The sequence below is a fragment of the Fusibacter sp. A1 genome, from assembly GCF_004125825.1.
Lineage (GTDB): Bacteria > Bacillota > Clostridia > Peptostreptococcales > Acidaminobacteraceae > QQWI01.
The window spans coordinates 173,015-230,685 of the sequence record NZ_QQWI01000002.1 but is presented as its reverse complement, the minus strand read 5'-3'; the positions used below and the strand labels follow the sequence as shown (position 1 = coordinate 230,685).

The 57,671-nt window shown below is 41.5% G+C and carries 60 protein-coding genes and 1 riboswitch (1 of these 61 cut by a window edge); of the genes, 12 read left to right on the top strand and 48 right to left on the bottom strand.

Annotated features, from left to right (window positions below; translation table 11 throughout):
• Positions 1 to 151, bottom strand: the beginning of a protein-coding gene (locus DWB64_RS03105) for a hypothetical protein (RefSeq protein ID WP_129486726.1). It extends 407 nt beyond the left edge of the window; the window shows 151 of its 558 coding nt (coding positions 1–151); it begins with the start codon at positions 149 to 151; the stop codon falls past the left edge of the window.
• Positions 152 to 252: 101 nt separating this feature from the next.
• A complete protein-coding gene (locus tag DWB64_RS03100; RefSeq protein WP_129486725.1) occupies positions 253 to 720 on the bottom strand; it encodes a flavodoxin family protein in 468 nt (155 codons plus the stop codon).
• Positions 721 to 897: 177 nt separating this feature from the next.
• Here DWB64_RS03100 and DWB64_RS03095 point away from each other — a divergent pair, with 177 nt between their 5' ends.
• Positions 898 to 1,764 (top strand): DUF6765 family protein, encoded by an 867-nt coding sequence (locus tag DWB64_RS03095; RefSeq protein WP_129486724.1) that lies wholly within the window; start codon positions 898 to 900, stop codon positions 1,762 to 1,764.
• A 74-nt stretch (positions 1,765 to 1,838) separates the two neighbouring features.
• Here the strand turns inward: DWB64_RS03095 and DWB64_RS03090 are convergent, their stop codons facing one another.
• Positions 1,839 to 2,282, bottom strand: a complete 444-nt coding sequence (locus DWB64_RS03090; RefSeq protein ID WP_129486723.1) for a hypothetical protein — start codon at positions 2,280 to 2,282, stop codon at positions 1,839 to 1,841.
• A 57-nt stretch (positions 2,283 to 2,339) separates the two neighbouring features.
• Positions 2,340 to 2,489, bottom strand: a complete 150-nt coding sequence (locus tag DWB64_RS19180; protein ID WP_164980207.1) for a hypothetical protein — start codon at positions 2,487 to 2,489, stop codon at positions 2,340 to 2,342.
• A gap of 245 nt (positions 2,490 to 2,734) precedes the next feature.
• Between DWB64_RS19180 and DWB64_RS03085 the strand changes: the two genes are divergently transcribed.
• The 3 genes from DWB64_RS03085 to DWB64_RS03075 all read left to right on the top strand — a co-directional run bounded on the left by DWB64_RS03085 (position 2,735) and on the right by DWB64_RS03075 (position 5,301).
• A complete protein-coding gene (locus DWB64_RS03085) occupies positions 2,735 to 3,148 on the top strand; it encodes a DUF1761 domain-containing protein (protein ID WP_129486722.1) in 414 nt (137 codons plus the stop codon).
• A 148-nt stretch (positions 3,149 to 3,296) separates the two neighbouring features.
• Complete coding sequence (locus DWB64_RS03080) at positions 3,297 to 4,172, top strand: AraC family transcriptional regulator (protein ID WP_129486721.1); 876 nt, start codon at positions 3,297 to 3,299, stop codon at positions 4,170 to 4,172.
• A 166-nt stretch (positions 4,173 to 4,338) separates the two neighbouring features.
• Positions 4,339 to 5,301, top strand: coding sequence for a helix-turn-helix domain-containing protein (locus DWB64_RS03075; protein WP_129486720.1), 963 nt, complete (start codon positions 4,339 to 4,341; stop codon positions 5,299 to 5,301).
• Positions 5,302 to 5,377: 76 nt separating this feature from the next.
• Here the strand turns inward: DWB64_RS03075 and DWB64_RS03070 are convergent, their stop codons facing one another.
• The 14 genes from DWB64_RS03070 to DWB64_RS03005 form a co-directional block, all read right to left on the bottom strand.
• Complete coding sequence (locus DWB64_RS03070) at positions 5,378 to 7,396, bottom strand: RND family transporter (RefSeq protein WP_129486719.1); 2,019 nt, start codon at positions 7,394 to 7,396, stop codon at positions 5,378 to 5,380.
• 17 nt (positions 7,397 to 7,413) lie between these two features.
• Positions 7,414 to 8,037, bottom strand: coding sequence for a TetR/AcrR family transcriptional regulator (locus DWB64_RS03065; protein WP_129486718.1), 624 nt, complete (start codon positions 8,035 to 8,037; stop codon positions 7,414 to 7,416).
• A 142-nt stretch (positions 8,038 to 8,179) separates the two neighbouring features.
• Complete coding sequence (locus DWB64_RS03060) at positions 8,180 to 9,334, bottom strand: DUF362 domain-containing protein (protein ID WP_164980206.1); 1,155 nt, start codon at positions 9,332 to 9,334, stop codon at positions 8,180 to 8,182.
• A 248-nt stretch (positions 9,335 to 9,582) separates the two neighbouring features.
• Positions 9,583 to 10,359, bottom strand: a complete 777-nt coding sequence (locus DWB64_RS03055) for a GNAT family N-acetyltransferase (protein ID WP_129486716.1) — start codon at positions 10,357 to 10,359, stop codon at positions 9,583 to 9,585.
• On the bottom strand, positions 10,353 to 10,883 hold the full coding sequence (locus DWB64_RS03050) for an AAA family ATPase (protein ID WP_129486715.1): 531 nt from the start codon (positions 10,881 to 10,883) through the stop codon (positions 10,353 to 10,355). Before DWB64_RS03050 ends, DWB64_RS03055 begins: the two co-directional genes overlap by 7 nt.
• Before the next feature lie 24 nt (positions 10,884 to 10,907).
• Positions 10,908 to 11,450 (bottom strand): GNAT family N-acetyltransferase, encoded by a 543-nt coding sequence (locus DWB64_RS03045; protein ID WP_129486714.1) that lies wholly within the window; start codon positions 11,448 to 11,450, stop codon positions 10,908 to 10,910.
• Positions 11,451 to 11,525: 75 nt separating this feature from the next.
• Positions 11,526 to 12,104 carry a non-canonical purine NTP pyrophosphatase gene (locus tag DWB64_RS03040; protein WP_129486713.1) on the bottom strand — a complete coding sequence of 193 codons (579 nt, stop codon included), beginning with the start codon at positions 12,102 to 12,104 and terminating at the stop codon, positions 11,526 to 11,528.
• 134 nt (positions 12,105 to 12,238) lie between these two features.
• Complete coding sequence (locus tag DWB64_RS03035; RefSeq protein ID WP_129486712.1) at positions 12,239 to 12,733, bottom strand: hypothetical protein; 495 nt, start codon at positions 12,731 to 12,733, stop codon at positions 12,239 to 12,241.
• 18 nt (positions 12,734 to 12,751) lie between these two features.
• Complete coding sequence (locus tag DWB64_RS03030; RefSeq protein ID WP_129486711.1) at positions 12,752 to 14,767, bottom strand: sensor histidine kinase; 2,016 nt, start codon at positions 14,765 to 14,767, stop codon at positions 12,752 to 12,754.
• A 144-nt stretch (positions 14,768 to 14,911) separates the two neighbouring features.
• Positions 14,912 to 16,255 carry a pyridoxal-phosphate dependent enzyme gene (locus DWB64_RS03025; protein WP_164980205.1) on the bottom strand — a complete coding sequence of 448 codons (1,344 nt, stop codon included), beginning with the start codon at positions 16,253 to 16,255 and terminating at the stop codon, positions 14,912 to 14,914.
• 21 nt (positions 16,256 to 16,276) lie between these two features.
• Positions 16,277 to 17,926: a M20/M25/M40 family metallo-hydrolase gene (locus tag DWB64_RS03020; protein WP_129486709.1), complete on the bottom strand. Its 1,650-nt coding sequence runs from the start codon at positions 17,924 to 17,926 to the stop codon at positions 16,277 to 16,279.
• A gap of 253 nt (positions 17,927 to 18,179) precedes the next feature.
• On the bottom strand, positions 18,180 to 19,598 hold the full coding sequence (locus DWB64_RS03015; RefSeq protein WP_129486708.1) for a carbon starvation protein A: 1,419 nt from the start codon (positions 19,596 to 19,598) through the stop codon (positions 18,180 to 18,182).
• A gap of 123 nt (positions 19,599 to 19,721) precedes the next feature.
• Positions 19,722 to 20,447: a LytTR family DNA-binding domain-containing protein gene (locus DWB64_RS03010; protein WP_129486707.1), complete on the bottom strand. Its 726-nt coding sequence runs from the start codon at positions 20,445 to 20,447 to the stop codon at positions 19,722 to 19,724.
• A complete protein-coding gene (locus DWB64_RS03005) occupies positions 20,440 to 22,134 on the bottom strand; it encodes a LytS/YhcK type 5TM receptor domain-containing protein (protein ID WP_129486706.1) in 1,695 nt (564 codons plus the stop codon). Before DWB64_RS03005 ends, DWB64_RS03010 begins: the two co-directional genes overlap by 8 nt.
• Positions 22,135 to 22,338: 204 nt before the next feature.
• Between DWB64_RS03005 and DWB64_RS03000 the strand changes: the two genes are divergently transcribed.
• Complete coding sequence (locus DWB64_RS03000; RefSeq protein ID WP_129486705.1) at positions 22,339 to 22,929, top strand: HAD hydrolase-like protein; 591 nt, start codon at positions 22,339 to 22,341, stop codon at positions 22,927 to 22,929.
• A 43-nt stretch (positions 22,930 to 22,972) separates the two neighbouring features.
• Here the strand turns inward: DWB64_RS03000 and DWB64_RS02995 are convergent, their stop codons facing one another.
• From DWB64_RS02995 to DWB64_RS02975, 5 genes are all read right to left on the bottom strand, one after another.
• Positions 22,973 to 24,256 carry an MFS transporter gene (locus DWB64_RS02995; protein ID WP_129486704.1) on the bottom strand — a complete coding sequence of 428 codons (1,284 nt, stop codon included), beginning with the start codon at positions 24,254 to 24,256 and terminating at the stop codon, positions 22,973 to 22,975.
• 286 nt (positions 24,257 to 24,542) lie between these two features.
• Positions 24,543 to 25,040, bottom strand: coding sequence for a GNAT family N-acetyltransferase (locus DWB64_RS02990; protein WP_129486703.1), 498 nt, complete (start codon positions 25,038 to 25,040; stop codon positions 24,543 to 24,545).
• A 97-nt stretch (positions 25,041 to 25,137) separates the two neighbouring features.
• Positions 25,138 to 26,073 (bottom strand): dTDP-glucose 4,6-dehydratase, encoded by a 936-nt coding sequence (locus tag DWB64_RS02985; protein WP_129486702.1) that lies wholly within the window; start codon positions 26,071 to 26,073, stop codon positions 25,138 to 25,140.
• Positions 26,074 to 26,148: 75 nt separating this feature from the next.
• Entirely contained in the window at positions 26,149 to 27,939 is a 1,791-nt protein-coding gene (locus tag DWB64_RS02980) for a rhodanese-like domain-containing protein (RefSeq protein WP_129486701.1), read from the bottom strand.
• Between the two features lie 17 nt (positions 27,940 to 27,956).
• Positions 27,957 to 28,862 carry a sulfurtransferase gene (locus DWB64_RS02975; protein WP_129486700.1) on the bottom strand — a complete coding sequence of 302 codons (906 nt, stop codon included), beginning with the start codon at positions 28,860 to 28,862 and terminating at the stop codon, positions 27,957 to 27,959.
• A gap of 294 nt (positions 28,863 to 29,156) precedes the next feature.
• On the opposite strand from DWB64_RS02975, the gene DWB64_RS02970 reads away from it, so the two are divergent.
• A complete protein-coding gene (locus DWB64_RS02970; protein WP_129486699.1) occupies positions 29,157 to 30,725 on the top strand; it encodes a hypothetical protein in 1,569 nt (522 codons plus the stop codon).
• Here DWB64_RS02970 and DWB64_RS02965 read toward each other — a convergent pair.
• From DWB64_RS02965 to DWB64_RS02940, 6 genes are read right to left on the bottom strand one after another with little or no spacing between them, the layout of a single operon-like run.
• A complete protein-coding gene (locus tag DWB64_RS02965) occupies positions 30,718 to 31,437 on the bottom strand; it encodes an ABC transporter ATP-binding protein (RefSeq protein ID WP_129486698.1) in 720 nt (239 codons plus the stop codon). The two genes, DWB64_RS02970 and DWB64_RS02965, sit on opposite strands and share 8 nt — an antisense overlap.
• Positions 31,424 to 32,209, bottom strand: coding sequence for an ABC transporter permease (locus tag DWB64_RS02960; RefSeq protein ID WP_164980204.1), 786 nt, complete (start codon positions 32,207 to 32,209; stop codon positions 31,424 to 31,426). Before DWB64_RS02960 ends, DWB64_RS02965 begins: the two co-directional genes overlap by 14 nt.
• The gene (locus DWB64_RS02955; RefSeq protein ID WP_206736642.1) at positions 32,199 to 33,146 is read right to left on the bottom strand and encodes an ABC transporter substrate-binding protein; all 948 of its coding nucleotides are present in this window, start codon (positions 33,144 to 33,146) and stop codon (positions 32,199 to 32,201) included. The genes DWB64_RS02960 and DWB64_RS02955 overlap by 11 nt, the downstream gene beginning before the upstream one ends.
• Positions 33,143 to 34,390 carry an ATP-grasp domain-containing protein gene (locus tag DWB64_RS02950; RefSeq protein WP_129486696.1) on the bottom strand — a complete coding sequence of 416 codons (1,248 nt, stop codon included), beginning with the start codon at positions 34,388 to 34,390 and terminating at the stop codon, positions 33,143 to 33,145. The genes DWB64_RS02955 and DWB64_RS02950 overlap by 4 nt, the downstream gene beginning before the upstream one ends.
• A complete protein-coding gene (locus tag DWB64_RS02945; protein ID WP_129486695.1) occupies positions 34,387 to 35,082 on the bottom strand; it encodes a glycosyltransferase in 696 nt (231 codons plus the stop codon). Before DWB64_RS02945 ends, DWB64_RS02950 begins: the two co-directional genes overlap by 4 nt.
• Positions 35,079 to 36,266, bottom strand: a complete 1,188-nt coding sequence (locus tag DWB64_RS02940; protein WP_164980203.1) for an aminotransferase class I/II-fold pyridoxal phosphate-dependent enzyme — start codon at positions 36,264 to 36,266, stop codon at positions 35,079 to 35,081. Before DWB64_RS02940 ends, DWB64_RS02945 begins: the two co-directional genes overlap by 4 nt.
• A gap of 72 nt (positions 36,267 to 36,338) precedes the next feature.
• Here DWB64_RS02940 and DWB64_RS02935 point away from each other — a divergent pair, with 72 nt between their 5' ends.
• Complete coding sequence (locus DWB64_RS02935) at positions 36,339 to 36,554, top strand: sulfurtransferase TusA family protein (protein WP_129486693.1); 216 nt, start codon at positions 36,339 to 36,341, stop codon at positions 36,552 to 36,554.
• Positions 36,555 to 36,556: 2 nt separating this feature from the next.
• Here DWB64_RS02935 and DWB64_RS02930 read toward each other — a convergent pair whose 3' ends face one another.
• Positions 36,557 to 37,453: a LysR family transcriptional regulator gene (locus tag DWB64_RS02930; protein WP_129486692.1), complete on the bottom strand. Its 897-nt coding sequence runs from the start codon at positions 37,451 to 37,453 to the stop codon at positions 36,557 to 36,559.
• A 263-nt stretch (positions 37,454 to 37,716) separates the two neighbouring features.
• Here DWB64_RS02930 and DWB64_RS02925 point away from each other — a divergent pair, with 263 nt between their 5' ends.
• From DWB64_RS02925 to DWB64_RS02910, 4 genes are read left to right on the top strand one after another with little or no spacing between them, the layout of a single operon-like run.
• Positions 37,717 to 38,499, top strand: coding sequence for a YeeE/YedE thiosulfate transporter family protein (locus DWB64_RS02925; RefSeq protein WP_129486691.1), 783 nt, complete (start codon positions 37,717 to 37,719; stop codon positions 38,497 to 38,499).
• Entirely contained in the window at positions 38,426 to 38,653 is a 228-nt protein-coding gene (locus DWB64_RS02920; protein ID WP_129486690.1) for a sulfurtransferase TusA family protein, read from the top strand. The genes DWB64_RS02925 and DWB64_RS02920 overlap by 74 nt, the downstream gene beginning before the upstream one ends.
• A gap of 1 nt (position 38,654) precedes the next feature.
• Positions 38,655 to 39,206, top strand: a complete 552-nt coding sequence (locus tag DWB64_RS02915; protein ID WP_129486689.1) for a YeeE/YedE thiosulfate transporter family protein — start codon at positions 38,655 to 38,657, stop codon at positions 39,204 to 39,206.
• Positions 39,207 to 39,236: 30 nt separating this feature from the next.
• Positions 39,237 to 40,505: an FAD-dependent oxidoreductase gene (locus DWB64_RS02910; RefSeq protein WP_129486688.1), complete on the top strand. Its 1,269-nt coding sequence runs from the start codon at positions 39,237 to 39,239 to the stop codon at positions 40,503 to 40,505.
• A 99-nt stretch (positions 40,506 to 40,604) separates the two neighbouring features.
• Here the strand turns inward: DWB64_RS02910 and DWB64_RS02905 are convergent, their stop codons facing one another.
• The 10 genes from DWB64_RS02905 to DWB64_RS02860 form a co-directional block, all read right to left on the bottom strand.
• Positions 40,605 to 41,405 carry a MetQ/NlpA family ABC transporter substrate-binding protein gene (locus DWB64_RS02905; RefSeq protein WP_129486687.1) on the bottom strand — a complete coding sequence of 267 codons (801 nt, stop codon included), beginning with the start codon at positions 41,403 to 41,405 and terminating at the stop codon, positions 40,605 to 40,607.
• Between the two features lie 32 nt (positions 41,406 to 41,437).
• Positions 41,438 to 42,082, bottom strand: coding sequence for a methionine ABC transporter permease (locus DWB64_RS02900; protein WP_129486686.1), 645 nt, complete (start codon positions 42,080 to 42,082; stop codon positions 41,438 to 41,440).
• A gap of 9 nt (positions 42,083 to 42,091) precedes the next feature.
• Positions 42,092 to 42,838 carry a methionine ABC transporter ATP-binding protein gene (locus DWB64_RS02895; RefSeq protein ID WP_129486685.1) on the bottom strand — a complete coding sequence of 249 codons (747 nt, stop codon included), beginning with the start codon at positions 42,836 to 42,838 and terminating at the stop codon, positions 42,092 to 42,094.
• Positions 42,839 to 42,971: 133 nt separating this feature from the next.
• A riboswitch (SAM riboswitch) is annotated at positions 42,972 to 43,068 on the bottom strand.
• 121 nt (positions 43,069 to 43,189) lie between these two features.
• On the bottom strand, positions 43,190 to 44,233 hold the full coding sequence (locus DWB64_RS02890) for a M20/M25/M40 family metallo-hydrolase (protein WP_129486684.1): 1,044 nt from the start codon (positions 44,231 to 44,233) through the stop codon (positions 43,190 to 43,192).
• Positions 44,234 to 44,299: 66 nt separating this feature from the next.
• Positions 44,300 to 45,268, bottom strand: coding sequence for a sensor histidine kinase KdpD (locus tag DWB64_RS02885; protein ID WP_129486683.1), 969 nt, complete (start codon positions 45,266 to 45,268; stop codon positions 44,300 to 44,302).
• Positions 45,255 to 45,905, bottom strand: coding sequence for a response regulator transcription factor (locus DWB64_RS02880; RefSeq protein WP_129486682.1), 651 nt, complete (start codon positions 45,903 to 45,905; stop codon positions 45,255 to 45,257). The genes DWB64_RS02885 and DWB64_RS02880 overlap by 14 nt, the downstream gene beginning before the upstream one ends.
• A gap of 8 nt (positions 45,906 to 45,913) precedes the next feature.
• Positions 45,914 to 48,250, bottom strand: a complete 2,337-nt coding sequence (locus tag DWB64_RS02875; RefSeq protein ID WP_129486681.1) for an ABC transporter permease — start codon at positions 48,248 to 48,250, stop codon at positions 45,914 to 45,916.
• On the bottom strand, positions 48,250 to 48,909 hold the full coding sequence (locus DWB64_RS02870; protein WP_129486680.1) for an ABC transporter ATP-binding protein: 660 nt from the start codon (positions 48,907 to 48,909) through the stop codon (positions 48,250 to 48,252). The genes DWB64_RS02875 and DWB64_RS02870 overlap by 1 nt, the downstream gene beginning before the upstream one ends.
• A gap of 109 nt (positions 48,910 to 49,018) precedes the next feature.
• Positions 49,019 to 49,456: a VOC family protein gene (locus DWB64_RS02865; RefSeq protein ID WP_164980202.1), complete on the bottom strand. Its 438-nt coding sequence runs from the start codon at positions 49,454 to 49,456 to the stop codon at positions 49,019 to 49,021.
• 11 nt (positions 49,457 to 49,467) lie between these two features.
• Entirely contained in the window at positions 49,468 to 50,058 is a 591-nt protein-coding gene (locus DWB64_RS02860; RefSeq protein ID WP_164980201.1) for a DUF402 domain-containing protein, read from the bottom strand.
• Between the two features lie 237 nt (positions 50,059 to 50,295).
• Here DWB64_RS02860 and DWB64_RS02855 point away from each other — a divergent pair, with 237 nt between their 5' ends.
• Positions 50,296 to 51,006 (top strand): class I SAM-dependent methyltransferase, encoded by a 711-nt coding sequence (locus DWB64_RS02855; protein WP_129486677.1) that lies wholly within the window; start codon positions 50,296 to 50,298, stop codon positions 51,004 to 51,006.
• Between the two features lie 225 nt (positions 51,007 to 51,231).
• Here DWB64_RS02855 and DWB64_RS02850 read toward each other — a convergent pair whose 3' ends face one another.
• The 8 genes from DWB64_RS02850 to DWB64_RS19605 all read right to left on the bottom strand — a co-directional run bounded on the left by DWB64_RS02850 (position 51,232) and on the right by DWB64_RS19605 (position 57,275).
• On the bottom strand, positions 51,232 to 51,780 hold the full coding sequence (locus DWB64_RS02850) for a hypothetical protein (RefSeq protein WP_129486676.1): 549 nt from the start codon (positions 51,778 to 51,780) through the stop codon (positions 51,232 to 51,234).
• 403 nt (positions 51,781 to 52,183) lie between these two features.
• Positions 52,184 to 52,723: a GNAT family N-acetyltransferase gene (locus DWB64_RS02845; RefSeq protein WP_129486675.1), complete on the bottom strand. Its 540-nt coding sequence runs from the start codon at positions 52,721 to 52,723 to the stop codon at positions 52,184 to 52,186.
• A 230-nt stretch (positions 52,724 to 52,953) separates the two neighbouring features.
• Positions 52,954 to 54,159, bottom strand: coding sequence for an N-acetyltransferase (locus DWB64_RS02840; RefSeq protein ID WP_348983805.1), 1,206 nt, complete (start codon positions 54,157 to 54,159; stop codon positions 52,954 to 52,956).
• Between the two features lie 179 nt (positions 54,160 to 54,338).
• The gene (locus tag DWB64_RS02835; protein ID WP_129486673.1) at positions 54,339 to 54,839 is read right to left on the bottom strand and encodes a GNAT family N-acetyltransferase; all 501 of its coding nucleotides are present in this window, start codon (positions 54,837 to 54,839) and stop codon (positions 54,339 to 54,341) included.
• The gene (locus tag DWB64_RS02830; RefSeq protein WP_129486672.1) at positions 54,836 to 55,408 is read right to left on the bottom strand and encodes a GrpB family protein; all 573 of its coding nucleotides are present in this window, start codon (positions 55,406 to 55,408) and stop codon (positions 54,836 to 54,838) included. The genes DWB64_RS02835 and DWB64_RS02830 overlap by 4 nt, the downstream gene beginning before the upstream one ends.
• A 33-nt stretch (positions 55,409 to 55,441) precedes the next feature.
• On the bottom strand, positions 55,442 to 56,260 hold the full coding sequence (locus DWB64_RS02825; RefSeq protein WP_129486671.1) for a class I SAM-dependent methyltransferase: 819 nt from the start codon (positions 56,258 to 56,260) through the stop codon (positions 55,442 to 55,444).
• Between the two features lie 122 nt (positions 56,261 to 56,382).
• Positions 56,383 to 56,754, bottom strand: a complete 372-nt coding sequence (locus DWB64_RS02820; protein ID WP_129486670.1) for an NUDIX hydrolase — start codon at positions 56,752 to 56,754, stop codon at positions 56,383 to 56,385.
• Positions 56,755 to 57,020: 266 nt separating this feature from the next.
• The gene (locus DWB64_RS19605) at positions 57,021 to 57,275 is read right to left on the bottom strand and encodes a GNAT family N-acetyltransferase (protein WP_371682594.1); all 255 of its coding nucleotides are present in this window, start codon (positions 57,273 to 57,275) and stop codon (positions 57,021 to 57,023) included.
• Between the last annotated feature and the right edge of the window lie 396 nt (positions 57,276 to 57,671).

The window sequence follows — 57,671 nt, the reverse complement described above, 5'->3', positions numbered from 1 at the left end:
TAAGTGAATCCATCGTTGCGTTCGCATCCAACTGGATTCTGCCGAAAAACATCGTAATGATCAGTGTCGCAAACAGCATACTCACAATAAATAGGAACAAGGCTCTTTTCCAAGTTGAATGTTTTTCTAATGCCTGAACCAACTTCTCCATAGTACCTCCTTCATCACGCTAGCATTCATTCAGCAGCGCCGCATATTCTATAAGTTTTCTCAACGCTGCTTCATCCTCACAAGCTGGCAGTGTCATTGTTTTTACGACGTTACAGTGCCTACCGACTCTACGTTCAATTGTCTAAATAAAATCGACGTTCTTTCAATCGCTGGCCCAGGCCCGCCGTCGCCACCACCTGTTAAGATTAACAAACCATGTTTGGGCTTTAGCTTGAATGCGCTGTCCTTTTGGATAATTCTTCGCGCATAATACTTTTGAAACCTACTGAGCACTCCTAAAAGTTCACCTGTCAGTTCTGAAAAGTAAAGAGGAGACGCAATCACGACTACATCGACTGTTTCTACAAGTTGATAGACCTCTTGCATATCATCTTTAATGATGCAGTCATGATTCGACCAGCAGTACCTGCAGTCGGTGCAAGATGCGATTTTCTTATCATAAGCGTTGATCTGAACAACTTCACCCTTAAGTACTTGTGTCAGCTGATTGATTAGCGCCATCGTGTCACCCGACTTTCTTGGTGATCCGTTTAAAATGAGTGTTTTCATTATTCAGGCTCCTATTGTTCATATCCTACTCTAAATTGAATTCCCATGTGTTTTAAGTTCTGCTCAATCAAGATGAGTCATACTACCTAAATTATACAAGAATATTACTTGAAATAATGAAATTTAAGTTAACTTTAATCTTTTTGAAGGTAACTATAAGTTAGGAGGTGTAGCGTTATGAAAACCGATCTACATTTTTACCTGATTTACCTACTGGCTGTGAAATCTGGCTTAACACCACAAAACGCATTCACTATAGCTTACTCCGCTGAGTATATTGATGATAACACATCAAAAAAAACCATTCACTTTTCAGATGGAACCGACTACGAACCTACAAGATCAGCTTATCGGGATCTATCGCTTTTACTAACAAAAAAAGATAAGACACTTGAAATCTACTTGCCGTTTCACTTCTTCCCATCCGGAGAAGGTGAAACCTTTCAGGAACGAGTCAAGAGCCATGCCCATAGCGAGATGATGCGTTTACTTAAACGTTTTGTCCTGACAAACCTTGATCAGGAATTCGGTCTTTATTACCTTGGAATCTACGTCCATATACTCATCGATACCTTCATTCATGAAGAGGTTTCTGAGTTGATGGAAAATAAATATAGGCGGATGAAGACCGATATGGATTTAGTATCCATTCGCAATTTCATCTTTGAAATCTACCATCTATTTTGCCATGACATCCGCTATCTTAAGCCTGAATGGTTTGATACCCCTTCAGAAGAGCTGGATCTCTTTTACGGTCAACTAGACGACTTTTTACGAATAGACTTACCCATGTACGAACGGGTGGAACGCTGGCAAGAAGCCTATGCGAACAAGATCTTTGGAGTTAGCCTCCATCATGAGTACGATTCAAAATTATGGTTTAAAGAGGCCTTGGGAGATAGGGACACTTATTCCTTGTCAAAATTGTACAACCACGGTAGCGAATTTGATCATAGCGATTGGCTCCTCTTTCAACGTGCCATCAAATATCACCTCGACTTCTGTCAACATGAACTTTTTCCAAAGTACGGAATCTTGATCTAGTTAAATAAACTAAAAAGCTCGTCGCATCCTCTTCTTTAAGGGAACTCGACGAGCTTTATTTAAGGCTTGTGCTGTTAAGGCTTGATCAATAATCTTTTGATGTAATCTGACTCTTCTTCAATAAACTTATCGATGGTATCCAAGGTAACATATCGATGCGTGCTGACATCTAAAACCTCTCTCGACTTGTACCAGCTGGTAAGCACATCTTCTTTTAGTTGTTCGATTTCATTTTGAAATGCAAAATCTGAAATACCATATGCGTTACCATGCTTTAACAAGTCGAAAATACGCTGAGTGGGCTCCCTGTGAAACAGTACGCTATCTATGTCAAAAGACTCTTTATGGTAAGTGCTGCCTAGTCCGTTTCTCAAATTCTCTTCGTTCTCCAGTCTGAAGGGCGTCCAGATTTTAATGTTGTTCTGAATGTCCGCGATGATATGGCTGGCATAGCCGAGCATGAAGTCGCGGTGCTCGCTGTTAGGGTTTTCATCGACAAATTTGAGTACGTTCTTCATCCACTGCCCATTGTTTGTTGCTCGTCCCCATGGCTCATCACCAACACAAAGATGGCTTTACCTTTTCATATCGCTATGGTAATTGGCCCTATTATGTACTGCGTCAGGTGCAATCGCACCAAGCATGAAGTCTGAGGCATGTTTGATTTCAGGTGTTGTGTCCATAATACTTAGGGCTATGGATAAATGAATCATTGAAAATGGCATATTAAGCTCCTTTTGTTGACACGCTTTCTTTTTAGCATAGTATACCATATCTCAGGGTCAAAACTATGCCGCTCAGTGGAAAACTGAATGTCTACGAATTAAAACCCACCCTAGACGATGAAATAAATATGGTCTGCTACGATAATAAATCTGCCATAAGGGGTAAATTAGCAATACTTGGGTAAAAGTTAGCTATGAAAGAAAAAGGCGCATTTTAATAATACAATTGATTGAGGTGAACAGTAATGACATTTTCGGTAAATATTTTTGCATTGGTTCTTGGCATGCTAGTGAATATGGGCTTAGGAGCGCTTTGGTACTCATCCTTCTTATTTGCCAAGCCCTGGATGAAAGAGGCCAACATTGCAGCAGAGGATATCAGCAAGTCAAGTAACGAAATGGGGAAAGTATATGGTCTGACAGCACTTAGCGCTCTTATCACTAGTTATGCAATTGGTTTTTTAGTAGTCAATTTGAACTTAACTAATGTAGTCGACGGTTTGCTGCTCACAGTAATTCTTTGGCTAGGTACGGATCTATCCACAATCATAAAGAATTGGGGATTTGAGAACCGAACGCTAAAGCTAGGGATAATCAATCATGGCTACGATCTAGTGGTCTACGGTCTACTGACTAGCCTCTATATTTTGATCAGCTAGCATTTTATAGAATTCACGTGATAAAATAGCGGTATTACCGATAAGGTCATACTGCTATTTTAATTGCTTTTGTAGGTTGATAAGAATCGTCAAGTATACTCCCCACATCTCATGTATGATTTAATCAGAAAGTAGATAGGAGGTCAGTTTGAGCTATTACGAAAGCATGCAATTAGCCATTGATTACATCGAGGCGCATTTAAAGGAAACGGTAGAACTGAAGGACATTGCAAGCGTCACCGGATATTCCGTGCCGCATGTCTACCGTATATTCGGTGCCATGGTCGGTTACACCGTCATGGATTATGTCAGAAAGAGACGCATGAGTAACGCTCTTTACGATTTAGTGACCACTGATAAAAGTGTCACTGAGATCGCATTCGAGAACGGTTATGAATCCCACGAAGTGTTCACAAGAACTTTTAAAGCCGCCTACGGCGCTCCTCCACGTAGAATGAGAAAAGCCTTGATCGAGCCAATCCTATTCGAAAAAGTTCATCTACTTTCCAAACAAACTAAAGGAGATGAAACAATGAAACCACAAATCATTTGTAAAGACAGCATCACATTGGTCGGAATTAAAAAACACATCACTGGACCAGAACAACAGAAGTTTGAACAGTTAAAGGCAACTAGAGACGAAATGCTCACAAAAAGCAGCGCTATCACACATCGCATCAATAAGGAGTTCTACTACGCCGCATACGACTACTTGGTCGAAGATATGGATAAAGACGACGATGAGTTGACTTACACCTACTACTACTGTGTCGAGGTTCCTACAGAAACTTCAGAAGTGCCTGCCGGCATGGTTAAAAAGGTGCTTCCACAAGCAAAATATGCGGTCTTCCATTATGATGTTGCAGAAAACACGCTAAACGGCATGAAACTCGAGAGTAGTGTCTATGACTATATCGACGGTATTTGGCTTCCTAATTCAGGGTTTGAGCTTACTGAGGAATCTGACTTCGAGGTCATCAATAGGGACAAGCAAACCATCGATTATTACATTTCAGTGAAATAGAAACAGTCCATTGCATTTATAAGTGCAATGGACTGTTTTTACTTTCAAATTAATTCTCGCCACCTACGCATCATAAAAAAAAATCAAAACCGCTCAAAATGTCCTGTAAGATAATGTATAATGGAGTATGATTAGATTAAGGATTAATCCACTAAAGAGGTGTTAAATGAATATGCGCGATTATTTACAGACAGCTGTCGACTATATTGAAGAGAACATAACAGAGCCACTAAACTTAGAAACGATAGGAAATCATATCGGTTTTTCAAAGTACTATCTGAATAGCATGTTTAGCCTATATACGGGCATGTCTTTAATTGAATACACCAGAAAACGAAAACTTGTCTATGGAATCAACCAACTCAAAAGAGGCATGCGAATCATAGATATCGCATTCGATCTGGGTTACTCATGCGAACGCTCGTTTTCTCGTGCGATAAAAAATAGCTTTGGTGAATCACCAAGCTATTACAGGGACAACAATGTGCCACTCAGTAGAAAACTGAATGTCTACGACTTAAAACTCACCCTAGACGAAGAAAAGATATGCTCCTATCAGGTACCAGGGCATGAAAAAGTTGAGGCTCTAATAAGAGCAAAAGGAGTGTTTGCGATGAAAAGTTATTTAAGTGATGTACGCTATGAAAAAATTGATAGAATGAAGGTCATCAGCACAACCGCATTCGGCAACGAACCCGAAGAAGAAGTGATTACCCGCCTGAAAAAACTGGCACAGGAGTATCATTTGAATGTAAACCGAGAGTTCGGATTCGACGTACCTGTCGAAGGAAGTCCAGATATGACAGAATTCAGAGGCTATGAATACTGGTTGGCAGTAGATGAGAAAGAACTGGATAAACTTGAGGGCGATGCGTTTACTTATGGCGGCGGTGAGATCTGTGTCAAGGATATCCCCGGTTACCGCTATGCGACGCTCACCATTGAAGAACCCTTTGTCGATCCCTTCGAACGAATTCCAGGCGGATTCAGAGCGCTTGTATCTTGGCTTGAAACACACGACTTTGCAGAAGAGGACTGCAAGCGACTAGAAAAGGCGCATTGTCTTGAAGAAGTTCTTGAAGGTGAAAAGACCGTCATGAATATCTATATCCCTGTAGACTGCTTATAGAAAAGGCCTGTAGCAAAGTGATTCTTCACTTCGTTACAGGCGTTTTTTTACTGTTAAAGAACATATTTATCATACTTTACGCTACAGCACCGCTGCCGCTTGTATCCTTACTTTCTACAGCATTCGATCTCACTCCTAAGATCCCGAAAACAGAGATGTTGACCAAAAGTGAAATTAACATCCCAAGAGCGACTGTCGCCCCTAAGCTTGACAATCCCCTGTGATTGATTGTCGCTAAGGCGCCAAATCCCAATATGGTTGTTATCCCGGTTAGTGAAATAGCCTTAAGTGTTTCAGATATGCCGCTTGGTTCATGAGTCAGTCGGTGAACCAAATGAACGCTACTGTCAATCGAGATTCCAATAATCATTGGAAAAGCAACGATGCTGATTATATTCAGCGGGATACTCAAAAAGTGCATTAGACCAAATGTAGTTACTGTCGAAAGTAGCATTGGCGCAAAGGCTAAGACGACATACTTTGGTTTTCTAAAAAGCAACACCAGTAAAACAACGATGACCGCCAAGCATAAGAGGCTTACAGATACTACATCCTTAATAACGACCTCACCCAAAGCAATCATGATTGCGGAAAATCCAACAATTTGCTCACCGGTTATCGATGCTACCACTTGGTTCAACTCATTATAATATGCTCTATCCCAAATGTCTCCAGTGCTCTTTATATCAATCCTGTACACATCATTGGCGATGTACTGGTCTTTGAGAACAGCAGGCAGATAAGGCAGTGCCTGTTCTAGCGTCATTCCTTCTGGCAGAAAAGTAAACACACTTACGACTTCTTCAATATCACTTCTATTTTCAAGTACCTCAACCAGCTCATGTACAACCGATTCCCCTTTGACTTTGACTGTCAAATCCGTAAGTCTCGTATCATATGCTTTTTCAAGCTTTGCCTGCCACCTTGTCGATGACATTTCTTTTGGGTAAATCTCTTGCATATTGAAGGTATATTTTTGTGAACCGGTTCCCCAAACGCCAACAAGGATAAGGATAACCGTTACAACAGCGACAACTTTTAAACTGTACTGTGGCAAGTCGTTGACTTGTTTTGAAGTAGCTTCCGACAGCTTGCTTTTGTGCAGTATCGGTATCATACACGGAACCAAGATCAACATGGACATCGCCAGAATAAGAATTCCTGTACCGGCAAGCGTCCCCATTTGCTGAAAGCCTTTAAACTCTGTAAAGGTGAATGAATAGAATGCTCCAGCTGTTGTTAAGGCTCCAATTACAATACTGGCTCCTGTTGTCTTAATCGCTGTAGTGATTGATTCTTCAATCGACTTTCCAAGCTTTATCTCTTCGAAATACCTGGCTAACAAATGTACCCCGAAGTCGATACCAAGTCCAAACAGGACCACTGCAAAGAACACAGAAAATAGATTGAACTCGCTAAAGATCAGATAACCTACTGCAGCAGTCAACGCAACCCCAAAGAATAGCGGGTAACCTAGGGCAAGTGGTAACTTCACTTTCTTAAAGGCGATGACTACACAGCCGATGATGGCTGCGAGCGTTAAAAACAAGGTTCCGAAGATACCTTCTTCCATCACACGATCGGCTTCATCATCCTGTACAAAGTTTCCGCCGGTAAAACCGATCTGAAGCGCCCCTGAATCTTGACCGGATTCCAGCTCCGAAATAGTACTTTGTAGATAGTCGAAAAAATCCTTTCGTGACTTTGCAAACTCATTCGTATCAATGTTAGGTTCTACAATGACCATCGTAGTCGTGCCATTAGCAGAATCCAGATAGGCCAACACTCCATCAGTAGTTTCATTACCCGCATAATAGTCTACCACCTTGGTAGTAAGATCAAATCTCTCTTTTATCGCGTCAATCGCGGTGTGACGTTCCTCTTTGGAACCTTCAAAAACAACATAGACCCTTTCACCTAAACCAAAGGTATTCTCAAAGTCCAATTGAGCCTTGAGCACCAAGTTTTCACTCGGCATTAGATTCGTAAAATTTGTAACCATCTGCAACCGACTGCTTAGTAGGATACTGATCACCAATAGGATCACGCTAGCTACCAATATCCATTTGCCGTACTTGACCGCTATTCTTCCCATAACCCTCTTCTTTCTGGTCAGGTCAGCATGCTTCTTATTAGTTTTTTGAGCTCCGTTGCAACTACGGGTATCGTGGAAGGATAATGATAGATCATCGCCTTCTCCAAAGAATCATGTATGATGTTGAACACCAGCTCCATAGATAACATCGTAATGTTGCTAGAAACCACACCCACTGAAATAGCAGCATCCAACCAAAGTTGGACTGCATCTTCCATCGATGAAAACAGCTCATTCGGTGCATCTTCACCGACAAATACGAGTACTTCAGGACTATGCATGAACTTCAGCAGTTTCTGTTCTTTTTCCATCAGTATCACTGATTTATCTATGATCAGGTCTAGTTGATCCAGTGATGGATCTGTAACATCCAACAAAGCGATTAAGCCATCGAACTCCAAATTCAGTAGGCTAAACAATGTTGATAACACATGTTCTTTCGTTTCAAAATAGAGATAGAAAGTCCCTTTGGCCACACCCGCTTTTTCGCAGATTTCTCTGACAGGAGTTTTCATAAAACCACTAACCATGAAAAGCTCAAGCGCTGCAACTAATATTGCATGTTTAGTCGTTCGCGCTTTTTCTTTTAACTCACAGCACTCGCATGCTAACAATCGACTCATCAACAATTCTGAATACATATTTACCACCCTTCAAAGGACTTCAATTCCAATTGGTAAGTTAATGCTAACACAAAAAAAGACCATATAAAATGGTCAAATTTGTACTGCCGGTCATTTTTACTTCTTACACGCTTACTAGATATCCATAACGATTTGAAGCTCACTTGTAGAACATATTGGATACCGCCCGAACCACATTCACAAGCTTCTTATCCGATTTTAGGTCGATCGCTTCAATCATACAAAGCTCATGACAGCAAAGGCAGTCTATGCACAAATCATAGTTAATGAACTTGGTATCCCTGTCAATCGCCTTAACTGGGCACCCGTCGACACAGGAATTGCAGTTGACGCACTTTTTACGGTTGACCACAGGCACAGCCTTGAAAAAATCGATCACACCTTTCACTTTTGAATAATCGACGACTTTGCTCTGAGAGTATCTTCTTGGCAGTGTAAATCCCTCCAATCTATCGGCGTTACCATGCACATTGATCTTGCTCTTATCAAAAGTTCCAATGCCTCTCTTGATACTCGCTTTTAAAATACTTACACGTTCTGCTTCAATACCCATCATTTCAATACACACCCTATCAAGTGCTAAGGGGTCCTCACTGATCAGTATCTTACCAGCAGCATATGGATCACCTGCTGTGGGTCCTTCACCCTGCATCGCTACGATCCCGTCCATGAGATGTAGCGGCATGTTGTCGATCGCCATATGAATATCCGCAAGGACTTCGCCAAACTGAAGAGGATCTGGACTCTCTTTGTGGTATTTTGCTTTTCTTAACCCTGCGACTGCACCAAAAAGGTTCTTCACAGCACCGGTATAGATCCCCATCGAATGCGTTTTCATTTTGGGTAAATTGATAACCACATCCACTTCACTAAAAGCCTTTGTGATGTATAAGTCATTCGTATAATTCGTTTTGTCCTCAATAAGAACCGGTCCCAATTCATCAAAGTTAAGAATCGTGAATCCCTCTTCATCAGCAATCTTCTGAATACCAGAAGTCACAAAGGCTTTCTTGGTAGGTGCCATTCCGGCAATCGCTCCACCCGAACTGTCGCCGACATAAACATCAGCACCATGCTCCTTTAGCAACTGCCCAACTGCACGCACAAATTCAGGATTAGTAGTCGCAGCGTGTTCAGGTTTCTTCGGTCCAATCAGATTGATTTTCAGTAAAACCCTCTGACCGCTTCTGACATACTTGTCCCATCCGCCAAGTTCATCCACCGTATCTTGAATCACACGCTTCATAAGCAAAACATCATAAGATTCACAATCACTAACATACACATCACTCATAGGACACCTCATCTGTACAAAGATTAGTTACTCAATTAAGTCTACAAATCTATTACCCACAAATCCCACTCATTACTCCCCAAAACTATAATCCCGCGTAGTCGCTACCCTCGTGGTAGCCCTCTTAAGTGACCTTTGATTCATGCAGACCAGGCTAATCCAGTAAAGCCTTGCAATAAAAAATTCTCCGTGTGGTTTTCAAGAAAACAGTCTCTTAAACCACACCGAGAATTTAAAACTACTTCTCGCTACTCATTATCAGAACCAACATTCACATAGTAAGTATCATATGCCTCATCAAACTCATATCTAAGTTTTAGAGCAAGTTTGTAGGACGTTTCATTTGCAGCATCCCAGTTAGGGTATAATCCTCGCTTAAGGCATTCGAGCATCATCACGGCCGCTGTGACCGTTGCTAGACCTTTGCCCCTATAATCCTCATGGGTCGCTATATCTATTTCAACACCTTTGTTGTAAATACTAAATGGCAGCGCGGCACTTACGAGCACATCGCCTTTGTAGATGCAGTAGCCAAAACCTCTCTTCAGATAGTCGTCTACAGAATCAAAGCACTGAATCACTTGGATCATCACCCTTTCAAGTTGAGGATCATTAAGCACCGTCCTGTCTATCGGTCTTATCTCATACTCTTTAGGTAGCTCCTTGATAAAGCAGCGCAACTTTTCCTGGTCTAAAACGCTTGGATCCTGATGAAAGCTATACCTTGGAAACTTAGCAGCTTCAAGGTGGATTTTCTCAATCTCGCGTTTCCAATCCTCCTGCTTTGTCACAATCAGATTGTGCTCGCCTAAATTCCGAATCATCTCCTGACTGGACGGCGAGTTCACATCACCGGCATAAAAGGTGAAAATATCCACTCTGACCTGGGCAGCTGTTGGATTATCCAAACGATCCACCCATGCCTCGCCCATATGCCCCTCTAAATATGACTTAAGTATTGTCGAGTTCTCCCTCTCGAATAACCTTGCAACATTTGCTCTTGTTTCATCTATCGCTCTTAACATTCATCCCTCTCTTTGATCTTCATCAGTTCTTCGATGACTTGATCAGCCTTACCCATCTCTTCAACAATGATTATTCTTTTATCACCATACTTGATTAATAGCTCATCAATCAGGGGGCTGGTATCTTTGCTAAAGTTTTTTACAAAGCTTACAAACTCATCATCCATAGGACCATCTTTAAATCCTGGTGCCATATCGGACCTAGGTTTGTCTTTGTACTCTATAGCCCTCTTATGTATGTTCTCTAAACAAATGTCCGTCGGTAGTTTCATGTAGATGATGGTATCAGAGAGCTCAATTCTTTTTTCTGCAGTCGATATGAAATTTCCATCAATGATCCAAGACTCATTCTTGTGATCAAAGTCATAAACCTGATTCATCAAGGCTTCTCGTGTGATCTGCCTGTGGTTGTCGATATGGTAGATTCTATCCAGATGAAGCAGTGGAAGATTAAGTGCTTCACTAAGTTTTTTTGAAAGAGTAGACTTACCGCTACCCGGGCTTCCAATGATGATTATTTTCATGATGTCTTCCTTTCCCTAACAAAATTATTTCACAACAAACTCAAGTTGCATATCCCTCGGATCGCCGTCGTACAGTTCAGCCTGCACTTCCACACAGTCCACACAGCCGATTTGCCTATAAAACGCAATCGTCTCCTCAGCAGACCCCGCGCATATGTAAATCTTATCCGCACCGAATTCCAAGCTTTTTTTCAAAAGCTCATCAAACAGCAACTTGCCTATGCCAAGTCCGCGTTTGTTCTTAGTGACAAACAGCTGGTCCAAAAGCGCATACTTGAACCGCTTTCCAAAGAGTGATTTCTCTAAAGTCCCGATACCGATCAAGGTGCCGTCATTATCAAAAGCAGCTAAGGCAGCTCCACCAGTCATTATCGTGTTTTTCAAATGATCCAAATGGTACTCATAGCCGTTGGGCCATGTAGGATCAAAATAGTCGATATCCACCAACCGCCTCTCACCCTCAACTTCTCGCCAAGCCTTACCGATATACTGAGAAGCATCAATATCCTTCATCTTATCCACTTCATTCAACTTCAGTTCCTTGATTATAAACCCCTCACTTAACATCCTAATGCCTCCCCTAATTACAATAATACTCGCGTAGTAGCTGCGCCTTGTGCCAGCCCTCTAAAACGCATCTGTCTAATCCCCTTCAAACCAATCCGCAAATTTCTTAAAGCAAAACGGTTCTTTACGGTTGTAATCGTCACTGTAAAACTCATGTTCCTCTGCAGTAAACTCAGCAAGCGTCTTGTCATAACCTTCTGGAATGAAGATATACCATAAATCCGACCATTTTGATGCCTTATCCTTGCCTCTAATCGATTCTGACAGGGTACCGGGTGACACGCTTTCGAAAAAACTGACTTCAGCCCCGTCGTAGTACGCAAGGCAAGACAAGAAGTGGCATTTTCTATTGGAAACACCCACCATCAATTTGATCATGCCTTCTATCCCTATGGTTTCTAACATCGGATTCACATACGCCCTAGGAAACCCCCTAAGCTCGTCAACAAAGAATCCTGCGTCAAGTGCGATGCAAGGCTCCTTGACAAGCGCATATGCCTGAAGTACTTTCTCTTTGGCTATTTCTCTAACACTATCCGTGCGCGGCTCAATCAGTTCTGCCGATAAGGCATGCACGATAGTCGATTTTAAATACTGCTGGGCTGATGCAATCTTTCCTTGGTTGGTAGTTACAAAGGTTATGGTCTTATTCATTTCAGTACCCCTTTAAAAACTTAACCTCTTCAGCTTTTCAGCTGTTAGGTGTTAAGTGCTTGTATCGATCAATAAAATTACCCCTAAACATTATACTAACATAATAATGTTTAGGGGTAGTCAGATACATTTGATTATAATTGTTTAATCTCTTTTTTCTTGTGGTGCAAACCAAAGCCCATAGCAACACTCGGTAAAAGAGAAAAAATCAGCAGCACATATGCATTCTCAATACTAAACTCATCAATCAAGTAAAAGGAATGCATATTGTAAAAGCCATAAAACATCCAGAGCTTTGAGTTGAAGATCGTCCCTCCAACGCTCAGAAAGTTAAAACTGACCGCATTCAGCCAGAATACCGCTCCAGCAGCTGCCACAAACCCTGTTGACATGAACGCCTTTGGTAGGCTGTCCTGCTTTGCCAGTAGCCTATTTGCGCAAATATAATAGAGGCTTATCGCAATTAAAACTGAAACACAAGCAGTCGCTATCATGATAAGGTGATGCCGCTGCTCGAAATGAGCACTTACCCAATCAATCTGAACCGAGTGAAACATACGGTAGATTATTATTGAAACGAGACAGACTGCCAGATGAATAATCAGCGCTTTCAGGTTGTTAAGTATCATAAGAATCCTTTTTCATCTTTATCCTTGATCTAACGGCCAATTGATTTCAAAAGTCGTACCTTTGTTCAGTTCACTACTACAGCTTATTTGGCCATTAAGCTGAAGTGTCACAATATTGAATATCGTGTAAAGTCCTAGTCCTGTCCCGGCTGTAGAGCGGTCGATCGTATAAAAAGGATCGAATATACGTTTGACCTTCTCTGAATCGATTCCCTTTCCGTTGTCCGAAACAGACATATGAAATACTCCACTTTCCACTAAGAAACGTATGTTAATCCTACCTGCTTCGGTATCGGCAAATCCATGAGCAGCCGCATTTAAGATAAGCTGCGTCACTATTTGAGCGAGCGCTCCAGGTACTGTATAAATTTCGAGTTGACTAGGACAGTCTACTACCAGCTCGTGATGCGCTAAATTGTAATGTGGTTTTAAGGCAATCAACAGTTCATCGACATAAGTTCGCACATTAAAGCGACGTTTTTCCTCAGTAGACTGGTCAATGGCTACTTGTTTAAAGTTGAAAACCAAGTCACTAGATCTTTCCAGGTTCCTATTCAGGATATCCAGCGCTTCTTTTGATTTTGAAAGTAAGTCTTCCACTCCTTTTCTATCAATTGTCTTATTAGTAAATCGATAGTCCAACTCCTTGATAAGTTCACTCACATACGAACTTGAGGTAATCGCTACCCCAAGTGGCGTATTGATTTCATGTGCGATGCCAGCAACCAATGTTCCTAATCCTGCCAGTTTTTCCGCAACAATCAGTTGTCGCTGGGTCTGTTTAAGCAAGTGCAGCGTGTCCATAAGTTCTTCGTTGATACTTGTCAGATTTTCGTTCGCAATCAAAAGATCAGTCGTTCTATCTTTCACTTTTTCTTCAAGTGTAAGCTTCGCGTTTTCAAGTGCGCTAGCCATTGTGTTGAATTTTTCAGCGAGTCTTCCGAATTCATCCTCTCGTATCATTTCAATCCTGTTTTTCAGATTTCCTTCTGTAATCCCTTCTGAGAATCTGCTTAACTCCAAAAGTGGTTTCGTCAAACGATTAGCTAAGAAATTTGAGAATAAAACTGCAAGCAAGATCAATAGGAAAAGTAGGCTTAAGACTCGTTGAGTTATGATAATACTGCTTTTATAATACTCGCTGCGATCGACTACGATGACGTAGCTAAGAGGCAGCTCAGAAAGCTGCGAATGAGTTACTTGCACAATCAACCGATTTCTATTATCACTTTTTACGATATGTTCTTGTTCTATGAGTTCAGTATCATAGACGAATTCACCAAGTCCGATGGTTTCAATTTGTTTTCCGATAAGCTCATTATGCCTCGGATGAGCTAACACATTACCCAGTGTATCTGTGATGATGATATACCCGTTACGCCCAATGACAGCACTTTTTACGGCTTCAGATAAATCCTTCAAATCAAAATCGATAGTGACTACACCAATCATCGATCCCCTATCGTCCTCGACACTCATCACACTTAAAACCACTTTCTCGTTACTAGAAGTGGTGTAGATATTCGAGAGCACGACTTCTCCAGGCTGCTCTAACGCTTTTTTATACCAGTCCCTTAAACGTGCATCATATCCATCAAATCGAGGACTGGGTGGAGATTTGACGAAGCCACCGTTTTCCTCCACACCAAGTGAGGCATTTTTAACCGATGGGTGTGATTCCTGAAAAGCCTTGAGTGTTTGATATACTTCTATTTCATAGGGTGTACCATCCAGCGGAATCATCGGAACTTTTCCATCCACTCCTGTCTTATCCACATAAGTGGTTATACGGCTGTCGGCCTCCCTGATAAGGGGCATGGTCGCAATCATCCGGGTATTTGCAGCAATATTATTCGCATACTGCTCAACATTTCTTTCAATCAGTTGAAGTTCCTTTTGAATGGCAATCTTATAATCGGCCCGCGTTTGAGATATGACTTGCAAAACTACTATGGATAATACCAAAATAATGGTGATTATAATAATAACGACAAATGAAGTGATTAGCTTAGTATGTAGTGTTTTAAATTTCATTACGAACCTCCCCGTCTATTCTACTTGTACCACTTCATTTTATATATAAGCAAAATCAAACGTATCATTAATAACTAAAATGGATAATATTAAAGCTGTATCACTTATAACTTAGCAAGTATAAGTGATACAGCCACAGTAAATTTAGTCACCTTTATATAGCATTCTATTGTAGCAATGCTTGAATCCCATCTTCTCGTATAGCTTTTTCGCGCCTTTGTTATCAAGATCGACGTGCAAAGATAGATTTCCATCAGTCAGGTCGATCGCTCTCTTGATCAGTTCGGTACCGACACCTCTACCGCCACTTTCCTTATCAGTTCCGATATACGCAAGATGATAGGACGGGATAAAGTCTTTGAAGCCTGTATTTACGATAATGCAGATCCCTTCATACTCGTTGTTTCTAGAAGCCATCAGAATGAAGCCCTTTTCAGTCGCATTACTGATTGCGTCGGCTGTCTCCTGTGTCGAATCGGAATACTTGGCCAACCAGTCTTTTGTAAACTCCACGAGTTCCTCTTTGCTAAACTCAACAGATTCCTTCATGTCTTCGATCTTTACGCTGCTTTTTCCTTCATTCAGTATGATGACATGTTTACCCTTTTTTAACTTTCCACTGATCACCTGTTCATAAAAGGCGGCAAATGCGTAGGAATCTTGCTGTGATACATTGATTTGCTCATGCTTTCTCAGCAGTCTTGTGCTTTCCTTAAGCCTGTTCTCTGAAACCTTGATGATTTCACCATTCGTCTCAGTGACTGCGTTATAGGAATCAATCAACAGCTTATCATCCTGAAATACGCTACTGCTGACCGTGATATCCCTATCTGGTGCATCGGTGCCCTTATGAAGTTTATTCTTCGGCTTGGAATAATACTCGTAAAGTTTGTCGAAATCATGCCAAGTACCGCATAGCAATTGAGGGAATTTCGAGACACTCCCCTTTAACCACCCCTTCAGGTATGAGTTATAGATGCTTGTGACCGTATATCCATAGCAAAACTGTGTAAATATCGTGTCTATCTCATAGCCGATCTTTTGAGTGATTTCATAGGTCAGCTCTTCCAGGATCATTTGACTGATATGCGTATTGCTATATCCTTCAGCCGCAAGATAGCAGTCGTTTTTTTCTGCAAGCTCGACATAGGCTTCGTATTTATCAGAAACCTCCATTGTCTTGCAGTCCAGGAGCAATCCTTTGATTTTCTTGTTTTTCCATCGTTCATTTCTAAAAATCGGTATGATCACTTCGATCTCTTCAAGTTCAGCAAAATAAGTCAACGCATTGATAAAATTAAGTGAACCGTCCGCAAGAATTTTCTTGAAGCGATGTGCGATGGTGTCTTTTATCAGTATTTCAGCAATCCTGTCCAGCTTGTGACCGGTAGGGTTAAGCCCCTCAAGTTTTAAATAGATTTCTCCTACGTCAAACAATTTTTCTAGCTTTCTTGCTCTCAACAATGGTGTTTTCCCACTTTTTAACATGTTTCCTCCTTTGTACATCAACTATTCAATATCCTTTATTTCCATGATCAGATCCACCATGATATTGGGAATCCGTTCAAATACATCATCTGCAAATACTCGTTCTGTCGTCTTATGAAGGTCCTTCCCCCAAGGGCCAAGGTTTAACACGGGCATCTCAAGTTTTTTCATTTTTTCGAAAGGTATCTTGTAGACGATATCCCAGCCAGGACTATTGTTTTTAATCGCATCTATATCCTTCTGCTGGCCTATAATGCCTGCATAACTAAGATCGCACATGCCCATGAAGTAATTACTGGACTGATAGGTAATGTTGTATTTCTCTGCGGCTATCTTACTGATTCTCTTTTCAAGCTCGTACCGCTGCCCATTATTGATCAGTTCGTTTGTGATATGGGGATAGTAGGGACCGGAAATACCGATAATCACAGCAGGTCCCTGAATATCCAGATATCCCGCGACAAACTCGATGAGATCCACAGTGACATCCGGCAGGTTTATCTGATTGTTCTCCAACCTTTCCTTAACGCTTGACAGGCGTGTCGAGTACTGCTCGATAAAACTGTCCCCGCCCTTTTCTTTTGCGGCCATGAACAGTTCATCAAATACCAGTACTTCACCTTCGTATTCAAGTTTATGAGATTCCTCATGGTTCATCATGCAAAACGCATCGTACGACTGCTGCTGCTTGATGATGACGTCCATCAAGGAATGTTCCGAAATCATTTTCAAGTTCTTGATGACATCGCTAGGTTTTCTAGAAAACGTCAACCAGTTGAAATACCCTACAGCCGCCTCAGGAATCGAGGCATCATATGACTTCTTTCGATCCTTCAGATTTATCCAGATCGGAGGTGGTGACGCGTCAAATCCCTGAACATCGCATAGCGATGGGTTCAGTTCGGTTCTTCGTTGTATTTCTGAAAGAATCAGACTCGGATTCATCCCTGAATACGGATCGCTGATATGACTCTTGATTCCCCTTACATAGATCACAGGCATTATCTTACCGACAGAACCTTGATGCATGATGTCCTTTTCCTTAATCAAATTAAAATAGGGCTCTGAATTGATCATGATCTGATACTCCAGCTTATGCTCGGTTTTGATTTCATCCATTAAGCTGACCGCCGCCAACATGCCTTTAGACAAGGTTTCCTCATCCGGAACGGATAAAAACAAAATATTGCATTCTGTCTTATTCAGCGAGGCAAAGTGTTCGAGTACGCCTAATTGAATGGCAACACCGCCTTTCATATCAGCAGTCCCTCGCCCGATGATCCACTTATCCGATTCAAGCTCTTCAATCAATTTTTGATTTTTAGTACTCAGTATTGTCGCGGCCTTCAGATCATCCGGTCTAAAAGCCAGATCACTGAGTTTACCGAAATCCGCAGTATCTACAGCGTCATGATGATTGACAAGCACAATGATCTTATCTGACTCGCCTTTCAATAGCGCCCATACGACAGACCTGTTAAACACATCCTCAGACAATTGATAACAACCAAACTGTTCATTGTTGTCCTTAAAATACCCGATCTGTCCGATGATTCTTAGCAAACTATCCTCAATGATGTTCTCGTACTCCGAGTTGCTATCACTTCGTATGGATACCAACTGATAAAAAACAGACTTAATGAATTCCTTATTGATCTTGACCACCTCCATATTAAAAAAAGGCACTCCAACCCTTTAAAAGAGTTAGAGTGCCTTAGTTATACAATAACTTATATCTTTTCGATATAGCACATGTCCAATTTGAACCTATGCAGACCCCAGTTCTTAATCAATTTTATGATGCTAATTTCAGACTTTCCTTAAGAAAGGTTACTCAGAACATCTACTTCACTTCTATAGTATAACATAACCTGTCAATTTTGTTAAATCGCATCCATAGGATCGACATTCACAAAGACATGATTTAAGAAGCGATTGATTCTGATTCCGTTGTACTTTGACCCATTGTCTTTACTTTTGACAGGAACAATCCAAGACAAAGTGCGGCACAAGCTAGTCCAATCGGCATACCAAGGTTCATTCCAAGCTTGAGTCCTTCAGGTGCGATGATGATGTATGACGTCACCACGGCGGTCATAAAGGTTGCCGGTACTGAGCAGATCCAGTGGAATTTCTTATTTTGTGCCAAGAATACCGCCGAAGCCCATAATACGATAGTCGCAAGCGTTTGATTGGACCATGCGAAGTATCTCCAAATAATCGTGAAATCGATAAAACATAGTGCGGTACCGATTGCGAATAAAGGAACAGCGATGATAAATCGATTGACAATCTTATCTTGCTTTAAGCGAATTGCATCTGCAATTGTAAGCCTTGCACTTCTAAATGCCGTATCACCAGATGTGATAGGTGCGGCAACAACTCCAAGAACAGCCAGTATTCCACCAGCCAAACCGAGTAGTGAAGTAGATATTTCACCAACAACGACAGCGGCAGGTCCTGCAGCTTGCAAGGCCTCAGGTGAACCGTAAAACGCCATTGCGGCAGCGGCCCAGATAAGTGCGATCAAACCTTCTGCAATCATAGCGCCATAAAAAATACGACGACCTTCTTTTTCGTTCTTCATACATCTTGCCATCAATGGAGACTGAGTCGCATGGAATCCCGAGATCGCTCCGCAAGCGATTGTTATGAATAAGAACGGGAAGATTGATTTCGCATCGGGATGCAAATTGCTCATCGTGATTTCAGGTATCGTGTAACCCTTTAAGAAAATTCCACCGATGATTCCGATTGCCATAAAGATTAATGCTGCCCCAAAGATCGGATAGATTTTTCCGATGAGCTTATCAACGGGCAATACAGTTGCTAGTAAGTAATAAACAATAATTCCAGCCAAAAATACATACTTGTTGATACCAGTCATATTCTGAAGCAGACCGGCAGGACCATTGATAAACACAACCCCTACAAGAACAAGCAGTATCACACTAAAGATTCTCATCACTGTTTTTGCCGGTAAACCAAGATAATGTCCGACGATCTCTCCGATGGTTTCACCATCATGTCTAACCGACAACATTCCTGCAAAATAATCATGAGTCGCGCCTGCAAAGATAGATCCCAGAACAATCCATATGAAGGCGACAGGACCCCATAATGCACCTGCAACAGCTCCAAAGATAGGACCGAGTCCCGCAATGTTTAAAAACTGAATCAGAAAGATCTTTTTCCAATCCATCTCGACAAAGTCGACCCCATCGGTAAGCCTTGCAGCTGGGGTAACGTTTGCCTCATTCGCACCAAAAACCTTTTCTACAAAACTTCCGTACACTACATAGCCGATAATGAGTGCGGCTACTGAAACTAAAAATGATATCATAAAAAACACGCCCCTTTCATGAAGAAGCGTATCATAATGGTTGTTAAATAAGATTCGATTATCCCTTAAATGCATGAATTCAAACTTTAAATGACGTAAACCGCCCTTTAAAAACATCGGACATTAAAGATTGAAATACGCTTTAAGTGCTTTGACCTGTTTTCTACTCACAGGAATCTGCTCCTTTTCGTCTTTGACCATCAACATATAGGTTGCGTTAAACCATGGTATTATCTCTTGAACCATCGTAAGATTCACTAAGAAGCTTTTGTGAGTCCGCATGAAGGGATGGCTTTTCAGCAAGTCCTCCATGTTCTTCAGCGACTGTGAAATTTCATACTCTTGACCTGTGGTGACTAGAAAAGTCTTGCTGTCGTTCGTGTAAAAATAGTTGATCTCCATAATCGAAATCAATTTTATGACCCCGTTATTCCAAACAGGTATTTTGGTGAGCGAGCAATTGTTCTGATTCTTTTCCTTGTGCTGGTTTAAGTGCTCAATCAAACGGTCTATCGTCGTTTGAAGTCTTTTTTCATCATAGGGCTTAAGCACATAGTCGATCGCAGCAGTATCATATGCTTTTAGCGCATATTGATCATAGGCCGTTGTGAAGACAATTTCGACACATGGAGACACGATAGAAAGTCGCTCAGCTAATTTTAGTCCGTCAAGCTCAGGCATGTGGATATCCAAAAACACAACATCCGGTTGTTCCTTTTCAATGGCGGCGATTCCTTCTATAGGGTCTTGAAAAATCCCTATGATATCGATGCGCTTATCCTTAGCCAGTATATAGTGCAGCTCAAGCAGAGCCGGTCGTTCATCATCGATCAATATCGCTTTATACATTGGATAACTCCTTTTCCATAGGAATCGAAAAACTCACCTTCGTACCCGAATTCAGCATACTTCTAATTTGTAATTTTCTATCAAAATGGTTCATGAGTCTACGATTGATATTGCTTAGACCGATTCCGCTAAGCTCTTGATTTCTTTTGAGCGATTCTACAATGTCTTTAGGTATTCCCTTCCCATTGTCTTCTACACTGATTGTCAGCTCATCCTTATTCAAATAAATGCTCAATTTCAAAAGTCCACCAGATTGACGGTTGATGATACCGTGCTTGATCGCATTTTCAACCAGCGGTTGTATCATCAAAGGTGGAATCATAAGACTAAGAGGTGCGTTGATATCATACTCGATGGAGATACGCTCCTCAAACCTAGCTTTCTCGACATTGACATAGGCCTTCACCGTTTCGAGTTCATCTTCAAGCGTCACTTTTTCAGCACTAAGCTTAAATGACGATCTTAAAAAATAGCTGAGATCAGTCAGTACTTCCCTTGCCTTTTGTGGATCGATCCTTATCAGTGCCATCACCGTGTTCAAGGCGTTAAAGAGAAAATGGGGTTGTATTTGAGCGCGTAACGTCTTGATTTCCGCCGATTTTAAAAGCACGGCCTGCTCATCGATTTTACTGAGTGCAAGTTGAGTCGAAAACAACTCACCCAATCCTTTTGCCAGTTCAATGTCACTCGAGGTCATGGCGTTTTCTCTGGCTTTATAAAGTTTTAAAGTACCGATGACAACGCCTTCTAAAAACAGTGGGACGACAACTACCGATCCAAGTGGACAGTCAGCGGTCGAACAGCCGATTTCTTCTTTTTTCTTTGCAACAAGCAATACGCCCTTCTGAATGGAGTTTTTTGTATAACTGGTGTGGATGGTGCTCCCAGACAAGTGGTGGTCGCTTCCTGACCCGATAAAGGCTAAACATTCATTGGTACTGGTAAAGCTGACCGCATCCACCTGAGCATATTTATAAATGGTCTTTGCCGCTTTTTCAGCAGTCTCATTGTTTAATCCAAGTCTGAATATCGGCACCGTCTTGTTGGCTATTTTCAGTGCCATTTGTGCTTTAACCGCTCCAGCATTGTCGGATTCCTTGATCACCTGATCGATAAACAATAAAAAGATGGCGACACCTGCGGCATTAAGAAACGTCATCGGTAAAAAGATCGTTTTAACAATGAGCAGGGCCTCATTAAATGGCCTTGCCACCATTAGGATAATGAGCATTTGAATCACTTCGACACCCACTCCAATTAAAAACCCATAATAGGCCTTGTTCTCCTTGGTTCTGATCCAGTCTTTTAAAAGTCCACCGGCCACACCTGCCACGAGCGTTGAAATACCACAAGAAATTGCTGTCAGTTCACCACCCACCGTTAAGAACATCCGATGAAATCCTGCGATAAAACCGGCTACAAAACCCATAAAGGGGCCACCCAACAAGCCCGCGAGTACTATCGGAATCGTTCTGGAGTTTGCGATTCCACCAAAAACCGGAGTGCCCCACAAGGTCATCACAACACCGAAAAGACCCCATAGCGTCGCGATAATCATCTTTATGGATTTGCTTGTAGGGGTACCCATCAAGTAATTCTTAAAGAATTTTGTTTTGGTGATACTAAAACCGAATAGAATCAAATAACCTAGTTTATTGAGCAGCGCCGCGCTTAATTCAGCAATCATGATATTTCACCTCTTAGCAATCTATGACAACAGTCATCATTTTAGCTTTGTTTGAAATCAGTATACACAATTTTGATTTCACATGCCACCCACTCACAAAATACAAGGTTCATTTCATTGGACAGTTTTACAAACCTCGGGTAGAATAAAACATAGGTTTAAAGCAGTACAGACGGCATTTAAAATCATTTAAGGAGTTACGACATGAAAAAAGACTTATATTTAGATTTCGATTCGACCATAGTGAATTCAGATAAATCGATTTGCGAGATATACAACAAGCAGTACAAGGACCATGCCGATTTCAAACCGGCCAATTGGAGAGAACATAGGGACTGGACGTATAAGTATACTTGTCCGCTGATTCACACGCATGAGGAAAACCCTCGAAAGGTGATCCAGGATTACTACGGTACAAAGGAATTCTTCAGCAATCTGGAGTTCTATGAAGATGCAAAAGAAGTCATCCAGAAGTTAAGTGAAAAGTATAATCTGATCATCTGCACTTCTGCCTTTCCTATGAACGCCTCCAAGAAGGTCTTATGGATAGAGGAACATCTTCCAGAAGTACATGAGATCATCATCCTTATCGATCAGTCCGGTAACGGGTATGGAAAATCAAGAGTCTCCATGCTGGAAGAAGGCGCTATCTTTATCGATGATCATCCTAAGAACCTGCACTCAACCAAAGCATCAAGAAAAATATTGTATAAATTCAAGGAGACCAACTATAACGGCGGCTGGGATGGTCCGGTCGTGTCCAACTGGAAAGAAATCGAATCGATGTTGCTATAAAAAAAACTAAGTCCAACTTAAACTGGACTTAGTTTTTTACTTCTTAACTGCTAGCTTCCATTTGAAGCTCTGTCTTTTTATCTTTCATATAGAGTTTCGGGAACTGCTTCTTATCGATCCTATAGTTGATGCCTGCGATGACTGTCGCAGTGAGCCCTACAAGCGTAAGCAATGCGAAAGCAGCGTTGAAGGATACGTTGTCGATAAGATAAGCGGTCACCAATTGGCCAAGAGTCGCACCGAGCATGTAGCAAATTCCAATAATGCTACTGACACGGCCTCTATGTGAAGCGGGTATCCTTCGGCTGATAAACGGCGAACCACCAAGGGTTGTAACGATTTCTCCGATAGTGAACAAGGTGATCATCACATAAAAGATAAATACCGCATTACTATTGATCAGTATTAAGAAACTAAGCGAATATAGTCCGATACCTAAAACTATCTTTGGTATTTCGGTATACTTATCAAGCACTCTCGTAAGTATAGGTGTCAATAAAACAACCAAGAATCCGTTGAAACTCGAAATGAATCCGAATAGGCTTGCCCCCTCGGTATCGAAAAGACTTGATAGATAAAGCGGAAGCGCGAATCCCCATTGATTATAAACAAAAGCGCTAAAGAAGAAGATACTCAACATGACCATGATGGATTTTCTTTCCTTTAATATCGCCCATGGCTTAACATCGTGTTCCTCGCTATCTTCGTACTCGTTCTTTTCATGCTCTTCAAGTGCTTGTACATCAATCACTTTAACTAACATGATGATCATGAGGGTGGAGGTGATTGTGGTCAAACCGTCAAAAATAAAGGCCAGGTTAAGAAAGTTTTCAAACAAAAGACCGCCTACTGCCGCGCCGAACATATAACCAAGATTATGACCTAAGTAATTGAGCGAGTAAACCTTCTCTCTTTCAGCAGGTTTTGTCGACTCGGCAATCAGCGCCTCAAAGGCTGGACCTTCCATGTTTGCGAATAAGCCGGCGAGAATAAAGAGAATGACCATCAGATTGCCCGGTTCAATAAATGCGCAAGTCATAAAGAAAGTTACGCTGATCAGGTCGAAGATGATGATAATCTTCTTCTTATCGAACTTATCAGCCAATTTTCCGCCAAGAATCTGAGCGGGTAAGAATAATACGCCTACGCCGATACTCACAAGGGCGATCGTCGAAGCGGAATACCCCATTTTACGACTTAAGATAAGTGTGAGAAGTGGCCAGATAAAAGCTCCCATCGTCGTTACAAGTCTCGCGAAGAAAAAGACATACACTGACCTCGAAAGTCCTTTATATTGCGAGAACAGGCTTGTGAACATGTTAAACATAAATGCCTCCTTATCTGTTCATACAGTTTAAGTTGATTCCCATTTTAATTGCAATCTCAGCGTAGTTTTCCATTTGCTTTTCAATCATCATTCAACACTCCTTTTCATCTCATCGGCACTTGATAATCCATATTAGCATAAAATTAATATCATTAATGTTAGAGTTAAATTAATTAATGATTAGAAAAGTTAAGTTGTGTTATTTATAAATGAAGTTAAAATTTTAACTACTTGACGTTGCAAAAGAGGGAAGATGCCCATATGTAAAAAAGCCTTGCAAACCGATTCACTTTTTATCCTTCAGCAAGACTAACATCACTCCCTGATCCGGACCAGGTTCGCTTTGAACTTTAAAATTCATGCGGGACAAAAGCTGTAGTGAATTGTCATTTTCGGGATCTGTTTCAGCAAAGATGCTATCGATATCGGTTTCACTGAATGCCCTGTCGATAACCACTTGGCAACCTCCGCTGGCATAACCCTTACCCCAGTATTTCGACAATAGATTATAGCCTATTTCCGCGTCAGTACCATCTGGTATCTTATGAAGTGTGATGAAGCCTACTTCTTCTCCAGTCGCTGCGATTTGCACCTTATGCATATTGAATACAGGGTGGTCACCGTATTTCACTTTCAGTTTTTTCATCAGCTCTTCACAACTTTTGAGTGTATGTTCGCATTTTCGTAAATATCTCATCGTCAAAGGATCTTTGCTTAACTCATAAAATAATTTTGCATCGTCCAGTACAAATGGAGTGAGTATTAATCGTTCTGTAATTGTCATATAGTATCCTCCATGAAAATGATAAAGTCACAATTTCACCACTGTCATTATACTAAAGTTGACTGTGGAATAATCGATTAGAAAAAAAAAGATGCCCTCAGGCACCCATAATTGACACAATCCGCTTCAGTTCCGCTTCGAATTCCCTATCAGAAGACCAACCGAGATTTCGCAGCTTTTGGCTATTGATTCCATAGGCCCGATCATGTCCTAAACGGTCTTCCATATGAACAATGCCGCTAGATGATAATTTACATAAATCAAGTATGCAAGAGACAACTTCCATATTGGTTCTTATGATACCTGACCCGATATTATAAGTACCCACCTGTCGGTTTTTTGCTAAAAATGCAATCGCCTTTACGTGATCGTGAACACTGAGCCATTCTCTTGTTTGTTTACCGTCGCCATAAATCGGTAGGCTTTGATTGGCTTTCGCCAGTGCGATCATCTTGGGAATCAGCTTCTCACAGTGCTGATCGGTGCCATAGGTATTGCACCCTCTTGTTATTGTGGTTTTTATCCCATACGTGTTGCTAAAGCTTTCAACGATCATCTCTGCAGAAGCTTTTGTGGCAGCATATGGGTTTTGAGGTCTTCTCGCATCCGTTTCTACAAATGGGATATTATTATGGTTAGGTCCATACACTTCATCTGTGGAAACCTGTACAAAATGGACATCCTTCTTATCAGCTATGCAATTAAGTAGGTTCGTCACTCCGTGAATATTCGTGTGCAGAAAAGGGCTTATGCAATCTATACTCTTGTCTACATGGGACTCTGCAGCTACATTGATGATCAGCGTGGGAGCAAAATCGTCGATGATTCCCTGCATGTCGTCATAAGAAGCGATATCCGCTTGAATGAAACGGTAATTGGGATGATTCTCAACCTTACTAAGCCTATGTAGATCGGCGGCATAGGTAAGTTTGTCCACATTTAGAACGATATCCTCGGGGTGTTTTTCAATAAATGCTCTGACCAAATAGCTGCCGATGAAGCCGGCACCGCCTGTAATCAATACTCTATCCATCTCACTGCTCCTTAGGTAAAAAGAAGGCTAAGGGTTTCCCCTTGCCTTCTTATGATAGCATAAAAGTTCTCTTGATTATTGAACTACTTCAAAGCCTTTGTTGGTCCAACCGATTGGAGCATTTGAACCTACGCCCATACCGCCATTTAGCGACACCGCATTGATACCGACCAATCTCATGGCAGCTACCGCTTGACCGGCCGTCTGGCCTGAGTAACAGTAAACAACTACTGGCTTATCCTTTGGAAGTGAGGCAAAGCCTGCAGCCATGTCTTTTCCAAACGGCATATTGATCGCTCCCTCAATATGCCCTAGAGCGTAATCTTTAGCGCTTCTTGCAGAAAGCAAAACAAAATCTTCTCCGTCTGCGATCAGTTGCTTTAGGTTGTCTTCAGAAATCTTATAGTTTGCGAAAATACTCTCGCTTACACTTGAAAGACCGGCGTAGTACTTTGTAATTGCAGCTTGAATCGTAGGGTCGATCACAGAAATATCTTCAGTAAGGACTGTCGCTTCGTTTGTAAGCACTTCATCGACACCTTCAACCTTAGAAATTCCAAACTTGAATCCTAAGTTGACCGAACGTGCGTCAAAGCCGGCTAGGTTCAAAAGGTTCACAGTTTGACCAGCAGTCTGACCGGATACGCAATAAACATAGAGTGGTTTATCCATAGGAAGTTTTGTCAAAATCTCAGCAATTGCCGTGCCACCCCAAGGTGCGTTGACAGCTCCTTTGACATGGCTTGCCTCATAATCGGAAGCGCTTCTGATATCCAAAATAGTAGCATCCGTGTCCGCTTTTACAAGCTCAACAAAATCTGCTTGGCTGATTTTGTAGATGTGTTCCGGCATATTCTCAAAATAGGCAGTCACTTTTTCACTGATTACTTCTGAAACCGTCGTATAGCCTTTATTGGTCCAACCGATCGGCGCATTGGAACCGACGCCCATGCCGCCGTTAAGCGAAACAGCATCAATACCCAAAAGTCTCATCGCAGCAACCGTTTGACCGGCTGTCTGGCCTGAATAGCAGTATACTACCACGGTTTTGTCTTTTGGAAGATCAGCAAATCCTGCAGCCATCTCTTTACCGAAAGGTAGGTTGATCGCACCTTCAATGTGACCTAACAGATAGTCTTTTTCCGATCTGACAGACAGCAGTACAAAATCTTCATCCGCCTCCATCATCGCATTAAGCTCGTCTTCACTCACTTTATAGCTAGCAAATCTTGTGTCCTTTACAGCCGCTAGACCACCGTAGTATGCATCTATCGCCTTCTTAACGATTGGATCGATTACTGTAATATCTTCTGTCAAAGTTGTCGCTTCAGTAGTCAACACCTGGTCAACACCTTCAACTTTTGAGATACCGAACTTAAAGCCTAAGTTGATCGATCTTGCGTCAAATCCAGCAAGATTCAAGGTATGTACTGCTTGACCGGCAGTTTGGCCTGATACACAGTAAAGGTATACCGGTTGATCCATAGGTATCTTAGTCATGATATCAGCAATTGCCATTCCACCCCACGGAGCATTTACAGCACCTTTGATATGACTTGCTTCATAGTCAGCAGCACTTCTGATATCAAGAATAGTAGCATCTGTACCCGCTGCTACCATTTCTACAAAATCCTTTTGGCTCATCTTGTAGATATGTTCAGGCATGTTTTCAAAATAGGCTGCTACCTGTTCCTCTAGGCTGCTGCCTGTAGATTCAGTGTTTACTTCTACAGCTTGTGTTTCCTCAGAGTCTGCTCCTTCAACAACCATAGATGTTTCTTCAATCGGCTCTTGCGTACATCCGATTAAGCTGAAACTAAGAACAAGTATCAGTAGCCATGCAAAATGTCTTTTTACCGTTTTCATGTTATTCCTCCTACGAATTATGATGCGTCTTGTGAACTTGGTTGAACTTCTACCGGCTTTTCAGCAGGCGCCATATCTTTTGACTGCCATTCCAACCAAGCACCGTCATAAACTCTGACATTGGTGAAGCCGGCTTCTTCTAGTAGCGCCATGGTCTGGGTCGCCCTAAAAGAGGATTTGCAGTATAAGATTATTTCGTCATCTTCATGAAGAGACAAGTCTCTGTAATTCAGTGCAATCGTCTTCATTGACTTGAAGGTTCCATCATTATACAAGTTCTCCGTATGAGAATAATGAATCGCACCTGGAATGAATCCCTCATCAAACTCAGCAGAAGATCTTACATCGAGTAGCACCACACTTGACGTTTCATCCGCACTATTCATCACATCTTCTAACGTGGCGATCATCTTGGTGTCCATTGCTTTGGCAGTATAAGTTGTTTTATCCAACTTAGGCGCCTCAGCTGACATCTTAAGCGCCGCTCTTTCAAGTCCCTTAGCACCGCCATTGATGATCTTTACCTGCTCATGACCATAAAGCTTTAGAACCCACCAGACTCTTCCTGCGTTCACACCACCATTATCATCATAGATCAATAGCGTGTCCTGATTTTTAATTCCAGCATTTGAAAGTACTTGTTCTACTTGTGACTGATCTGCGACAAGACCGCCAATTTCCGCGTCTTTTGTTAGTGCAGACGGAGCAAGGCTGATCGCGGTGTCAAGATGACCTTTTGAATAAGCCTCTTCTCCCCTAGCATCGATGACAATGACATTTCCACTTGAGAGCAACGCACCCACTTCTGAAGGTTCGATAAAGTTTCTTGCCCCTTCATAGGTGCTGTTCGTTGCACAGCCGGCTGTAATTATCACAAGTAGTAAAAACGTAACCGCTAAAGTTACGCGTTTTACAGATTGCATAAGTTTTCCTCCCAAAGTTACTTGTATAACTAAAGCTAATTCGACTAACGATAGTTAACTAAACAATTGATAAACATTTTTATTGGAAATTGAAAATTGCGTATCATTGTTAATTTGTTGACAATTAATTTTAGAAATTGTTAATTACCTGTCCATTTCATTATAATTTTTTAGTCAGCGATTTTGGTATTAATAAAACGAATGCTGCATTGTTATTTCTTAATACATTGAAATAGACTGTACTTAAAGAGCATGTTACTATTAAACTAACTAATTTGATTTATAGGAGATCCTGTGAAAAAGCTAAATTTGATCATAATTTTGTTATTAATTCTTTATATCTTTGTCAATCTTTATACAATTGAAAGCTTTCCATTTGTACATTCAGACGAAATCTGGCTTGCCCTATTAAGCGAGGATATGGTAGAAGCATCAAGCTTTCAGCAAACAGAAAGCTTTTTCGACTTGTTTCCCCGAGTCCCTCATGCGATAAAGATCCTTTATCACGGTCTACAGGGAATCTGGTTCCAACTGATCGGACTTTCAATCTTTTCCATTCGCAGTTTATCCTTTGTTTTTGCATGCATCAGCTTACCCATCATGTATTCTTATTTATACGACCTATCCGAAGATCAAGGCTTGTCCCTTGGCTACACCCTTGTATTTGCTCTAAATATCCAGTTCATCTACGCAAGCCATTTTGGACGACAAGAAATCATCCTATTGGTCCTACTGCTAGCTTCACTTTTTTTAATCGCCAGGGAATCAAAGCGCGAAGCGCACATCAGAGCTCGTATCCTTTTAATCCTTGCATCAATCACAGGAATTGCAATCGGTATACACCCCAACAGCTTTTTTATCGGTGCGATGATCGCTTCAATTTTATTCGTGCGAAGTGCAGTCGAAAAAAGATTTCAAATATTCACCCTATACGTGATCCCTACAGGCATGATCGCCAGTTTCTTCATAGCGCTATCCATGAGTTGGAGAACCACCTTCTTTAAGGATTATGGCTACTTAGGCGCTCAACTTGGCACAGACGCAGCACTGACCAGCAAGATTACTCAGTTCCCGACCTTTCTGTACAAGTTGTACCACCAAATTGGCGCGACTTATTATCTTGCGCCGATTAAGTCCTACATGTTATCTTTTTTGCTGTTCTTTGCACTCCTGCTTTTGGTAATCGGATACGAAGCTCTCAAAAAATCAAAAACAGCTACTCAACATTCCTTGGATATGGTTCTTGCAGTACTTTCATTAACAGCGGCTCTGATTATCGTAGGAAGATACAATCCCACATCGATTGTCTTCTATCTTCCCCTTGGGGTTTTGATGGCTTGCGAGGTCCTTCAGCGGTTCACCACTAAAAAAGCTCATTATGTTCTATTGTCGTTGATGGTACTCTTTACCTGTTATCACACTTTTTCCATAATAACTGAAGCCCCTCTTGAGAATTATTCCGACTTTACAGCAGCAATCGCATCACAGCTTGATGAGGATGCCGTTATCTTAGGCAACTTGAATGCAGGTTTAGCCTTTGGTGGACACGTCTTTTATGATATACGCAACTTAGCTTATTTGGACAGTGCTTCATTAAGTGTTTCTGATTACCTTGAATCGAATGAGATAACCACCATCATATGGTCTGAAGAAATGGATTACATTGCAAGAAATTCGGACAAATGGTCTATACTATACGGACCAATGCCCTATTACAACGATTTAAAAGAGATACTCCAAGAGCAGTTCACACCAGCCTATCGCTTTGAGAGTCCATTATACGGCATGAGAATTGTTGATTATGCCGATGGCTATCCATGGATGATTACTATTTACAATAAAAAGCAGATACTCATCAAGTAGTATCTGCTTTTTCATATAGGTGGTCTCTTATCTTATTAATCGAAACGCAGCTATCCTCTTTATTGTCGAGTTTCAGTTCTTTTATATGACCATCTTCCTTTACTGCAAGGATCGTATCGGTTAGGTAGACCGCATCTTCAAACTGATGGGTCACCATAATTACCGTACACCGGTGTTTTTCAATCACCTTTTTGATCAGTCTTCGCAACCTGCTTCTCGTTTCTTCATCTAGACTGCTAAGCGGTTCATCAAGGATTAGAATATCGGGACTCGAGTAAAGCGCTCTGGCCATGGCTGCTCTTTGTTTCATTCCGCCTGACAATTCATGGGGAAATCTATCTCCATAACCTGTAAGTTCAACTTCATCGAGTAGTTTTTTGGCCTTTTCGACAGCCTGAAATTTGGGTTCTTTCTTTGTATCCTTATAATGACTGAGCATGATATTCTTAAGGACCGTCTGCCAGGGAAACAACTGATCGCCGTTTTGAAAAACTACCGCGGCACGTATGTCAGACACGCTGGTTATCGATCCATTAAACAAGTTGATTCTAGCGTTTGAAGCCTCAATCCCGCTTATAAAATTGAGCAAAGTTGATTTTCCCACTCCGGATTTACCTACAATGCCATAACATTTGCCCGGCTCAATTGTAAGTGATACTCCTTTAAGCAGAACGCTATCATAACCGATGTCGCAGTTCTTAAGCTCGATCATCACTTGCCTCCATCATTCCCCATTTGACCAGCGTTTTTGACTCAATAAGATCAAACAGATAAGTCTCTGTTAAATATCCAATCAGGACTACAATCAAAAGTCCCGCATAGAGCCTTGACGTATCCATGAATACTCGACTTTTAAAAATATACCAGCCTATGCCACCACTGTTTCCTATCGCACCAAATATCATTTCTGTTGTAATTAGCGCTCTCCAAGCTCTAGCCCAAGCGGCTCTAAAACCATCTAGCGCGGAAGCCAGAATAGCATATGCGTCAACGAGTAAAAATTTTCTTAATCCCTTTATGCCATAGGCTTGCGCAACTTGCTTGTAAATCGGGGGCTGGCTTTTCATCGCAATGTGAAGCGTCTTATAATATGGCCAAACTACGGCGTGCATGATCACAGCGAGTGAAGCGCTCGTTCCAATTCCAAACCAGATAATAAATAAGGGAAGTATCGCCGCCCCAGGTATAGGACTTGCGATTGAACTTAACCCAACGCACACTTCTTGAAACCGCTTTGATTTTTCACTGAGCATCGCAAGTATGATACTCAAAACGCACGAGAGAAACAAACCTATGATGAGGAGCACCAGGCTTGTGACCACATGACCAATCAATTGTCCGCTGACAAGGTCCTCAATTAGGCTAGTTAAAATCGAAGTTGGAGCAGGAAAGTACAGCTTTGAGATGACTCCGAGTCTCACTGCCACTTCAAGAAGGACTAGTAGGCCAGCAACTACATATAGATTCCCTTTATTACTGTTCATCTTCTGGATTCCATACCAATTCATCTTTGGTATAAGTGCCTTTCAAAAACTGCTCTTCTTTCATGAATTCGACAAAGTAATCAAGTCCCTTAATCGTCTGATCATACACCAGACCCATATCGTAAAGGTATTCATGTATGACGCTTTCGTCAAGGTTGAAGGCTTTGCCAAGCAAGGCGGCACTTTGATCAGGATTCTCCTTGATGAAGGCTTGCGCCTTGATGATTGCCTGATTGATATCGCTTATTACAGCGTCGTTCATCTTCTCAGAAGGATAAACGGCTCCTACGATAAAGGTGAATTCGCCACCAAAAGCTTCTTCACCCGAAAGTACTTCGTTCATTCCAAGCTTTTTTTCTTCAAATAGGTAAGGAGGCGATGTGAAATGCGCATCGATTTCATTGCTGTTTAACAGTAATTCCATGCCATCTGGATGCTTTACAGACAGCAGTGACTCGTCATAGAATGTCGAATCGCCAAGTTGCTTTTTTGCAGCCATCATCAGCAGGATATGCTGAATGCTGCCAGGCTGAGGCAGGGCGATTTTAGCCTCACCATTTAAGTCTGTCAACGACTCCACCTGCATCTGATTTGTCATCAGGCCTAGAGGAGACTCGCTTAATCCTGTGAAAAGTTTCCATGGCATACCGTTCTCATAACCGATAAGAAAAGGAGGAATACCCAAAAACCCGATGTCCAAATCGCCTGAAAGCATGGCTTCTCTGATTGCCGCCGTGTTGTTAAGCTGAATCCATTCGACACTAATCGACGGATTCTCTTTTTCAATCAGCTGCAACTCCTGACAAATCGCGAGTGGCGCATAGGCTAGACCATATTGCACCGCGACTTTCACAGTGGTCGTGTCCTTCTTTTCAGTAGAACACCCCGTGAACAAAATACTTAAACATAACAGCATCACCAGTCCGATTTTCTTCACTTTCTATTTCCTCTCTTTCCATGCCTGTATAGATTTTCATTATCAATGCCACGTATTTCAAATTGCCTGTTAAAGGCTTCAATTCTTTCAATCAATTTTTGCTCGGTAGGCGCTTTCAAAATGAGATACCCTGCTCTGGCGGATGCGTTCCTTATGTCAGGTATCTGGTCCCCTACCTTATAGTGACACTTGAAATCAAGTACCCCTTCAAGCTGCAGGATGTCTTTACGGGGAGTGATCCTTTGCACTTTACCTGGACTTGCGAAAAATAATTGTACCGTTAATTGGGATGTGTTTTCATAAAAATCGTAATCGGCGAGCAATTCTGTATCCATGTGTTCACCAGTTATCAAGTCGATTTGAGCCTTTAAGATATCAAAACCTGTTAGTTCCTTGATAAACTGATCTTCGTGGGCTCCACCGATTCTACATGCGATTTCATTGACGACAATGCCTCGGCTTCCTATTAGAAACTGAAAATAGAAAGGACCTTGTTGAATTTCGAAGGCTTCCACTATGGCTTTTGACAGACTCTCCAACTCTCTGCCCCACTTTTGCAGGTGCACCGTCGGATGCTCATGAGAGATGCAGATCCCTAACTTATCAGTATCGTCAAATGTCACCCTGTCGGTAATTGTGAGCACAGTTGCCTCTGAGTACGCTACCCATCCACTGACAGTGACTTCCTGATTTTCATAGTACTCTTCTAAAAGTACTTCTCCTGTTCTTGAATAGGTTAGGGATTCCTTGAATTTTAAAAAAGCCTCTTCAGCGCTGTCCACCTTGAAAATCCCCCTCTGCCCCTGGGAATCCGCTGGCTTTAAAACAGCCGGATAGTGAAACGACTGAAATACTGCAAGTGTGGTATCCTCATCTAGATAGATGCACTTTAGAGTCGGAATCTTTGCATGGTTTAGTCGATGCTTCATCGCTTTCTTATTGGTGACCTGATGGGCCGTTTCTCCACTTACTTGAAAAGGAAAGCTTAACTTCTCACACATTTTTGCAGCTGTAAGTACAGGTTGATCAGTCGCTGTCACAAGCACCGCTTCAGCGCCGCTTTCAAGTGCTGCCTCAAGGCTTTCCTCATAGCTGAAGGTATCGGCGAAAACTGAGTGGTCTGCCACCTCTTTACCGGGGGAGTCATTCGTATAATCGCTTACAATCACTCGATGACCGAGTTCTTTAAGCATTTTTATGGCAGAGAGCTGATTTGCCCCTCCGCCCAAAATCATCACGTTCATTTCAACATACCTCTTCTTATGGGATGATAGTAGATGATGAGTTTCATCGTTGTTTCTACTAACTTCTTCAGCGTATACCTTGATGCATGCGTCCCTTTTTTATAAACCGATACAGTCCTGTTGCCTACTTGCCCCGCATGGTTCAAGAGCTCACATGAGACATAGATGAAGGGCTGTTTAGACCTTATCGCCTTTTTATTAAGCTCCTTTGTGAAGCACCGGAAACTGGAGACTCGTTTTCCTTTCAGTATCGGATAAAAGCTCCCTATGATATGACTGATCTTATCAGAACACCACTTTCTGCCTTTACTTACGTCGCAGCTTTCATTGACGCCAAAGATCAACTGGGCTCCCTCATTCAAACCTTTTGCAAGCTTAACTATATCGTATGGGGAGTGCTTAAGATCATCATCAATCGTTGCGATTACATCTCCACTCGCTTGTTTCATTCCTTCATAAGTTGCCGCTTGCTGGCCGATATTCCCCTTTGTATTTAAAAGGATAATCCAAGACTTGTTACTTTGCCAACCTTGGATAGCAAGAACTGTATCATCGGTGCTTCCGTCGTTGACAAGGATGACTTCGATGTCACTGAACATTTCATTTTGACAAGTAGCATCTTCTACTGTTTTAAGTAGAAGGTCGATGTGATTGGTTGAATTGTACATTGGAATGATGATCGATAACTTCATATGATTTCCTCAGCAGTACATGACTTGAGCCCAGTAAAATAGTTTTTTAAGACAGATAGATCATGAAGCTGCTCCAATTCACTCCTATCGCTATACAGTGGGAGTCTGATAATGCGGTCAAAGAGTTGGTCATTTGACGATAAATCACATTGGGCACTCTTGAACTGACAGCCCATTGCCGATTGGTGCAAGGGGACGAAATGTTTTCTTACCTCTACCTCATCTTCCAACATAGCTTTGTAAAAGCGATCTGCATCATGGGTCGTGTCGAATCTAAGGTAAAACAGATGCGCGTTCGATCGGGTCATCATGCTTGAAGTCTCACTCAGGTACTCGTCCTGATAGCCTATGAAGTAACTGAGTCCATCTACCTTTAAAGCTTCAAAGACTTCAATATATTTTTTTATCTGCATCTTTCTCTTATGTAACTTATCAATAAACTCATCCAGTTGAGCGCTTAAAAAAGCCATCAAGAGATCCGATGGCGAGTAACTCGAACCGATGGATTTCCACTCATACATATCATATTCGCCGCGACTGAAGGCAATACGGTTCGTTCCTTTTTCAAGTATGATTTCCGCTGATTTTATCAGGTCCTCGTCCCCGTGATTGATTGTTAGCGCCCCACCTTCGCCTGAGGTTTCATTTTTAGTCTGATGAAAACTGAAACACCCGAAATCACCAAAGGTTCCGAGCGGTTTTCCATGATACGACGATCCAAGCGCCTGGGCGGCATCTTCGATGAGCACTAGGTTTTCATTTTTACAGTACTCGCTGATTGCCTCAATATCCTCACTCATTCCCCCGTAATGAACGACCATCACCGCTTTTGTACGCGAAGTTCTCACTTGTTTTATGGTGTCCAAAGTGATACATAAAGAACTTAGGTCTACTGGAGCGAGTACAGGTGTAGCGCCGTTTATGAGTACTGCATTGGCGGTGCTTGGAAAGGTATACGTCGGCACGATCACCTCATCACCAACAGTTATTTTTGCAAGTCTCACAGCCATTTCAAGGGCCGCCGTGCAGGATGTCGTCATCAACACCTTCTTATGATCAAGCAGCTTACTAAGTTTTACTTCGACCTCTATGGTGTTTCTTCCCCTAGACCCTATATGGCCCGACTCAAGGGTTTTTCTCAGATTATCCAGTTCATTTTGTCCATAGGATATTTTATGAAACACAGTATGTTCCTTTCTTAATGGCTTATCTTTTGTTATACTTGTACTACATAATTACAAATTTAAGGAGTTCTCATGATTATAATCGATTGTTTCGGTGAAATTTGTCCAATTCCATTACTGAAGATAAAAAAACACTTTGCCACCATGGCTGTAGGTGATCAGCTGCTTGCAAAGACCGACCATATTTGTGTGGTCGAGGCAGTAGAAGAGTTTCTAGACACCACTAGCGCCACTTGTCAGATTGATGAGCCGATGTTAGGCGTCTGGGAGATTCTAATCGTAAGATAAAACTAGCAAAAGCCCTCTTTTCCTATTTCAATAAATGCCTCTACAGATTCCTTCACCGAGGCACTTACCTTATTCAGCAGCTTACTCACCATGTAGATCGAGTAATCCATATTCAAGCCATCTACTTCCACAATGCGATATCTTTTTTCATACAATTCACGTTTTACCGCCGTATAAGGCAAAAACGAAACGCCATAATTATTTTCTATCGATGCTTTGACAGCAGAAATCGAATCGACGTCAAAGATGATCTTTAAATCGTCAAAGGCGAGTCCCGCTTGTATCAGTTCCCTGTTCAAGCAGGAATTGATGCTATCAATATTTCTTAGTGTGACAAACTCATATTTCTTAAGGTCTTCAAGAGCGATGCTTTCTGGAATCTCACTATTATAAGAAGCTACGAGAACCACCTTCTCAAGTCCTATCCTGTGGACATTTAGCTTTTTATCGTTAATCTCACAACTCACAAATCCGATGTCGCAGATATCATTGGTGATGTCTCTGATTGTCTTATCGTTACTACTCGAAATCAATTCATATTTATGGGTGCTAAACTTCTTTTTTACACGGTATAGGGTACAGGGCAGCGAATAATTGACAAGACTCCACGAGGCATTGATCCTAACGGTATCCAGTTTTTTTTCAAGTCGAACCATTTCCTCAAGCATCTTCTGATAGTTCAAACTGATGTTTTCAGAATACTTTAAAACGACCTCACCCATTTCTGTTGGAACCACACCGCTGTTTGATCGAATCAGCAGTCTATGACCAAGCTCGTCTTCTATCCTACCTATCATTTGACTCAAAGCCGATTGTGATATATGCGCATGTTGAGCAACTTTCGAGATACTTTTTGCCTCCACTACCTGCTGAAATAGTTTTAACGATTCAATGTTCATGGTTTCACCCCTACCTTCTTCAGTATTTTTCGATTTATCTAATATAGCATTAGAAATGCTTATATGTTAACTTTGTTAAAAAAATCATAAGTACTGTTTTTCAATGCTTCCTCTAGATTATATACTATTAAAAACATCAATGCCTATAAGTATTTCTTATGTTGCTTCAAGTTTATGAATGCGTCAACTTAGCGTTGTCATGATACAATAGCTTTGGAAATTGTTAATTGTGTATCAAATCATTCAAGCAAACGAGGTGGATTATGTCCGAATCAACGGGAACTAGCTCAATTAGACGCTCAAGCTCTCGCGCACCACGTAAGCCCAAGCCCAATCAAATACCCTTTGGTTTTCTCTTAGCGGTACTTATGATTGCAGTTGCTGTCGGACTTGCGACAAAATCGGCAATGATGGTCTTCTTCTGGATTACCGGCATTGCATTCGGTTTTATTTTACAACGAGCAAGATTTTGCTTTACAGCTTCTATGAGAGATCCCTACTTAACCGGGGGAACAGCCTTGACAAGAGCCGTCATTGTCGCCTTAATCCTAACAACGATAGGTTTTACTGCAATCAAATACGGATACTTTTCACAAGGTTTACCGATACCGGGTATGAGTTATGTCGTTCCAATCAGCTTTGCCACCCTTGCAGGTGCTTTCATGTTTGGAATCGGTATGGTTATCGCCGGAGGTTGCGCTTCAGGTACGCTAATGCGCGTCGGTGAAGGATTTGCAATGAACGTTATCTCACTCATCTTCTTTATAGTAGGATCACTATGGGGTGCGAATAACTTCGAGTTTTGGAAGTTTAACTTTATTTCAAAAGGAAAAGCTGTATTCCTTCCAGACGTATTCGGCTGGCTGGGAGCAGTAGTCGTTCAACTGACTGTTCTAGCGCTACTTTATGTTGCGGCAGTCAAATACGAGAAAAAGCGTTCACAATCAACTGAAAATCAAGGAGGAACAAACAATGAAGGAAGTAGTATTAGAATGTTTTGGCGAAGCGTGTCCAGTACCATTAGTAAAGGCACAAAATCAAATTAAGGATATGGAGATTGGCGATATCCTAATCGTTCAAATCGACCACAGCTGCGCAATGAAAAACATCCCGGATTGGGCACGTGGCGACGGTCATAATGTTGAAGTAGAAGAAGTTGACGATGGAGAATGGGAAGTTATCATCGAGAAGGTAAAATAAAATGTTCAAAGCCCTTTTTAATAATCTAAAAGATGAACCTATCTATAAGCAGTGGTTTCGTGAACCGCTTACCTATGTTGCCGGTGCCGTGTTGCTATCCATTTTTCAAATAGTAACGCTCGCAGCGACAGGTAATCCATGGGGTGTTTCCGGTGTCTTTGCAAATTGGGGCGCTTGGATTTTCGAAGCAGTTGGCGGCTCGGTGGATAAGTGGTACTACTTCTCCAGTGCAGGTGCGCAAAAGACACTTGAGGCGGGTTTTTTAAACCATGCCGGCACCATGAGAAATCTTGGTATTATCGTAGGTGCGCTGTTTGCCACCCTTATGGCTTCACAGTTCAAAATCAAAAAAATTAAATCCATGAAGCAGGTAATCGCTGCAATTGTCGGTGGAACCCTGATGGGCTATGGTGCACGAATTGCATTTGGTTGCAACATCGGCGCACTTTACAGTGGAATCGCATCACTTTCATTGTCTGGCTGGGTTTTTGCTATCGGTATGTTCTTTGGTGCTGTTGTTGGTAGCAAATTATTAGTAAAGTTCTTTATGTAACCATAAACTGATTACTGGAATGGGGAAAATATGAGTAGAGAAAAAAAAATAGAACATTATGATGTTGTCATCATCGGTGGCGGCGCCGCCGGTCTGACTGCAGGTATTTATGCAGGTAGAGCGAAGTTAAAGACAATTCTTATAGAAAAAGCTTTAGTGGGTGGTCTTGCAACCTATACAAATGAAATCGCAAACTACCCCGGTTTTCCTGGCGAACCTAAGGGCGAGCATATTACAGACCAAATGAAACAACAGGCAAAAGACATGGGAGTGGAATTCAAGCTCACAGATGTCAAACACGTCGACCTTGAAGGCGATGAAAAGATTGTTGAAACCTTCAGAAACAAATACATCGCAAAAACAGTGATTCTTGCAACGGGTGGCAGACCTCGCGTTACTGGTGCGCTCAACGAAGAAAACTATCTGTTCGATAAGGGTATTTCATTCTGCGCGACTTGCGACGCCGCATCCAATACGGATAAACACGTCGTAGTCATCGGTAGCGGCGATGCTGCCATTGAAGAAGGAATGTTTCTGACTAAGTTTGCAAATAAAGTTACTGTATCTGTCATGCACGACGAAGGTAAAATGGACTGTAATGAGATCGCCAAAGCCCAGGCACTGGCAAATCCTAAAATGGAGTTCGTTTGGAACACGGTTGTCGACGCATTTGAAGGTGAAGGCCATTTGGAAAGGGTCATCCTTAAAAATGTGAAAACAGGTGAGCGCTTACCGATTACCTGTGACAACTGCTTTGAATTTATCGGTTACATACCAAACACGGAGTTGTTCAAAAATATGATCCAGCTTACTCCACAAGGGTACATTGTCACAAACGACAAGATGGAGACCTCTATTCCTGGTGTATTCGCCTGTGGTGATGTTAGAGACAAATGGCTTAAGCAAGTAGCTACAGCTGTTGGTGATGGAGCAATTGCAGGTTATGCCGCAGAAAAATACATCGCCGAAACGGAAGCCTTTGAGCAAATCATCGAAGCCACAGCAGACAAAGCTGGTCTAATTTACCTCTACAATGCAATCGATGCGCCATCACGTGACTTTTTGACTACCATCGAGCAGTACGAAACAACACGCAAAAACGAAGTAGCTGTCACCAGAATCGACGTTTACAAGTCAAAAGGACTTGCCGATCGATTTGGTGTAGAAAAGTTCCCTGCTGCTGTCGCTATCAAGAATAAAGAAGTACTTGTCGTATGCTATGACGAATTATGCAAAGATGGCTTCTGTACTACCATCTTTGATAACATGATTGAAAAATCTTTAGTAATACCATCTTAACAAACACTCTCAAGTAAAAGAGGCGCATTCAATTTGAATGCGCCTCTTTTAGTTAGCTGTAATTCAAGCGGATGCAGGTTCTTATCGACCGGCACATGACTAATTGAATGCAGGGACTACTCCACCACCATAGTTTTCATTGATAAACTCGACAACCTTATCCGATTGCAAGGCTTTGACAAGCTTCACATAGGTTTCATTGTTTTCTTCACCGGCTCTAACCGTGATGACATTCGCATACGGCGACTCGCTGCCTTCTAGCAGGATCGCATCACTTGTCGGTACAAAACCAGCTTCTAAGGCATAGTTCCCATTGATGATCGCGGCATCCACATCCTGAAGCACTCTTGGCAACTGAGCAGCTTCAACGGCGACAAAGTTAAACTGATGCTGATTCTCGACAATGTCTTTTTCTGTCGCTTCAAGATTAGTGGAATCCGCTAACTTAATGAGACCTGACTGTTCTAAAAGGATCAGTGCTCTTCCGCCGTTCACAGCATCCGCAGGGATGGCGATCGTGCTGCCCTCTTTTAACTCAGCGATAGATTTCACTTTATCAGAATAGAGACCAAGCGGCTCGACATGAACAGAAGCGATCGCAGCAAGTTCAAGACCATGCTCTGCTGCAAAATTATTTTGATAAGGCACATGCTGGAAGAAGTTCGCATCCAAATCCCCCTGCGCAAGCGCTAAGTTTGGCTGAACATAATCCGTAAACTCGATAATATCCAGTTCAATTCCTTCAGTTGCCAGATCTTCCTTCACAAGTTCAAGTAGCTCCGCATGAGGTACTGGTGATGCGCCTACTTTTAAGATGATTTTCTCGCTAGATGTACCTTGGCACCCTACAAGTAAAGCTAGTACCAATCCTAATGTAACTACAAGTTTTAATGTTTTCATAAAATCCTCCGTCTTCCCTAAAGTTCTTACACTCATCGATGTTTTATAATATTGTTTGCTAACGTGTTACCACTAAACTGAACGACCTGAACAAGTACTACAATTACGATAACGGCACTGATAAGTACATTCATTTCATACCTATGTAATCCATATCGTATCGCCAGATCGCCAAGTCCTCCTCCACCAATGGCACCAGCCATTGCGGAATAACCGATCTGACCGACAATGGTAAGTGTCAAGCCGGATACGATCGCAGGCAACGCTTCTGGTAACATCACCTTCACAATAATCTGTGATTTAGATGCCCCCATCGCCCGTACCGCTTCAATAACTCCTTTATCAACCTCCTTCAATGCACTTTCGATAACTCTTCCTACAAATGGGGCCGCTCCAATTGCAAGCGGTACGATCGTAGCAGTAGTACCTATTGTCTTTCCCACCATCATTCTGGTAAGCGGGAAAAGTAAAATCATTAATATAATAAAAGGGATTGAACGTGTCATATTGACCACACTCCCCAATATTGACTGGATCACCCTATTTGGCATCAGACCGTCCTCGCCGCTGACTGCCAGTAAAATTCCAATCGGAAAACCAAGCAGAGACGCAAATACCGATGACACAACCACCATATAGAGGGTTTGCAGTGTAGGTTCGATTAAATCTAAAAACATAACTAACTCCTAACTCGCCTTGATTTTGAAGAAATCATCTGTAATGATCTTCAAGCGCTCATTTTCTTTAGTGCCCTTATTTAAGGACTCAATATGGTTGATAGATCCGTTTTCCATAAATGCGACCTTATCACATATCGATTCAATCACTTCCATCTGATGTGTGATCAGCATGATTGTCAGTCCAAACTGATCTCTCAGCTCTTTAAGCAGCGCTAAGATCTCAAGTGTTGTTTTAGGGTCGAGCGCGCTGGTCGCCTCATCGCAAAGCAGAACTTTGGGTTGATTGACAAGTGCCCGGGCAATCGCCACCCTTTGCTTTTGCCCACCACTTAACTGACTGATGCGAGCCTGAACCTTATCGCCAAGTCCGACTCTTTCTAATAGTTCAATTGCTTTTCGCTTTGCAGCATCCCTTTTCATTCCGTCGATTTCAAGGGGAAACATCACATTCTCCAGAACATCTCTTGAAGACAAAAGGTTAAAGTGCTGAAAGATCATCCCGATCTCTTTACGCTTGCCATTCAGCTGCGATTCTGTTAATTCATTGATGATGACATCATCTACACCAATCGATCCCGAATCCGAACCTTCAAGACCGTTGATCAATCTTATAAGCGTCGACTTGCCTGCTCCACTTAGTCCGATAATGCCGAATATTTCACCCTTTTCAATCGTCAGTGTGACATCCTTTACAGCCTGCACCTTCTGATGGATCGTTCTATACTCTTTTGAAACCCTGTTTACGGTAATCATGATGCCTCCTATTGACATATATGTGATATATTAACACTAGACCAGTATAAAAAGAACGCTTATGAGCGTTTATTTTTAATGATCAACCATTTTGATATTAAAAAAGCTACTCCAAAGAGTAGCTTATAAAATAATCTCATCTCTCGGATTCTCCGCAGGATTTAGCACCTTAATCGAAATTAGGTTGCTGGGTTTCATCGGGCCTGTCCCTCCACCACTCTTGATAAGTGATCTATTCAATTGTCTAACGAAAATTACTATCAACTAACTTAGATACATTCTAAAGGCTATCTTATCATCTGTCAACCCTCAATTTAAAAAGATAAAACAACCACAATAGAGAATGGTCGATTACTCAAGCGGCTTCAGATTTTCTTTACCAGTCATGTCTTTGATCATGTTTACAAGTAAATTGATCTCTTCTTGAATATCGTCTAAGCTGACCACTTCGCTAGGGGAGTGCATATAGCGCAGGGGTAGAGAGATAAGGGCAACAGGTACACCCTTGCCGGTAAAACGCATTCTGTCCGCATCGGTTCCTGTGCGATTTGGCGTCAATTCAAATTGCAGTTTGTGTTCATATTTTTTCGCAGTCGCCTTGATCATGTCGTTGATCTTAAAATTGATTTGTGACCCATATGAAATAACAGGACCGCCGCCAAGTTTGACATCGCCATCCTTTTTAAGGTTGGCACCTGGTCCATCTGTTGCAAAGGTCACATCACAAGCAATCGCCATATCGGGTTGAATCTGTGCAGTAGCAAAATGTGCACCACCTGCTGTGGTTTCTTCATTGACGGTACTTACACCGTACACTCCCACGTTCAAATCTTCTTTCGAAAGCGCTTTGATCACTTCGCCAACGATAAAGGCACCAGACCGGTTGTCTAGGGCACGGGCAGACATCGTATTATTCAGCAGATAGTCATAATCCATATCGTAAATGACATAGTCGCCTACACTTACAAGTTCTTTGATAGCGTCTTTTGAAGACGCTCCACAATCGATCGTCAGATCCTCGACTTTGATCTCTCCCTTTTCGCCTCCTTTATGCTCAGCATTGACAGAAACCACACCCTTAACGACTTCTTTTCCATAGATCCTAACACGGCTGCCTAGGGCAAGTTTCGGGTTGATGCCACCTGCACGGTTGACATAGACAAAGCCCTTATCGTCGATGTATTGAACCATAAACGCAATCTCATCACAGTGCCCTGCCAATAAGACCTTGAAGGCCGCCTCCGGATTCAAAATAGCGATCGCGTTTCCTGAGAAGTCTGTCTCCATTTTATGGGCATAAGGTTTAAGTTCATTCATCCAAAGCTTCTGTATAGCCACCTCGTCCCCAGATGGCGACGGGCATTTGATCAGTGTTTCTAAAAATTTCTTATTCATAATATCCCCCTTGTCCTTTAGTCTACAAGACTAATTTTACATTACGCCTTCATGAAAGCAAAGTCATTACTTCCTAAAGTTCAAATGAAACTCACTGCCTATCCTGCAAGGCTTGCAATAGATGTATCCCCCCTGCTTTCGCATGATTTCTTGCGCAAGATACAGTCCAAGTCCGATTCCCTCCTGATCATCTGCAGTATCTGACCGGTAGAATCGCTTGAATACATGGTTGACCTCTTCTGATGAGACACCTATGCCTTCGTCTTTTACAAGTACGGTGTGAAACATTTCGTTTTCCGTCACTTTCAAGCAAATTTTAGTCTGGCGTTGACTGTATTTCACAGCATTGTCCACCACATTAAAAATCGCTTCCGTACTCCATTTCTTATCATGTCTTATCAGGATATCCTCAGGCTTATAATCAATCATGATGTCCTTGTTACTCGCTTTTAGGTGAACCTGACTAATCACGTCTAAGAGAGTCAGGTTGATGTTCTCATTTTTCACAGTCACATCGATACATCCCGACTCGATTCTAGAAAGCTTCATCAGGGATTCGACAAGCCACTCCAGTTTTTCAGTCTGCCTGATGATTTTTTCTAAAAACGCATCTTCATTCGTTTCTAAAAAAAGACTCTGATACATCTTCATATTGGTCAGTGGCGTTTTAAGCTGGTGGGATATGTCTCCGATAAGCGCCTGTAGACGTGTTCTTTCGTCCGTTTCCTTACGCTGCATGACCCTTATTTGGTCACTGAACTTCAGCATTTGATGTTGCAGCTTCGACACTAGGTCATCTGATGCCACCGCACCCGATTCGATTTCCTTGCCATCGATCAGGCTTTGCACTTGATCACTCAAGGATACCATCTCGCTCTGAAGCGCTCCCTTGATCCAATGTGTCTTATAGCCCTGTAGTAGCAAAAGCGCCACAATAAGGACACTTAAAGGGTACTTCAGCGGCGTTGCGAGTAAAAACAAAATCACGAGAACAATAAAAACCGTTAAGGCGATGCAAACGTCAATAATTTTCATTTGATTCGCTCCATTTATATCCGATGCCAAAGATCGTTTGAATCCATCTACCGTCAGGGTCCATCTTCTTACGAAGTCGGTTGACCGTCACACTCACCGTCCCCTCATTGACAAACTCTCCGTCCACATCCCATATGCCTTCCAGCAGCATGCCTTTGGTTACAACCTTGCCACGCGCCGCAATCAGATAGCTTAAGATCTGGTGCTCCCGCTTTGTAAGTTTTACAGGTGCACTGTCAATTTCAAGTTGACACCTATCCTTATCATAGCTTAGTCCTTTAATCGCATAAGTGCTCGTCCGGGTGTTTCTCCTTATGATCACATTCACCCTCTCCTTTAATACAGGCAGTGAGAAGGGTTTGGTGATATAATCCTCACATCCTAGACTAAATCCATTTAACATGTCCTCTTCCAAGTTCTTTGCCGTTAAGAACAGAATCGGGCACTTGAAACATTTTGAAAGTGTGAATCCGTCTGTTCCAGGCAGATTGACATCGAGTATCGCAAGATCGTAGTTGAAGTCGTTGATGACCTCTTTTCCAAAACTCTGAACGACAAAATGCCCTTCTTTCGAAAGGGCATAGGTCAGGCCGTCGTTTATATCCAAATCATCTTCAACAATTAAGATTTTAGCCATAAGAACTCCTATTCTACAACGTTAAGTCTTTGCATGAGACTGTCACTGTTAAACACTTTAAAGCTGAATCTAGGTACAGATGCGACAATCACATAATAGATGACGCATAAACCGACAAGAGGCAGCCCCTGCCTGAACATGACCTTGCCGACCACCATCATGCCTAGCGGTATCGATAGGACGGTTGTCACACCCACAGCAAGTAGCAGCACATAAAGCCCTTCAAAGTACAGCATACCTTTTAGCTGACTGCTGGTCATGCCTACGGACTGCATCACAGCGAACTCGCGTTTTCTAACCAGTATGCCCGTACTTGTCATATTGATGAAATTCATGATTCCAATCAGTGCCAAAATGCCGCTTAAGCTGTAGCCGACCATTCTTATCATCGTAAGGAATCCCTTGATTTCTTCAATGTAGTCAAACCTTGATTTTATCACGATATACGGGTACATTTTTAAAAGTGCCTCTTTGGAAGATTCCATATCCCCTTCTACCATGACAGTCATCGCAGGTACAGTATCGTCCGAATGGATAAACCCTTGTAGCGTGCCCGAGGTATAACTTTGATCGTACAGGTATAAGGGCAGTTCGTCTACCACTGCAACGATTTCGTATTCTTTTCCTTCTATTTGAAGGCTATCACCCAACTTAACCGGCACCTCTTTCCTACCTTCATCATCAAAAAACAAGCTGTCTATTACAATCTGATCAGGTTCAAGCGAGGTTCCGATTTCTCCTTTTATCACATAATCAGTCAATTTTTCTAGAACAAACGTATCCGCATGGTAGACTTCTATATCAAGTGTTTGGTCCGCAAGTCTGACGATATGCTCCTCTACTGAAAAGGCATGCGTTACGACTCCCAGTTCATCAATATCATCTAGTAACGAATCAGAAAGTGTTCTTCCATCATTATTGTAAGTAAAATACTGGGCATTACCAATAAGGTAATCCGAACCGATAATGCGGTCTAAATGCTCCTTGGGGTCCACACTGGCCACTAGCATGAGTGCGCCATTCAGCACTAGAAGACTTAAGCTTAAAGACATGACCACCATAATCGCTTTTCTTTTGACCCTAAAAAGATTCTGCCATGCCATCTGATGGATTCTATTGCCTTGTTTTCTCCGTTTGCTTTGCTTCACATACTTATAGTTTACCTCGACTGATTTGACAGCCTCAATCGGCGAAACTCCCGATGCGACTTTAGCGGGAATGGCACAGCTGAGCAGTACCGTAAGTGTGGTTAAAACGCCCGACACAAGAAAAATCAAGCCATTGAAGGAGATTTTTATGGTCTGAAGATTCAAAGTTTCAAGGACAAGAGGTGTGAATTTCACACCAAAAAAGTAGCCGATGGCAAGACCTACAGGTAGGCTGAGTATCAACAGATACATCGCTTGTCCAAATACTATTTTTTTAATTTGCTTCTGAGTGGTACCTACTGTTTTCAGCAAGCCGTAGTAATTGATATCCTTTTGTACGGCAATCAGGTAAATGTTATAGATAATAAGATAGCCGCTCATCATCAACATGCCTATCAATAAGCCATAGGAGATTAAATCCTTTATTTGAATATGACTGATATCGCCAACATATGCCCAGTTCGTACCATACTTTATTTCATCAGGGTTCATCCCCTTGTCGCTGATCATCTTCTCAAACTTATTTGATGTATTGAACTTATTTGCGAACTCAATACCTAAATCATTGGCACCCAGCATGTTTGGTCCGATTCCATCCGTGACGACACTTGCCTTAAATGCCTCGGACATGATCAAAAAGCTGGTGTGGCTATAGATGTTCCCTTCATATACCCCGATAAGCTTCAAATCATACGAATTGACTTCATCGCCAATCTGCAATTGGAGTGTGACGTTTTGACCAGGTTCATGAGGCAAATCCAATAAATCCAAAGTGATCGTATCAAGAATGATTTCATCCTTTGCTACAGGCAGATCCCCATCCACACTAACAAAGGCTTGTCTCCTATAGTTTTCATCCATCGTTCTGACTTCAATCGACCGCTTGATTAAGCGCTCATCCTCCACTATACCCAAGATGGTCGAAACACCATAGGCTTTAACAAGGTGATGGTCCTTAAGCAAATCTACCTGCTGCTCCGTTAACCGCTTGAATCCACCATGAGCGCTTGATCCTACTTGAAGCGCCATTGATTTTTCACTTGAATCGATCAAACTCGCAGTAATTGTGAACGCACTGGTCAACAGCACACAGGTCAGGATGACCGAAAGCATGGTCATCACAGACCTCGCCTTATGGTTGATCAGGCTATTGATGATCATCTTGTTGATGATTGAGGAATTATTGTTTTTAATCATCAGACAACCTTCCCATCTTCGATGTGGACAACGCGGTCCGCCATCTGAGCGATTTCTAAGTTGTGGGTGATAAGGACCACCGTTTGATTGAACTTCTCACTCGACAGCTTAAGGAGTCCCATCACTTCCTGACTTGTGTGGCTGTCAAGGTTGCCTGTCGGCTCATCTGCTAAAAGAATCAAAGGCTTAGTCGCCAGAGCCCTGGCAATCGCGACACGCTGCTGTTGACCACCCGACAAATGGGATGGCAAGCTGTAGATCTTGTCCGAAATGCCAAGCATCTCAAAAATAGTTTCAATATGAGCCTCATCCACCTTCACACCGTCAAGTGCAAGCGGGAGTGTCACGTTTTCATAAACATTAAGCGTCGGAATCAGATTGTAGCTCTGAAACACAAAACCGATATTGCGTCTTCTGTAAACCGTCAGTTCATCCGGTTTCATATCCTTGATCGAGGTGTTGTCGATAATGACCTCACCCTCCGTCTGCTTATCAAGTCCGCCTAACATATGTAGGAGTGTACTCTTACCACTGCCCGACTTACCGACAACTGCTACAAACTCACCTTTTTTAATAGAAATATCAACACCATCAAGTGCTCTGACAACATGTTCCGATTGAGAATAATGCTTTTTCAACTGCTTGGTTTTTAGTATCATAACTACCTCCTAACCCAATCATAGAACAAACTTATTACAAAGTTGATACAAGGCTTAAAGAATAGGTATCGTAGCATAGAACTTAACTCACAAAAATATTATTAACTACCTATTGCTCAGTATAGCTCCCAGTGATCTCGATGGTGTTTCCATCAGGGTCATCGACGATAAAATGATAATAAGGCGATGAGATGTTGATGTACATGATATCCGATAGCTTGCCAATATTCAGTTCTTTGATTCTCTTATATTCCTCGTTCAGATCGTCGATGTAAAAGTTCAGGACAATATTGTTTCCGTATACCGTTTTTCTTCTTAAATGTTCGATGTATGCACGGTTATAATGCACTTGTACATCACTTTTGGAATCGATCAGCTCTTCATCGTATTTGGGATTGAGTAAGGCTATGCAGTGTCCACTGAAATTAAACTCTGTCCATCGGTCGTATCTCAGCACAGACGCCTTCATTTGCAGCAAGGCTTCATAAAACGCGATTGATTGTTCCATGTCCTTCACAATAAGATAAGTTGAACCTAAATTAAGCATATGCTCCTCCGTTAAAATAAATTCCATTTAATACCAAACGCGTGTCGCTGGGAAGTCGATACCATCTGACACATGCTATTGTCTAATTCCTTTTCACAATAATTGATCAACATCTTTTCATAGGTACCGTCAAAAGGGTACTCAGAACATTCAATCCTTCTGAGCAATTCATCTCTAGTCGATTCAACCTTTTTGACCAACTCATCGCTATAACCATATAGCCTCTGATTCACAAGAAATTCATCCTCATCAACTACTTTCCAGCTGCCGTCAGCACTTTTTTCCAAGTCGACATCCAAGTCGATATAGGTTATGATTTTATTTTCATATTCTATAGGCAGTCCTATGTTGACGTAGTACTCGAGTCCGCCTTCCTCATTCAGGTTGAAAAAACAGTTAAAATACTCCTTAAAGTAAAAGACCTCGACGCAAACGCTGTTTAAGATGAAATCGCGTCCCTTAGTATGATGATTGAGCACTCTGCCTGGCAGACCTATCAAGATTACTTTCTCATGATCTTCTTTATATATATTCGATCCCCATTCATAGTGCAATTTACCGTCATGTTTGTAGGACTGAACCTGTATGCTTTTCTTATCCATGTTTCTCCTCATCAAATTCTCTACCAAATAACAATACACATCAAGCCCTTACTCCTACTATTCTACTAAAAAAAAGCACCTCATTGTGCTATTTAAGATAAATGTAATAGAAGTACTTCAACCGATTACAAAATCAGCAAAGAATGCATATTTTACCACCTTCTAAGTAGCACAAGCACAGTATAATTTTGTATAATATAGGGGTGGCAAAAAAAAAAAGAAGGATGGTATTTGGGCATGGAAAGCGAAAAAATCATACGTGAAAATCATGATGTTTTAACGATGTTGGATGAACTCTTAGAGGAAAGGGAACAACAGTGGTGGGATGATTTTTATAAAAATCGAAACAGGAAGGTTCCATTTTTTAAGGATTGTCCAGACGACAACCTGGTGAAGCTTATCGACTCCTTGGATGAAAAGCCGAAAAGCGCCCTAGATATCGGTTGCGGCAACGGAAGAAACTCCCTCTACCTTAAAAGTCATAAAATCAAGGTAACAGGAATCGATATTTCAAAAGAATCCATTCAGTGGGCAAGCGAAAAGAACGATAAGAATGACCCGACAAAGGCAGAATTTGAAACTGTTTCTTTTTTTGACTTTAAGCCGCCTGTGACTCACTACGACTTTATTTACGACAGCGGCTGCTTGCACCATATCAAGCCCCATCGAAGACCCGAATACCTAGCAAAGATAGCATCCTTACTGCCTGCAGATGGCCTATTTGCGCTGAACTGCTTTAACCTTATGGTTGGAGCGAACCTATCCGATTATGACGTCTATCGAAACAATAGCATGAGCGGTGGCTTAGGTTACTCAAAAGAGAAACTGACGAGCATACTCGAAGATCATTTCAAAATCATCAGCTTTGAGCAGATGACAAGTAACAATAATGATAAGACCATGAACCTAGACATCTTATGGTATGTTATCATGAAACGAAAAGACTGAACCGTCAATTGTTAAGGAAAACTCTCTTTACATTTATCACCAAATGCTTGTCAGAGGGAAGTTGATACCGAGAGCCATCCTTAACACAGGTCCACATTGTTTGATTTTCTTTCTTTGGCGAACACTTCATTGCGTTCTCAACACGAATAAAAAGTCACCCCAACTCACAATTAAAGTGCAGAGTATACGGGTGACTGCTATCTAATTACGAAATATAGAATCAATCTAATTCACTTCTTTAAACAAAATAGGGATACCATCAGTTTCATTCAGCTTAAAGAAAGTTATAAATCTATCTGCAGATAAATCTCCACTGTTCATTTTCTTCATCAATTTCTTGCTCTTCCTAATTATGAAATGCTTATGATCACCTAAAAATGTAAAGCATGTTCCTGATGTCATATTAAATGAATCAAATTTTATCAAACGAGTAAATAATAGCGTTCCTATATCTATCGAACTACTTAATCCAATATCTATGAACTCAATCCTCTTCTCATCATTAAAAAGATCTTTCACGCAAACAGTTTTCTGCTCTCTATCAAAGTCAACAACCTCAAAAAGTGAAGTTTCAGCGTCTTTCATAGCTGCGATAACTATTCTTTCTTCTTCATGTAATTCATTATCATATTTTTCGATAAACTTTAATAATTGACTCTTGCCATCATTCCATTTCTCGTAGATAGCAAAATCCATAAGGTAATCAATATCAGTATTATTGTTAAAAACGATGGTATCATTCTCCAAAACCTCAAGCAATTCTGCTGCTCTCAAAATAACCTCTTTATCGAGAAATTCCTCAATTATTTTACGATGACTTTGTTTATTTAATTCTCAATAACTACGATATTTTTCAACTACATTCATCTTCAAACCACCTTTTCACCATTTGTCGAACACCGCCACTCGAATGAATAATGCACACTTTGTCTAGCATAATCGTAAATGTCCAAAAAGCACTGCCAGACAAGAAAGGTACACACAACAATAATACATTGCAAGACATCATTTGAAAAGACTGAAATAGCTGTTAGTTCATTTGAAAACTCGTCGATTTACTCTCATAATCAAAAGACAGTCGATACCACGAGGTAAATTCCCACCGATTTAAATTACATTAAATCCCAAACGTGTGTCAGAGGGAAGTCGATACCGAGAGCGACACGTTTTCCATTATTTAACACCTGCTGTAATTCGATCTCATGATGTTATAATAATGTACTTCCCGTTCTTCACCTAATAGCTTTATCTCTTCAACTCGCTTAAACTGATAGTTGAATCCACATTTCTCGTTAACTCTTTTTGATTTCAAGTTTTCTTTGTAATGTCCGCACCAGATCAAATCCAACTTCAGCTCCTTAAAACCAAACTCGATTAAGGTGTTCACGGCTTCAGGAATTAATCCTCTACCCCAGTAAGCAGGATTCAATACATAACCGATTTCTCTTTGATTTAGATCAACAAGAATCAAATCTGGAGTACGCTTATGTAGTCCGATTCCACCGATTACTTTTCCTGTAGTTTTTAACACAATGGCGTAAACTTCTTTACTTTGAATAAACATTTCAATAATTGTTTTACTTACCTCTTTATCCTTATGGGGTTTCCAGCCTGCATTCGGACCGACTAGGCTGTTAGCAGCATATTCATACATATCGTCCACATCCGACAAACTCCATTCTCTTAAAATAAGTCTTTCTGATTCAATAGTTTTCATACTCTTCTCCTCTACTTATACCTATCAATTGCAATATTCATCAAGATGTCCCTTTTGACTAATAAATTGTATGAAATCCAACAAGGTGTGGTTATCAGGTTTAAAATCCACGATTCCAACCGCTTAAAGCCATATGGTGTGATGTTTTGCATCACTTATTATCAAATCTTTTACTTGCGAGATAAGGAGAGGGTAGACATAAAGCCAACCCGTACGATGGATTGATTGGGCTATAGTTTTTTTAAGAAGCAGACGTTGGAATCGAAGTAGGTGTAGCCTAGTTCTTTGCCAAGTTGTACTTCTTCTTGTCGTTCTGTATACAATTGGATCAACTTGAACCCTCTGTCTTTGCATGTCTTTGCCAGCGCGTTCATGAGATCCTTTTTTACTTGGGTCTCTTCAGCTTCGAGTCCGACGATTTCAACTGAAATGTTTTTATACTTTCGTGCCTGGATGACACCTTTAAGCCCATCAAAAAAGAAGCCGATGATGATAAACATTTCTGGTTGCTGCTTTAAACGTTCTATGTTCCAGTAGGTGTCTTCTGTTATTCCAGGCTCCAGGTAGGTGTATATCTCATCCTGATTACTGGTATTCAGCTCTTCCATACCGCTGATAAGACTTACGCCACTAAAATCGTCCAGCTTATAAAGAACCGCATCCTCTAATAGTTCAAAGCCCTGAGCATGGTAAAAGTCGATCGACTTCTGATGCTCCTTAGCCGTATTTATGTAATACTTATAACCTTTGAAATTTGATTGTATGTAGTCTAGATAGCGCTTGGCGACCACTGAATAGTCCTTGGCGGCAAAGATCCCCCGATTGATCGAAACGTAGTTGTCTTCCACCAACCAGAAAATGGCCGTTACTCCCACTAGCTTATCTTTGTCATATTGCAGCAAGACATCGTAAAATTCTGTCTCTACATATTTTTTAAAATCAGCATAGATGTTCTCTACAGGCTCATTTACTAAAAAGGGCCTGCACCTTTCCTCTACCCATTGATTTTTCGAAAACGCGAACTCAACCGCTTCATCCAGCTCGTTTATCGTGCACTTTTTTATCATCACGTTTTCCTCTAGCCGCTTCTCGTATCTGGCAAACTCATGCCGACCGTCTAAGACAAACTGGTCATAGAGAATAAAGCCGTTTTTTTCATAAAGGTTTCTCAGAGCGGTGTTCTGCCACCCTGTATCGAGCCTCAGCTTCATCACGTTTTTCTTGGCACATTCCATCTGCGCCACTTCAATCATCATTGTTGAGAGTCCTGTTTTCGCATAGTCCCTTCTGACACAAAGTTTATGCAGGTAGCCGGATTCTGCTGGTTTGGCTTCGGGCCAAAAGATCGTGTCCTGCCACTGCAGTATCATCGCGGCAACGCTTTCGGTTTTGTTTTTTAACAAGTAGAACTCATCCTCGCGGTAGTATTCAAGCAACTTACTCTTTTTAAGCGCGTCATCGCTCCACAGGTTTTTCCCATTTAAGCGGCCCCACTAAGCGGCTTCTCGAATGATATCGATAACCTCGTCCACGTTACCGATCTCAACCGTGTAGACCTCATTCTTACTATCAAGGCTAAAACTTTTCATCTTAGACTCCTTTGCCAATTCGACTTTTAGTACTTTTTAAATGTAAAGCCCAATAAGTCGGTTGTTTCTTCCTTATCAAGACGTTTCTGATAGTTCTTTCTAAGCTGAATCATATTCAAGTGGTCAAAACCACATTCCTGATAAAACTTGATGGCTCCCGGGTTACGGGGAATCACATCAACAAACATGCTGATCACACCCCTGTCCTTTAGCTGCTCGTCTAGCATGTTCATGACTTTCTTTCCAAGTCCCTGGCCCTGGTACTTCTCGTCGATATACAAGTCTTCGAGCCAGGCAACGCTTTGACCGCCTAACCTTAGATAGATAAATCCGATGGTTTCATCCTTATGGTCAATTTTTTTCACCTCACCGGTAGCAAGCCATTCTGCAAAGGTTTTTTCAGACGTTTCAAGACTCTGCCAAAACTCCTTTGGCGCATTGGTGAGTTTACGGTGATAGTTCATCAGTTCGCAAATCATAGGTGCTATGTTCTTCTGATCATTCATGTTACAAGTTAAAAGTTTCATCTTGATCCTATTTCCTCTCTGGCTAATGATGTGATTCGTCTGATAAAATCACCTTTTGCATGAGTATAGCCGTCCCTGTCGTGCTCGAATTTTGACTTTAGCTCTAATTTCAGTTTTCCGTATTCCAAAGCGATCTCAGGTTGACTGATTAAATAATCCCTAAAGTAAAGTTCATCCCAGTCACCGCTGTATCTTACATGAACATGTACTACTTGTCCTTGAAAACCTTGGGGTGTATACCCTTTTAGAAACATCATATGAGGTGCAGGATTATTAGGTTGCGGACTTAATCCATAACCGACCGATGCCATATTTTTGACAAGGTCATCCAAAATAGTGTCTTCACTAATCTCTAGTAGAATATCTATCGTGGGTTTGGCGATCAGCCCCACTACCGAAGTGCTTCCATAGTGATTCATTCGAACTATATTGCTTGAACCGATGCCTTTTTCGATCAGATTTTTCTCTTGGTCGTAGTTCTCTTTCCATTTCGGGTCGTACTCAGTCAAAATAATCGGGAACAATGCCCATAGTTCCTCGTTGCTCATTTCAGATAGTTCTTTGCTCATAGGCTACTCCCTTACGTTAACGGTTACACCCTACTACTTTGTGCCCCGCACCAAAATGGCTTCTCGTCTGATGTGAATCCCATCATTTTTCTTGAACTGTAAAATGCCGTCAAAAGCGTCTTTTTTAAAGGCATCCAGGCAATTCATGCCATCGATCACATCGATTATATTTTTGACCGCACTGCTGTTTAGGTCAGCCCACCATTCCTCTTGATCACTGAAGACAAACGTCTTCTCGACTATTTCAGTCTCCACATGACTAAACCCCTGAGATTCGATGAATGATTTTAGGCCCGTTGCCGTGCAAAGGTCGTATTCCTCTTCTTCATCTTTTTCTTCCGAAGCATGATCTGGAGTATCTGTGATTCCAAGGTGCTTATTTACAACAGAGGTCAACCAGCTTTGATCCTCCTGGTGCGTCCATACGCTTAAAGACAGGACTCCCTCTTCTTTTAGCGACTTATGTAAGATTTTAAAATTGTCATCCGATGCACTCAGGTAACCAATGCCAAAACCACACATGATGCGATCAAAACCGCCTGTGTTCTCACAGTAGTCCTCTAAACTCGAATGAAAAACATCGATATTCCTCAGCTGATTTGCTAAAACTTCATTTTGGGTATGGGCAACCATTTCGGCAGAGGTATCGATGCCTTCCACTTTGCCACTGTCACCAACGATAGAGGCTGCCGGAAACAGCGATGCGCCCCTGCCAAAACCGATATCCAATACCTTCATTCCCTCTTGAACAGCTGAATAGGACACCAGTTGTTCTCCAAACCAGTTCCAATACTTTGGTCCTACTGACCCATAATTTGCAGCTACCTTATCCCACACCGATCTGTTATCCACCAAAATTCTCCTTACTTATATCCTTTTTTACGATAAACATGCCAAATGGCATCTCCTTCAAAACCACAACTTCTGTATAGTTTTTCTGGACTAAACGGATTTTTTAGGTATTGATTCTACCTCTACACAAACCTCTCCGAAAGAAGCTTATACTCCGGTTTTGTAACGTAAGACGAGTACGTGATTTTGCCTTTGAACTCGATTACCTTTTCAAAACGGTATCTAAGGTTTTCTGGGACGATATAGTCAAGCACTTCCGCAACCGGAACCCATTTCACTTCGCTTGTCTCATCAGACGTCCGGAGTTCTCCGCCTTCATATTCACAGATAAAATCCATCATGATCTTGGTGGGCACCTTGGTCACACCATCACGCGCCGTATAGCTGCACACGTTCGAGTAAATACCGACAAGCTCTTTCACTTTTACACTTACGCCGCTTTCCTCAAGTATCTCACGCAAAACACCTTCTTCAATGCTTTCAACGTTTTCCACTTATCCACCGGGTGTGTCCCAACCACGATGATACGTTTTTACAATCAAGATGTTCCCTTTATTATCAAAAACATAACCCGCTGCGGCTACGATATGTGTAAGCCAAGACATAGAATTCTCCTTTTCATCATAAAAATTGTCAACTTTCTATACCGTCAGTTATTATTTCATTCAGACAATATCCTATTATACCGGTAATACAAGTGTTTTACCTGACGATTGTTTTGCAACTTAATCGTGTAATCCTTTGAATACATAAACATAAATCAAAGTTTAAGAATCACTTTTTCAGATTGTCTATTGAAATCAAAGTGCCTTAACCATATACAAGATGCTTGTTCAACATCCATCAGGTGATCTCTCATTAGTACAGAAACTTCAGTAGCATATCCTAGTCCCCAATAATCTGGGTGAAGGCTATATCCGAATTCAAATTGACTTTCACTAGACAACAGTGGGTCGTGGTCTATTGTAGAATAACCAATGGATCCTATGATCAATCCATTTTCTTGAAGACAAATCGCATATATGTTTGACTTACTGATATAAAATTCAAATCATCATTAGTCCAGTGACTTAGGAACAATCTTTTCGTTTTATTATCAATTAAATTCATTTTTATCCTTTCTAAAACCCACTAACATCCTAAGTACGATGATGTTAACACCTTTAAGGGCTTATGTGAAGCTATTCTATGATTCAAATTTGATTATCTAGTAATCCATACACTTAACTTCTCTGAAATGACTTGCTCATAATTTTTGAATATTGCTGTTCAGATGCAGGATTTAAACTTCTATACTATTTTACTAAAACAAACTGCATTCCTATCAAATTTAAGATAAACGTAATAGTAAAATTACAGTTCTGTATAAGGTAAGCCACACCGTATTAGTCACTAAGCAAGTGTGGCTTTA

Bases quoted from the DNA above. Each gene is read 5' to 3' on its own strand.
- DWB64_RS02865 (WP_164980202.1), bottom strand. From the start codon at position 49,456: ATGCTTAATTTAGGTTCAACTTATCTTATTGTGAAGGACATGGAACAA.
- DWB64_RS03090 (WP_129486723.1), bottom strand. From the start codon at position 2,282: ATGAAGAACGTACTCAAATTTGTCGATGAAAACCCTAACAGCGAGCAC.
- DWB64_RS03060 (WP_164980206.1), bottom strand. From the start codon at position 9,334: ATGAGTGATGTGTATGTTAGTGATTGTGAATCTTATGATGTTTTGCTT.
- DWB64_RS02890 (WP_129486684.1), bottom strand. From the start codon at position 44,233: ATGAATAAGAAATTTTTAGAAACACTGATCAAATGCCCGTCGCCATCT.
- DWB64_RS03095 (WP_129486724.1), top strand. From the start codon at position 898: ATGAAAACCGATCTACATTTTTACCTGATTTACCTACTGGCTGTGAAA.
- DWB64_RS03035 (WP_129486712.1), bottom strand. From the start codon at position 12,733: ATGATACTTAACAACCTGAAAGCGCTGATTATTCATCTGGCAGTCTGT.
- DWB64_RS03055 (WP_129486716.1), bottom strand. From the start codon at position 10,359: ATGTTAAGAGCGATAGATGAAACAAGAGCAAATGTTGCAAGGTTATTC.
- DWB64_RS03020 (WP_129486709.1), bottom strand. From the start codon at position 17,926: ATGGAGGTGGTCAAGATCAATAAGGAATTCATTAAGTCTGTTTTTTAT.
- DWB64_RS02975 (WP_129486700.1), bottom strand. From the start codon at position 28,862: ATGCAATCTGTAAAACGCGTAACTTTAGCGGTTACGTTTTTACTACTT.
- DWB64_RS02915 (WP_129486689.1), top strand. From the start codon at position 38,655: ATGTTCAAAGCCCTTTTTAATAATCTAAAAGATGAACCTATCTATAAG.
- DWB64_RS03025 (WP_164980205.1), bottom strand. From the start codon at position 16,255: ATGTTAAAAAGTGGGAAAACACCATTGTTGAGAGCAAGAAAGCTAGAA.
- DWB64_RS03070 (WP_129486719.1), bottom strand. From the start codon at position 7,396: ATGGGAAGAATAGCGGTCAAGTACGGCAAATGGATATTGGTAGCTAGC.
- DWB64_RS02945 (WP_129486695.1), bottom strand. From the start codon at position 35,082: ATGAAGTTATCGATCATCATTCCAATGTACAATTCAACCAATCACATC.
- DWB64_RS02905 (WP_129486687.1), bottom strand. From the start codon at position 41,405: ATGAAAACATTAAAACTTGTAGTTACATTAGGATTGGTACTAGCTTTA.
- DWB64_RS03010 (WP_129486707.1), bottom strand. From the start codon at position 20,447: ATGTATAAAGCGATATTGATCGATGATGAACGACCGGCTCTGCTTGAG.
- DWB64_RS02910 (WP_129486688.1), top strand. From the start codon at position 39,237: ATGAGTAGAGAAAAAAAAATAGAACATTATGATGTTGTCATCATCGGT.
- DWB64_RS02960 (WP_164980204.1), bottom strand. From the start codon at position 32,209: ATGAACAGTAATAAAGGGAATCTATATGTAGTTGCTGGCCTACTAGTC.
- DWB64_RS02950 (WP_129486696.1), bottom strand. From the start codon at position 34,390: ATGAACGTGATGATTTTGGGCGGAGGGGCAAATCAGCTCTCTGCCATA.
- DWB64_RS02835 (WP_129486673.1), bottom strand. From the start codon at position 54,839: ATGAAACTTTTAACTTGTAACATGAATGATCAGAAGAACATAGCACCT.
- DWB64_RS19180 (WP_164980207.1), bottom strand. From the start codon at position 2,489: ATGCCATTTTCAATGATTCATTTATCCATAGCCCTAAGTATTATGGAC.
- DWB64_RS03000 (WP_129486705.1), top strand. From the start codon at position 22,339: ATGAAAAAAGACTTATATTTAGATTTCGATTCGACCATAGTGAATTCA.
- DWB64_RS02935 (WP_129486693.1), top strand. From the start codon at position 36,339: ATGATTATAATCGATTGTTTCGGTGAAATTTGTCCAATTCCATTACTG.
- DWB64_RS02965 (WP_129486698.1), bottom strand. From the start codon at position 31,437: ATGATCGAGCTTAAGAACTGCGACATCGGTTATGATAGCGTTCTGCTT.
- DWB64_RS02830 (WP_129486672.1), bottom strand. From the start codon at position 55,408: ATGAGCAAAGAACTATCTGAAATGAGCAACGAGGAACTATGGGCATTG.
- DWB64_RS03065 (WP_129486718.1), bottom strand. From the start codon at position 8,037: ATGTATTCAGAATTGTTGATGAGTCGATTGTTAGCATGCGAGTGCTGT.
- DWB64_RS02880 (WP_129486682.1), bottom strand. From the start codon at position 45,905: ATGGCTAAAATCTTAATTGTTGAAGATGATTTGGATATAAACGACGGC.
- DWB64_RS03050 (WP_129486715.1), bottom strand. From the start codon at position 10,883: ATGAAAATAATCATCATTGGAAGCCCGGGTAGCGGTAAGTCTACTCTT.
- DWB64_RS02870 (WP_129486680.1), bottom strand. From the start codon at position 48,909: ATGATACTAAAAACCAAGCAGTTGAAAAAGCATTATTCTCAATCGGAA.
- DWB64_RS03005 (WP_129486706.1), bottom strand. From the start codon at position 22,134: ATGATTGCTGAATTAAGCGCGGCGCTGCTCAATAAACTAGGTTATTTG.
- DWB64_RS02920 (WP_129486690.1), top strand. From the start codon at position 38,426: ATGAAGGAAGTAGTATTAGAATGTTTTGGCGAAGCGTGTCCAGTACCA.
- DWB64_RS02845 (WP_129486675.1), bottom strand. From the start codon at position 52,723: ATGAAAACTATTGAATCAGAAAGACTTATTTTAAGAGAATGGAGTTTG.
- DWB64_RS03030 (WP_129486711.1), bottom strand. From the start codon at position 14,767: ATGAAATTTAAAACACTACATACTAAGCTAATCACTTCATTTGTCGTT.
- DWB64_RS02895 (WP_129486685.1), bottom strand. From the start codon at position 42,838: ATGATTACCGTAAACAGGGTTTCAAAAGAGTATAGAACGATCCATCAG.
- DWB64_RS02885 (WP_129486683.1), bottom strand. From the start codon at position 45,268: ATGAAAATTATTGACGTTTGCATCGCCTTAACGGTTTTTATTGTTCTC.
- DWB64_RS02980 (WP_129486701.1), bottom strand. From the start codon at position 27,939: ATGAAAACGGTAAAAAGACATTTTGCATGGCTACTGATACTTGTTCTT.
- DWB64_RS02995 (WP_129486704.1), bottom strand. From the start codon at position 24,256: ATGTTTAACATGTTCACAAGCCTGTTCTCGCAATATAAAGGACTTTCG.
- DWB64_RS02930 (WP_129486692.1), bottom strand. From the start codon at position 37,453: ATGAACATTGAATCGTTAAAACTATTTCAGCAGGTAGTGGAGGCAAAA.
- DWB64_RS02900 (WP_129486686.1), bottom strand. From the start codon at position 42,082: ATGTTTTTAGATTTAATCGAACCTACACTGCAAACCCTCTATATGGTG.
- DWB64_RS03085 (WP_129486722.1), top strand. From the start codon at position 2,735: ATGACATTTTCGGTAAATATTTTTGCATTGGTTCTTGGCATGCTAGTG.
- DWB64_RS02875 (WP_129486681.1), bottom strand. From the start codon at position 48,250: ATGATTAAAAACAATAATTCCTCAATCATCAACAAGATGATCATCAAT.
- DWB64_RS02990 (WP_129486703.1), bottom strand. From the start codon at position 25,040: ATGACAATTACAGAACGATTAATACTCACTCCATTTGTACTGGACGAT.
- DWB64_RS03075 (WP_129486720.1), top strand. From the start codon at position 4,339: ATGAATATGCGCGATTATTTACAGACAGCTGTCGACTATATTGAAGAG.
- DWB64_RS03015 (WP_129486708.1), bottom strand. From the start codon at position 19,598: ATGATATCATTTTTAGTTTCAGTAGCCGCACTCATTATCGGCTATGTA.
- DWB64_RS02925 (WP_129486691.1), top strand. From the start codon at position 37,717: ATGTCCGAATCAACGGGAACTAGCTCAATTAGACGCTCAAGCTCTCGC.
- DWB64_RS03040 (WP_129486713.1), bottom strand. From the start codon at position 12,104: ATGAATAAGACCATAACCTTTGTAACTACCAACCAAGGAAAGATTGCA.
- DWB64_RS03100 (WP_129486725.1), bottom strand. From the start codon at position 720: ATGAAAACACTCATTTTAAACGGATCACCAAGAAAGTCGGGTGACACG.
- DWB64_RS02855 (WP_129486677.1), top strand. From the start codon at position 50,296: ATGGAAAGCGAAAAAATCATACGTGAAAATCATGATGTTTTAACGATG.
- DWB64_RS02985 (WP_129486702.1), bottom strand. From the start codon at position 26,073: ATGGATAGAGTATTGATTACAGGCGGTGCCGGCTTCATCGGCAGCTAT.
- DWB64_RS03045 (WP_129486714.1), bottom strand. From the start codon at position 11,450: ATGTTAAGTGAGGGGTTTATAATCAAGGAACTGAAGTTGAATGAAGTG.
- DWB64_RS02860 (WP_164980201.1), bottom strand. From the start codon at position 50,058: ATGGATAAGAAAAGCATACAGGTTCAGTCCTACAAACATGACGGTAAA.